The organism is Pseudomonas sp. SDO5532_S415 (assembly GCF_054071155.1).
Genome location: NZ_JBSVWS010000034.1, coordinates 1 through 40,847, shown reverse-complemented (window position 1 = coordinate 40,847; position 40,847 = coordinate 1). Strand labels below are relative to the sequence as shown.

Sequence of the window (40,847 nt, the reverse complement as noted above, 5' to 3'; positions counted from 1 at the left end):
TGGATCGGTGTCGCACACAAATCCTGTGGGAGCGAGCCTGCTCGCGAAGAACGATAACGCGGTCTGGAAAATGACCGTTCAGCAACCTTCATCAAACTGTCACGCAACTGTGGCAGCGCGCTTGAACAAACTTCATCAGACTCGCGCTCTACTGGGGTTCTGCGTTTTGGTGTTTTGTCATGCGTGCTTTGTTTTTTTCAGCGGCGATTTTTCTGTCCGCATTGTTCAGCCTGTCGTCCCTGGCAGCTTCTCGTTGTGATGTGAATGTTCCGACCGAACATGTCGATCTGGCACAGGTGAGCCTGGCGTACCAGAGCATCGGCCGTGCCTCGGACCCGGCGTTGCTGCTGGTGATGGGGCTGGGCGGGCAGTTGATCCACTGGCCGGACGAGGTGGTGGTCGCCCTGTGTCAGCAAGGCTTTCGAGTGATTCGCTACGACAATCGCGATGTCGGCCTGTCGACCTGGAGGCAAGCGCCGATGGAGGCCAACCTGACTTTCGAGGTGTTGCGCTACAAGTTGGGGCTGCCGGTGTCGGCGCCGTACTCACTGACGGACATGGCCGATGATGGCCTGGGCCTGATGGATGCGTTGCACATCGAGCAATTCCACGTGCTGGGCGTGAGCATGGGCGGGATGATCGCCCAGCACATGGCAGCCATGGCGCCACAACGGGTCGAGAGTCTGACGTTGATCATGACCACTTCCGGGGCCGAGGGCTTGCCCGCGCCGAGCGCGGCGCTGGTGCAGTTGCTCGCCCGCCGTGGCGCGCCGAATCGTGAGGTGGCGCTGGAGCAACAGGCCGATCTGCTTGCCGCGTTGGGCAGCCCGACCGTGAGCGATGATCGGCAGGCGCTGCTGCATCAGGCGGCGCAGTCCTATGACCGGGCGTTCAATCCAGAAGGCGTGAAACGGCAGATCATGGCGATCCTGGCCGAGCCCAGCCGGGTGGCGTTGCTCAATCAATTGCGGGTGCCGGCGCTGGTGGTGCATGGCACGGCCGATCCGCTGTTGCCGGTGATGCATGGCGTGCATCTGGCGGCGCATCTGCGTGGCAGTCAGTTGAAGTTGATTCCGGGATTGGCCCATCGTTTTCAGGAAGCGTTCAAGGCACCGTTGCTGGCGGCGGTATTGCCGTATTTGCGTGAGCACCGGGAGGACACTTCGCATTGGGCGCAGATCGAGCCGGTGGCTGAACATAACCTCCTCTGACACTTGAGTTCCCTGTGGGAGCGAGCCTGCTCGCGAAGGCGTCGTGTCAGTCGACATCAATATTGAATGATCACCTGCTTTCGCGAGCAGGCTCGCTCCCACAAGGGATCTGCTGCGCATTCAAGTCTGCCGGGTGTATCGTTCGAACTTTCCGGTGCGTGCCAGCCAGCGAGGTGAATGATGAGTTCCCCCTTGAAAATCGATTTCGTCAGCGACGTGTCTTGCCCCTGGTGCGTCGTCGGCCTGTACGGCCTGACCCGGGCCTTGGAGTTATTGCGCGATGAAGTCCGCGCCGAGATCCGTTTCCAGCCATTCGAACTGAACCCGAAGATGGGCCCCGAAGGGCAGAGCATCACCGAGCACATCACCGAGAAGTACGGCTCGACACCGGAGCAGTCGCAAAAGAATCGCGAGATGATCCGCGCGCGAGGCGCCGAGGTCGGGTTTGCGTTTCGTACCGATGGTAGTAGTCGCATCTACAACACCTTCGATGCCCACCGCTTGTTGCACTGGGCGGATCTGGAAGGGCGGCAACTGCAATTGAAGGAAGCGTTGTTCAAGGCGTATTTCACCGATGGCGGCAACCCGTCAGACCCCGCTCAACTGGCGCAGATCGCTGAAGATGTCGGACTGGATCGGCAGCGGGCCGAGTCGATTCTGGGGTCGGATGAATTTGCCGAGCAGGTCCGCCAGGAGGAACAACTGTGGCTATCGCGCGGGGTCAGTTCGGTACCGACCGTGGTTTTCAACGGCCAGTACGCGGTCACGGGCGGACAACCGGTGGAAGCTTTTGTCGGGGCGATTCGCCAGATCATGAGTGAGTCGAAGGGCGGAACTGTTAGCTGAAACGCTTGATGTCAAAAAGGCATCAATATGCCACTATTGTTTTGACCGTTGCTGCCGATACGGGCAGTGATGATTTCAAACCATAGGGACATGATCCATGACTTTCCGCGCTCTACGCACCTGGGCGGTGCTGACTCTGTTGGCCTGCCTGACCCTCACCGGCTGTGCTCACGTTCAACCTCCTGTACCACTGGACAATCAATTCTGGGATGCCAAGGAACCGACCATCGGCGTGGCGATCACGGTGGTGCCACCACCGGTGCTGGCTTTGACCGGCAACCAGGGGCTGCTCGATTACGCCATCAACAAGGGCGTCAACAGCAAACTCAGCAGTAACGTCGAACAATGGCAAGTGCGCGACCTCACCACCTTGCCGGACGTGATCGTCGCCAAGTTGCAGGCCAAGGGTTACAAGGTCAAGCGCATCGACGAGCCGGTCGATCTGAAGGTTTACAAGGAAGTCTCGTTCCGCGAAGGCTACATGACCCGCGACCTGACGCCGGTCAAGGCGGCCCATGGCGTCGACCGTCTGCTGTTGGTGAATGTGTACGCCACCGGGGCCACGCGCAGCTACTACGGGTTCGTACCGACCAGCGTGCCGATGGCGCAAGTGGGCGGGCAGGGCATGGTGGTCGACCTGGCCGATAACAAATTGTTGTGGTTCAAGCCTTTTGTCGTGACGCAAGCCGCTCAGGGCGAGTGGGACGAGCCGACCTACACCAACCTGTCCAATGCGTTCTATCAGGCTGTGGATAACAGCCGTCAGCAAATGATCACCCCGTTCGCCCAATGAAGCGTCCATTCGCAGTGGCCGGCGCGCTGGCCCTGCTGATGTTGGTGGGCTGCGCGCAGAAACCGGCTCCCGAGGCCGGCTTCAAAGACCAGAGCGCCTTGCCCTACGTTCAGGCCCACGGGCTCAAGGTCGACGTGCAGTTGCCGCAGGCGTTTGTCGGTGCCAGCACGGTGATTGAGTCCGAGCAGGCCCTGAAGGCCGCATCGTCCAGCCACAACCTGATAGCGAGCTCGGGCAATACCGCCGGGCTTGCCGGGATCTTGCTGGCCAGTTTGATCAACACCCAGATGGGCAGCGGCACTTTGCAGCGCGATGCGGAAGAAGCCGCGCTCAAAGAGTCGCGACCGATGGCTGATCTGCTCGCCGGGGTGCCGCTGCAGGAACGTTTGCAACAACGCTTTCAGCAGGCTTCGAAAACGGCCGGGCTCAAGCAGGGCGAGGGCCAGGTTACCGCGCGTTTGCTGATAGAGCCCAAACTGATGCTGACCCCGGATCGCGGCAGTTTTATCCTGGTCAATCAGGTGCAGGTTCAGGACATCGCCGGTTCAGCGCTGTACCGCATGCGGATCGAGGTGGCCAGCCAGCCGGTTCGTCGCTGCGGCAAGCAATGTATCGACGACGGCAGGCTTGAACTGGCGACAGTCACCGCCGTGCTCGATGAGTGCATCGATGAGTCCATGCGGGTGTTGGCCACCGATCTGATGCAACCGCCACCCCCGGCGGCGGCTCAGGAAACCTTGCGTTATGTGCTAGATGGCCAGCGGGTGGTCGAGCGCGGATATCAATTGGCCAACAACGGCACTTACTGGCGCTATCGCAACCTTTATGGAGCGGTGAAGTCGGTGCCGGTGCCGTTTGAAGATGCATTAACCCAGACGCAGTTGCAGCAGGTTTACGCGCACTGAAACGATGGAACCTGTGGGAGCGAGCCTGCTCGCGAAGAGGGCGTGTCAGTTGGCATTAATGTTGGTTGACACTCCGCTTTCGTCGGAACGCCGCCCGGAGCCGGCTCGCTCCCACAGGGGATTGGTGGTGTTCAGGCTTGCAAACGCACCCATACGCTGACCAACACCGTCGCCGCCATCAACCACGCCACCGCCGCCACCGCCAGGGACGCCTCCAGGCGCATCCGGTCGACCATCAGGTACAAGGTCGCCAGGTAGATGAAGTAGGGAATGATCGACCACATGCCAAACACGATGGTGGTTTTCAGGTCGTCAATCGAGCGCCCCTTGCCGACGATGTAATGAGCAATCAGCGCAAAGGTCGGAAACAGCGGCACCAGCCCGGCGATGTAATAGTTTCTGGTCTTGGCCAGGGCGGCGAGGATCACCACCACCGCTGCACCCAGGGTTGCCTTGAGAATCAGATCCATCAGTGGCTCAGTCCGTACTTCTTCACTTTGTCGAACAGCGTGGTCTTGGCCATGCCCAGTTCCTGGCTGGCCTGGGTCAGGTTGCCGCCACTGCGCTGCAAGGCATCGCTCAGCAGGTTGCGTTCGAAGGCTTCCACCGCTTCGGCGAAAGCCAGGCCTTGGGCGCTGCCGCCCGCACCGGTTTTTTTGAAGGCAGGCAGACCGAGGGCAAAGCGTTCGGCGACGTTGCGCAGCTCGCGCACGTTGCCCGGCCAGTCGTGGCTCATCAGGTTCGACAGGGTCTGGTTATCCAGTTCCGGCGCGATGCGGTCGAAGCGCAGGGACGACTGCTGCAAGAAGTATTCAAACAGTTGCAGGATGTCTTCGCGGCGTTCGCGCAGCGGCGGCAGTTCCAGGGTCACCACGTTGAGGCGGTAATACAGGTCGCTGCGAAACTCGCCGGCCTTGCTCGATTCGTCCAGATCGGACTTGGTCGCGGCAATCACCCGGCAATCCACCGCCACGCTCTGGTTCGAGCCGAGGCGTTCGAGGGTGCGTTCCTGCAACACCCGCAGCAGTTTGATCTGCAGAGGCAGGGGCATGCTTTCCACTTCATCGAGGAACAGCGTGCCGCCGTCGGCATGCTCGATCTTGCCGATCCGTCGTTTGCCGGCACCGGTGAACGCGTTGGCCTCATGACCGAAGATTTCGCTCTCGAACAGGTTCTCCGGCAGGCCGCCGCAGTTCAACGCCACGAATTGCCGGGTGTGGCGGCGACTGAAGTCGTGCAGGCAGCGCGCGACCAGCTCCTTGCCGGTGCCGGTTTCGCCTTCGATCAGCACGTTGGCCGAGGTGTCGGCGACGTTGGCAATCAGTTCGCGCAGGTTCTGCATGGCCGGCGAACGGCCGATGATCCGGCCTTCGAGGGAGTCCCGCTCCGCCAGTTGCCGGCGCAACGACGAGACTTCACGCGCCAGGCTGCGTTGCTCCAGCGCGCGGCGGGCCACATCCACCAGACGCTCCGGGGAAAAGGGTTTTTCCATGAAGTCGTAGGCGCCTTTCTGCATCGCGCCCACGGCCATGGATATGTCCCCGTGCCCGGTAATCAGCACCACCGGCAGGCTGCGGTCTCGGGCCTTGAGGCGGGTCAGCAGTTCCAGGCCATCGATGCCTGGCAGGCGGATGTCGCTGATGACGATGCCGGCAAAGTTATCGCCAACGCGCTCCAGGGCTTCTTCGGCACTGCCAACGCCGATGCAGGGAATGTCTTCCAGGGTCAGGGCCTGCTGGCAGCCGAGCAGCACATGGGGGTCGTCTTCGACGATCAATACACTAAGGTCGTTGTTCATATTGGCTCGGCGGGAATGGGGCTTACCAACGGTAAACTGAGGACGAATGCGGTGCCACCGCTGGCCGGGTGCTCCACACCCAGGTGACCGCCGGTAGCGGCGGCCAGGCTTGCGGAAAGGGTCAGGCCGAGGCCCAGGCCCTGTTCGCCGGGTTTGGTGGTGAAAAAAGGCTCGAACAGATGCTTGCGCGCTTCGGCATCGATGCCGTGGCCATTGTCCCGAACCCGCAACCGATACTTGCCATCGCCGGTGTCGCCTTCAAGCCACAACTCAGGCTGCGGTTGCGCCTGCATGGCATCGAGGGCGTTACCGATGAGGTTGACCAGAATCTGTTCCAGTCGGGTCTGGTCGATCTGCACCTGCACCTCTTCGAACTGACGGTGCAGTTGCAGGTGGGCGTTTTCGACGCGGCTGCCCAGCAGTTGCAGTGCCGCGTCCACGGCTTTGCCGAGGCAGGCCTGACCCTTGTCATCACCGCGCCGGGCGAAGGATCGCAGGCTGGCGGTGATCCGGCCCATGCGGTCGATCAATTCGTTGATGGTCTTGAGGTTGGTGCTGGCCACGTCCAGTTGACCGCGCTCGAGAAAGCGCACGGTATTGCCGGACAGGGTGCGCAACGCTGCCAGCGGCTGGTTCAATTCGTGGGCAATGCTGGTGGACATCTGGCCGATCGCCGCGAGTTTTCCGGCCTGCACCAGTTCATCCTGGGCACGACGCAAGGTCTCTTCGGCGTGACGCCGTTCGCGGATCTGGCCCTTGAGTCGTTCGTTGCTCGCGCGCAGGTCGACGGTGCGTTCGGTAATCCGACGCTCCAATTGATTGTTGGCTTCCTGCAAGGCTTCCCGGGCGGCGAGGCGGGTCGCGATCACCTTGCGTCGTTCGTTCCAGGCAATCAGCAGGAACGCCACGAGAGCGAAAGCCACCGCCACCAGAATCCCCTGATTGATCGCCTCTCGGCGCAAATCCTGCAACGGCGTGAGCAGGGTGAAATTCCACGGTGTATCGCTCAAATTGCGGGTTTGCGACAGATAGCTGATGTTTTCTTCGTCGGACACCAGTTCGCTGTTGGCCGGAAAGGTCAGTTTTTCCACGCCTTCGGACAGGGTTTCCCGGGCCAGCGGTTGCAGTTCGTTGAGCGGGAACCAGTAATACTGAAGGCTGCGGGCGAGTTTTTCCTTGGTCTCGTCGCTCAGGGGAATCACGGATTTCAAGCGCCGCGCCGGATCGCTGGACAGAATGATGATGCCGTTCTCGTCACTGACGAAGGCTTCCAGACGCGCCCGCTGCCAGCGTTCTTCCATGGCTTCCAGGCGCACCTTGACCACCGCGACGCCGATGATCTTGCCGTGTTCCTCCAGGCCATGGGCCAGGTAGTAGCCGGGTTCGCCGTTGGTGCTGCCGATGCCGTAGAAGCGCCCCGGCTGACCGCGCACGGCGTTCTGGAAGTAGGCGCGGAAGGACAGGTCTTCACCCAGGTAACTGTCGACATCGCGCCAGTTACTGGTGGCCATGACGCGACCGGTGGTGTCCATCACATAAATAGCCCGACTGCGGCTGCGCCGGTTCAGGCCTTCGAGGTAATCATTGACCGTTTGCCGGTGTTCCGGGGTCGGGTCGGCCAGCAGCTTCGACACACTGGTTTCGAGTTCCAGCAGGCTGGGCAGGTAGGTGTATTTGCTTATTTCGCTTTCGACGGCGCGGGCGTGCAGTTCCAGCTGGCGCTGGCCGCTTTCGCTCAGGCTGCGCACGCCATAGTGCTCACTGACCCAGAAGCCGGCATAACCCAGTCCGATCATCAGCGCGATGATCAGCGGCGGCAGGAACAGATGGCGAATCAGGCGGGGTTTCACGGCGAGTGATGGCGACGTGGCGCGATAGAGAGTGGGGTCGCATTTCATCACAGATGCCTTGGGTCAACCACAACACTTGATCGTGAACCAACACCATCCCCTGTGGGAGCGGGCTTTTGTGGCGAGGGGATTTATCCCCGTTCGGCTGCGCAGCAGTCGTAAACCCGATGCATGCGGTTTAACAATGAAATGCTGGGGCCGCTTCGCAGCCCAACGGGGATAAATCCCCTCGCCACAGAGCCCGCTCCCACATTTGGGGAGCGGTGTCTTTCTTAGTGCTGCAGAATCTTGTTGAGGAAGTGCTGCGTACGCTCGGCGCGGTGGCTGATGTCGCCGAAGAACTCCTCTTTCTTGCAGTCTTCGATGATTTTGCCCTGGTCCATGAAGATCACGCGGTCGGCCACTTTACGGGCGAAGCCCATTTCGTGGGTCACGCACATCATGGTCATGCCTTCGTGGGCCAGTTGCACCATCACGTCCAGCACTTCGTTGACCATTTCCGGGTCCAGTGCCGAGGTCGGTTCGTCGAACAGCATGACAATCGGGTCCATCGCCAGCGCACGGGCAATCGCCACACGCTGCTGCTGGCCACCGGACAGTTGGCCCGGGTGCTTGTGGGCGTGAGCCGAGAGGCCGACACGTTCCAGCAGTTGCAGGCCTTTCTTGGTGGCTTCTTCCTTGCTGCGGCCCAGCACCTTGATCTGCGCGATGGTCAGGTTTTCGGTGATGGTCAGGTGCGGGAACAGTTCGAAATGCTGGAACACCATGCCCACGCGCGAGCGCAGCTTCGGCAGGTTGGTCTTCGGGTCGGCAATGGAGGTGCCATCGACCACGATGTCGCCTTTCTGGAACGGTTCCAGAGCGTTGACGCATTTGATCAGGGTCGATTTGCCGGAACCGGACGGCCCGCACACCACGATCACTTCGCCTTTTTTGACCTCGGTGCTGCAATCAGTCAGCACCTGGAAGTCCCCATACCACTTGTTGATGTTTTTGATAGAGATCATACGGCGAACCTTTTTTGCAGACGCTTGACCAGCTGCGAGGCGGCAAAGCTGATGATGAAGTACACGAGACCTGCGAAGATCAGGAACTCATTGGAGCGGCCAATGATGTCGCCACTGGCGCGCGAAGCATTGAGGAAGTCCACCAGGCCGACGGCGTAGACCAGCGAGGTGTCCTGAAACAGGATGATGCTCTGTTGCAGCAACAGCGGGGTCATCTTGCGGAACGCTTGCGGCAGGATGATCAGGCGCATCATCTGGCCATAGTTCATGCCCAGCGCCTGGGCGGCACCCATCTGCCCCTTGGGAATCGACTGCACGCCAGCGCGGACGATTTCGCAGAAGTACGCCGCTTCGAACATCATGAAGGCCACGATGCAGGAGGCAAATGCGCCGATCGGGGTGTCTTCGCCGGTGATCCAGCGCAGCACGAACGGCACCGCCAGGTAAAACCAGGTGATGACCAGCAGCAACGGAATCGAACGGAAATAGTTGACGTAGGCGCCGGCGATGTTCGACAGCAGTTTGTTGTGGGACAGGCGCATCAGGGCCAGGAGGGTGCCGAGAATGATCCCGCCGACCACGCCCAGGGCCATCAGCTTGAGGGTCATGATCATGCCGTTCCACAAGCCCGGCAGGGACGGGATGATGCCCGAGAAATCGAATTCCATCATTTACCCCCTACGGAAATCAGGCCCGGTACGGCGACTTTCTTCTCGACCATGCGCATCAGCAGCATCAGGCTCATGTTCAGGGTGAAGTAGATCAGCGTGGCCAGGGTGAACGCTTCGAACAGGTTGGCCGAGAACTCCGCGGTCTGTTTGGTCTGCGCTAGCAGCTCCATCAGGCCGATCAGCGAAGCCACGGACGAGTTCTTGAAGACGTTGAGAAACTCCGAGGTAAGCGGCGGAATGATGATCCGGTAAGCCTGGGGCAGCAGCACGTTCCAGTAGATCTGCGGCAGTTTGAAGCCCATGGCGCGGGCGGCGGATTCCTGGCCTTTTGGCAGCGCCTGGATGCCGGTGCGCACTTGCTCACAAACGCGGGCTGCGGTGAACAGGCCCAGGCACACGACGACGCTGAGGAAGGCCGAGGTGGTCGGGTTCAGGTCCTGCTTGTACCACTCTTGCAAATCCGGCGGCAGCAGGTCGGGCACCAGGAAGTACCAGATGAACAGCTGAACCAGCAGCGGCACGTTACGGAAGAGTTCGACGTAGCAGGTGGCGATGCCCGATACGATGCGGTTCGGCACGGTGCGCATGACACCCAGGACCGAACCCAGTATCAGGGCGATGATCCAGGCCGCGATGGCGATGCCGATGGTCCAGCCCAGCCCGGAGATGAACCAGTCGAGATAAGTCTCGCTGCCCACGCCGGTGGACTTGAAGAACACGCCCCAGTCCCAGTTGTAATTCATTAGGGTCTCCCCTTGAGATCAATCGATGTACCCGCTTGGGGGAAGCTCCGTTCCCGCCTGCTCTTGAAGGGCAGGCACACACGATCGGCTCGACAGCCACCGGTCCGAGTGTTTCCAAAAATGCCAGCAGGGAGTGACAACCTCCCAAGAGGGCACAGGCCCTCTTGGGAGATAAGGTTAGTCAGAAATCAGGATTTCTTGTCGTCAGCCGCTTTATCGGTCGGATTGGCGATCAGGGCCTTGAGCTCGTCGCTCATCGGGAAGTTCAGGTTCAGGTTCTTCGGCGGAATTGGCTGCATGAACCATTTTTCGTAGATCTTGTTGATCTCGCCCGATGCGTAGGTCGCCTTGATGGCGTCGTCTACAGCCTTTTTGAACGGCTCGTCGCCTTTACGCACCATGCAGCCGTAGATTTCGTAGGACTGTGGAGTACCGGTCACGGCCCAGTCACTTGCCTTCTTGGCCTTGGCGGCTTCACCGGCCAACAGGGCGTCGTCCATCATGAACGCAACGGCACGGCCGGTTTCCAGCATCTGGAAGGACTCGCCGTGGTCTTTGGCGGAGATGACGTTCATGCCCATCTGCTTGTCGGCGTTCATCGCCTTGAGGATGCGCTCGGAGGTGGTGCCGGCGGTGGTCACGACGTTCTTGCCGGCCAGATCCGGGAAATCCTTGTACTTGGAGTCTGCTTTGGACAGCAGGCGGGTACCGATTTCGAAGATGCCGACGGAGAAGTCAACTTGCTGCTGACGCTCGACGTTGTTGGTGGTGGAGCCGCACTCCAGGTCCACGGTGCCGTTCTGCACCAGCGGGATACGGGTTTGCGAGGTGACCAGGTTGTACTTGACCTGCAGGTTCGGCATGTCCAGGTCTTTTTTCAGGGCTTCGACGACTTTCAGCTGGATGTCGTGGGAGTAGCCGACCGGCTTGCCGGAAGCGTCCGCGATGTAGGAGAAAGGAATGGAAGCGTCACGATGCCCGAGGGTGATAACACCGGACTCTTTGATTTTCTTCAGGGTGCCGGTGAGTTCGGCGGCGAAAACTGGCGTGCTGATCAGAGCGGCAGCAATGGCTGCGCCCAGGATATGGGGAACGATGCGCATCAAATTTTCCTCGACATTGTTTTTTTTATGGAGCCAGTTCATCGGCCCTTTTGTGCTGCGAATGCCTGATGGCTCCTGAAGTGTTGGCACAACAGGCATTCATCGAAGAAGTGTAGAGCATGACCCGTGCCAGGCCAGGATGAATGAATCAACTAATTGATTTATAAGGAAATTAATTATTTGTGGCGGGGTTTTTAACGCTGAATGATCCGGTTAACCGAACCGACCGACAGGTCGCGTTCGGAAAACCGAATGCTGAATGGGCGCAACCCTGGATCAGGGGTATTTGCGCTTGTCCGGAGCCGGCGGGAAATACTGGTACAACCAGGTTTCACTGAGCGTGCGGTCGTTGGTGCGGATGAACAGGCGCAGTTCGACGGGTTCTACGCTGTCATTGGTCGGGTACCAGTCGAACAGGATGCGATAGCCCTTGATGTCATCGAGCACCAGCACGCTGAAATCCTTGACCTCTCCGTTCGAACAGGTGACCACCGGTTCAATGCCGGCACCCTCGGGCAAGCGATCCAGGCCTCCGCCTGAAAAGTCCACGGCAAACCGGCGAGCCCAGACTGGCGGGTAATGTTCGCCCGGCGCCCAGCCTTCGGTGAAGCCGCCCATCCCGGAGCGGGTCGCGTGGACTCGCGCCAGCGGCGTGCCGACCGGTGGCAGTGCGCTCCAGTACAGCTTGTAGCCGTAGTTCAGCGAATCGCCGGCCGCCACCGGTTTCTTCGGCGTCCAGAAGGCGACGATGTTGTCCATGGTTTCGCCGGTGGTAGGGATCTCCAGCAGATCGACCGAGCCTTCGCCCCACGCCGTCGTAGGTTCGACCCACAGGCTTGGGCGCCGGCTGTACCAGTCGACGGTGTCCTGATAACTGGCGAACTCGTGGTCGGTCTGCACCAGGCCGAAACCTTTCGGGTCCTTGTCGGCGAAGGCGTTGAACTGCAGTTTGGCCGGGTTGTTCAGCGGACGGCAGATCCACTCGCCATTGCCGCGCCACATCGCCAGGCGATCGGAGTCGTGGATCTGCGGGTGAATGGTGTCGCACATCCGCCGTTCGTGGGTGCCGCAGCTGAACATGCTGGTCATCGGTGCAATGCCCAGTTGATCGATGGCGGTGCGGGCGTTGACGTGTGCGTCCACCTCCATCACCACGCGCTCGGCCTGGCAATCGATGTCAAAACGGTAGGCACCGGTGGCACTTGGCGAGTCGAGCAGGGCGTAGACCACGAAGCGGGTGCTGTCCTTGTCCGGGGTTTCGAACCAGAACTTGGTGAAGTCGGGGAATTCTTCGCGCTTCTTGGCGTAGGTGTCGATCGCCAGACCGCGGGCCGACAAGCCGTACTGGCCGGTGGCATCCACTGCGCGGAAGTAGCTGGCGCCGAGGAAAGACACCACGTCGTGCTTGTCCAGTTCCGGGGCCTTGAACAGTTTGAAACCGGAAAACCCCAGGTCGCCGGTGAGCTGCTTGGTGTCGACCGTGGTGTTTTCATAGTTGAACAGCGACGGGCGGAAATGCACTTCGCGGGCCATGCGGGTCTTGGGATCGACGCTGTACATGCGCACCGGCTGCTTGAAGCCCATGCCGACGTGGAAAAACTGCACATCCAGCTGCCCCTTGTTTTCTTTCCACAGCGAATGGGCGCCGTCGTAGCGGATCGCGTTGAAGTTCTGCGGGGTCATGGTCGCCAGGGTCGGTGGCAATACCTGCTTGGTGTCCTGGTAGCGATTGCTGGCGAGCTGCTTGGCCTGGATCTTCAAGGCTTCGAAGTCGAACGACCGGGCTTCGCCATCGGCGGCCCCGGTGGCGGCCCAGGCGCGGGCGGCGAGCAGGCCGGTGGCGGACAAACCGGTGTAAGCCGCAATGGCCATGGAGGCTTTGAGCAAATTCCTGCGGTGCATAAATTCAACCTGTCGTGAACAATCCCGCGCCGTTCCTGGCACGTGCTGGATCAGAAATAACGGTTCGGACATGCCTTCGGCCAAACGCATCGGACTTTAAACAGATGTCGGATAGCTTAAACCGTTCGATGGCAGATCAAAATTGATTGATGGCACGGCGCTAGCGCATGAGTGAAACAAGACATGTCGGGAAACAATTCCGACAGCGACTTCTGATTTGCAGGGCATTTCTGCTTTTTTCGATTAATTACTCTAAAAACCGCTTTTCAGCGCCCGGAATATTTCTATTCTGTGCTCATGACCGGTTTATGCCCTTCGGGCCGGTGCAGTTCAGTTGGCACAAGGAGCTGCTGAAAAAAGAATAGGGCGATGCGGTTTCTGAAGTTTTCTTTGACGTAGAGAAGGACATCGTCCATGTCGAAAGTACAAGGCATCACCGAAATATTGGGAATCTTTCCGTGCCTATCCACTGGCCGGCGAAGACGTCGACTGAACTCCGAGGAAATGAAACTGGTGGAACGTTATCGCGAACTGTCGGAGAGCGACCGGATTGCGATGCGGTATCTGGTGGATGCGATGAGGAGTGTTTCAAGGTTTTGAGTGGGCCTCTGTAGGAGCGAGCTTGCTCGCGATGGTCGTGAACGATTACGCGTGCTTACTGGTTGTACGCGGCGCTCTTGAATCCATCGCGAGCAAGCTCGCTCCTACAGGTTCCCTTTTTTATCCGCTCGATTTGTCCGGTCAGCTACAAGCACCAACGATTGGGAAAGGCGAAGCACAGGCGGAAGAGGGTATAAACCCCTACGACCGGCGAGAGATACGTGAAGCCCAGGGCGAAGTTTTCCCACAGGCTCATGCTGCGATTGAAGTTGGAGGTGTAGCCCAGTTTGCGTAGTTGCTCGGCATCGCTGTCGGTAACGACTGCAGTGAGATCGGATGATGAACTCATGTGTTTGCGCCGGAAAATCGGCAGATTTCGGATGGCCGATGCCGTGGCGGGGCCTTGGGGCGCGGCCCGGATCGGTGGTTTTGTTGTGTTTGAAACTTGGTGGTGCGTAATCCCGGTCGACCTTGAAACCGAGGTGACGCAATCGCTGGCAAGCCAGCTCCCACAGGTTCAGTGGTGACCCTTGTGGGAGCTGGCTTGCCAGCGATGCTTTTTTTAGTGCTTGAACATCACATGCCGCACAACGGTGTAATCCTCCAAGCCATACATCGACATGTCCTTCCCGTAGCCGGACAGTTTCTGACCGCCATGGGGCATTTCGCTGACGAGCATGAAGTGGGTGTTGACCCAGGTGCAGCCGTACTGCAGCCGCGCCGACAGGCGATGGGCGCGGCCGACGTCGGCGGTCCACACCGAGGACGCCAGGCCGTAGTCGGAGTCGTTGGCCCAACCCAGCACCTGGGCTTCATCGGTGAACCTGGTCACCGACACCACCGGCCCGAACACTTCGCGGCGGACGATTTCGTCATCCTGCTGAGCGTCGGCCAGCACCGTCGGCTCGAAGAAGAAGCCGTTGCCATCCACCGCTTTGCCGCCAGTGATCAGGCGGATGTGCGGCTGGGCTACGGCACGCTCGACGAAACCGGCCACGCGGTCGCGGTGTTGCGCGGTGATCAGCGGGCCCAGTTCGGTGGCCGGGTCATCCTGCAAGCCGTACTTGATGCGGCTGACCGCGGCGCCGAGCTTCTCGACGAATTTCTCGTAGATGCCTTCCTGCGCATAAATCCGGCAGGCAGCGGTGCAGTCCTGGCCGGCATTGTAGAAACCGAAGGTACGGATGCCTTCCACGGCGGCGTCGATGTCAGCGTCGTCGAAGATGATCACCGGAGCCTTGCCACCCAGTTCCATGTGCATGCGTTTGACGCTGTCGGCGGTGCTGGAAATGATGTTCGAACCGGTGGCGATCGAGCCGGTCAACGACACCATGCGCACTTTCGGGTGAGTGACCAGTGGGCTACCCACGGTAGGACCACGGCCGAACACCAGGTTGAGCACTCCGGCCGGGAAAATCTCCGACGCCAGTTCGGCCAGACGCAACGCCGTCAGCGGGGTCTGTTCCGACGGCTTGAGTACCACGGTATTACCGGCGGCGAGGGCAGGGGCGATTTTCCAGGCGACCATCATCAGCGGGTAGTTCCATGGCGCGATGGAGGCGATCACGCCCACCGGGTCGCGACGGATCATCGAGGTGTGGCCGGGCAGGTATTCACCACCGGCCGAACCGCTCATGCAGCGGCTGGCGCCGGCGAAGAAGCGGAACACGTCGGCAATCGCCGGGATCTCGTCGTTCAGCGCGGCACTGTAGGGCTTGCCGCAGTTGTCAGATTCCAGTTTGGCCAGCTCTTCGCCGTGGGCTTCGATGACGTCGGCGAGTTTGAGCAGCAGCAGCGAACGTTCTTTCGGCGGCGTGTGCGACCAGTTGGCGAACGCGGCATCGGCGGCGCGCACGGCGGCGTCGACCTGGGATTCGCTGGCTTCGTTGATTTCTACCAGCACGCGGCCCAGTGCCGGGTTGAACACCGGTTGGGCGGGGCCTTCGCCGTTGACCAGTTGGCCGTTGATCAAGAGTTGGGTTTGCATGGCATTGTCCTCTTCAAAGCAGTTCTTGTTTTTGTGGGAGCGAGCCTGCTCGCGAAGGCGGCCTGGCAGTCGACATCTGTGTTGAATGTCATACCGCTTTCGCGAGCAGGCTCGCTCCCACAGGGGATATTCGCTGTCTGTTTCTGATTTATTTCCCGCCACTCCCCGCCACGCTCTCCCCGCCACGGGTCAGGTAATAGGCACCGAGAATCGGCAGCATGGTCACGATCATCACCAGCATCGCGACGACGTTGGTCACCGGCACGTCCCGAGGGCGGCTGAGCTGGTTGAGCAGCCACAGCGGCAACGTACGTTCATGGCCGGCGGTGAAGGTGGTGACGATGATTTCGTCGAACGACAGCGCGAACGCGAGCATGCCGCCGGCCAGCAACGCCGAGCCGAGGTTGGGCAGGATGATGTAGCGGAAGGTCTGCCAACCGTCGGCGCCGAGGTCCATCGAGGCCTCGATCAGGCTGTGGGAGGTGCGACGCAAGCGGGCGATGACGTTGTTGTAGACGATCACCACGCAGAAGGTCGCGTGGCCGACGATGATGGTGAACATCCCAGGCTCGATGCCCAGCGTCTTGAAGGTTGCCAACAGCGCGATCCCGGTGATGATCCCCGGCAGGGCGATCGGCAGGATCAGCATCAGCGAGATCCCTTGCTTGCCGAAGAAGTCCCGGCGATACAGCGCCGCTGAAGCCAGGGTGCCCAGGACCAATGCAATCAAGGTCGCGACGGCGGCAATCTGCAGCGACAGCTTGATGGCTTCCAGCACGTCCGGTCGCGAGAACGCCACGCCGATCCACTTCAGGGTGAAGCCCTTGGGCGGAAAGCTGAACGCCGCGTCTTCGGTGTTGAAGGCGTACAGGAAGATGATCAGGATCGGGAAGTGCAGGAACACCAGCCCGCCCCAGGCTGCGATTTTCAGGCCGAGTGAAGCTTTCTCAGAGTGCATCGAAGGCCCCCAGTCGTTTGACGATGGACAGGTAGATGGCGATCAGCACGATCGGCACCAGGGTGAAGGCGGCGGCCATCGGCATGTTGCCGATCGCGCCTTGCTGGGCATACACCATGCTGCCCACGAAGTACCCCGGTGGACCCACCAGTTGCGGCACGATGAAATCGCCGAGGGTCAGCGAAAACGTGAAGATGGAACCGGCGGCAATGCCGGGAATCGACAACGGCAGAATCACCTGCATGAAGGTCTGGCGCGGCTTGGCGCCCAGGTCTGCCGAGGCTTGCAGCAGCGAAGGCGGCAGGCGTTCCAGCGAAGCCTGGATCGGCAGGATCATGAACGGCAGCCAGATGTAGACGAACACCATGAAGCGCCCCAGGTGCGAGGTCGACAAGGTGCTGCCGCCGACACCGGGAATGCCCAGCACGAACTGCAACAACGGTTCCAGCCCCAGGTTCTGCACGAACCACTGTGCCACGCCACCCTTGGCCAGCAGCAGGGTCCAGGCATAGGCCTTGACGATGTAACTGGCCCACATCGGCATCATCACCGCGATGTAGAAAAACGCTTTGGTCTTGCCGGTGGTGTAGCGCGCCATGTAATAGGCAATCGGGAACGCGACAATGGCGCTGGCGATGGACACTACGATAGCCATGCTCAGGGTGCGCAGGATGATGTCGAAGTTCGATGGCTGGAACAGCGCGGCGAAGTTCGCCAGGGTCAGGTCAGGTGTGACCGCCATGGTGAAGTCGTCGAAGGTGTAGAAACCTTGCCACAGCAACGTCAGTAACGAGCCCAGGTAGATGGCGCCGAACCACAACAGCGGTGGCACCAGCAGCATCGACAGGTACAGGTTCGGCCGGCGGTAGAGCAGGTTGGAAAACCTGCGCAGCGGCGAGCCGCCGGACGGGGTTTGCGAGATGGCCAGGGTGCTCATGTCACACCCCGCCTGCAACGGTGTCGAACAGCGGGACCATGGCTTCACGGGCCCACCGTGCGCTGAGGCGTTGCCCGGTCTGGTGCTGGGCGCTGACATCCAGCCACTGATTGTTGGCCTGGCTGATGTTCAGGGTCTGGCCGTTTTCCAGCTTCAGTTCATAGCGGGTGGCGCTGCCCTGGTACTGAATGTCGTGCAGCAGACCGCTGACTTCAATTTCATGGCTGGCCAGTGGGCCTTCGGCGAAACGCACGTGTTCGGGGCGAATCGAAAACGGTTGTGGATTACCGCTCAACTGCTTCGCCAGGTCGCCGCGAATCACGTTGGAGGTGCCGACGAACTCGGCGACGAAGGTAGTCGAAGGTTTCATGTACAGGTTGCGTGGCGAATCGACCTGTTCGATGCGGCCCTTGTTGAACACGGCGACGCGGTCGGACATCGACAGTGCTTCGGTCTGGTCGTGAGTGACGAAAATGAAGGTGATGCCGAGTTGGCGTTGCAGCTTCTTGAGTTCGCCTTGCATCTGCTCGCGCAGCTTCAGGTCCAGCGCACCGAGGGGTTCGTCGAGCAGCAGCACCCGTGGCCGATTGACCAGCGCACGGGCCAGGGCCACGCGCTGGCGCTGGCCACCGGAGAGCTGCACCGGTTTGCGCTCGCCGTAGCCACCGAGGGCGACCATGTCGAGGGCTTCTTCGGCGCGTTTCAAGCGTTCGGCTTTGCCGACGCCTTTGACTTTCAAACCGTAGGCGACGTTGTCGCGAACGTTCATGTGCGGGAACAGCGCGTAATCCTGGAATACGGTGTTCACGTCACGCTGATACGGCGGTAGCCCGGCGGCTTCCTCGCCATGAATCCGGATCGAGCCCGCGCTCGGTTGTTCGAAACCGGCGATCAGGCGCAGACAAGTGGTTTTACCCGAGCCGGAAGGCCCCAGCATGGAGAAAAACTCGCCGTCCTGAATGTCGATGGAAACCCGGTCAACGGCTTTCACTTCGCCGAACTGACGGGAAACGTTGGTGAACTGGACTGCAAGCGTCATGGTGCGGTGCTCCGAAAAGGCGAGAGCCGTCGCAGCGGCCCTGCCTGGACTTCTGAAAAAACGACATCTTTTATCTGTTGGCCGCGCGCGGTAGCGGCACGGCGGTGATCCAATGTGGGAGCGAGCCTGCTCGCGAAGGCGGTGAATCAGTCAGCAGTTGATTTGACTGTGATGCCCTCTTCGCGAGCAGGCTCGCTCCCACAAGGGGCGGTCGGATTAGCGACCGCCCATGATCGCGATGTAGTCCTGGGTCCAGCGGCTGTAGGGCACGAATTTGCCGCCTTCAGCTTGTGGGGTTTTCCAGAAGGCGATCTTGTCGAAGTTGTCGAAACCGTTGTTCTTGCAGCCCTCGGCGCCCAGCAACTCGCTTTCCTTGCACGCCGCCGGTACTGCTGGCAACGAGCCGAACCACGCAGCCAGATCACCCTGGACTTTCGGTTGCAGCGACCAGTCCATCCACTTGTAGGCGCAGTTGGGGTGCTTGGCGTCGACGTGCAGCATCGTGGTGTCGGCCCAGCCTGTTGCACCTTCTTTTGGAATGACCGAGGCCACCGGCTGTTTGTCAGCCACCAGGCCGTTGACCATGTAGCCCCACGTACTGGACGCTGCCACGCCTTCGTTCTTGACGTCACTCATCTGTACGGTCGCGTCATGCCAGTAGCGGTGGATCAAAGGCTGTTGCTTGCGAAGCAGGTCCAGCGCCGCTTTGTACTGCGCTTCATTGAGTTCGTACGGGTCCTTGATGCCCAGTTCCGGCTGTTTTGCCTTGAGGTACAGCGCCGCATCGGCGATGTAGATCGGGCCGTCGTAAGCCTGAACCCGACCCTTGTTGGACTTGCCGTCCGGAAAGGTTTGCTCTTCGAACACCACACTCCAGCTGTCCGGCGCTGTCTTGAATACGTTGGTGTTGTACATCAGCACGTTCGGCCCCCACTGATACGGAGTCCCGTAGGTTTGTTTATTGACGACGTACCAAGGGCCGTCCTTGAGACGCGGGTCGAGGTTCTTCCAGTTCGGGATCAACGCGGTGTTGATCGGCTGCACACGCTTGCCGACGATCAGGCGCAGGGACGCGTCGCCGGACGCCGTCACCAGGTCGTAGCCCCCCTTGGCCATCAGGCTGACCATCTCATCGGAAGTGGCAGCGGTTTTCACATTGACCTTGCAGCCGGTTTCCTTCTCGAAACCGGTCACCCAGTCGTAGGCCTTGTCGCTTTCGCCACGTTCGATGTAACCGGGCCATGCCACGATATCCAGCTGACCTTCGCCGGCGCCGACAGCCTTGAGCGGCTCGGCGGCCTGGAGGGTGGCGCTCGCCAGCAGCGCGGTGGTGATTGCACTGAGCAGTGCGGTCTTGTGCACGAACATGGAAACCTCTCTTTTGTTTATTAGTGGTTGATTGAGAGTAGCTGCAAGCTTCAAGCCGCAAGCTGCAAGTAACAGCGAGTCGCGCACGGCTTTGACTTGCAGCTTGTAGCTTGCCGCTTAAAGCTCCCGGCCATGCCGGGCCATAATGTGCCGCACCACGCTGTAGTCCTGGAGTGAGTCGCTGGACAGGTCTTTGCCGTAGCCCGAACGCTTGAGCCCACCGTGGGGCATTTCACTGACCAGCATGAAATGGCTGTTGATCCAGGTGCAGCCGTACTGCAAGCGCGCGGCGACTTGCATCGCCTTGTCGAGGTTCTGGGTCCAGACCGAGGACGCCAGGCCGTATTCCGAATCGTTGGCCCAGTCCACTGCTTGTTCCAGTTCATCGAAACGGGTCACGGTCACCACCGGCCCGAACACTTCGCGCTGGACGATTTCGTCGCCCTGCTTGCAGCCGGCCAGCAAGGTCGGCTGGTAATAGAAACCGGCGCCGGAATGCACCGCTGCGCCGGTTACCCGTTCGATGTGCGGCTGGCCGAGGGCACGTTCGACGAAGCTGGCCACGCGGTCGCGTTGGCGGGTGCTGATCAGCGGGCCGATTTCATTGTCGGCATCGCGCTTGCCGGCGAAACGCAGGCTGCTGACCGCCACGCCGAGTTCGGCCACCAGGCGGTCGTGAATCCCGGCCTGTGCATAAATCCGGCACGCCGCCGTGCAGTCCTGACCAGCGTTGTAGTAGCCATAGGTACGCACGCCGTCGACCACGGCCTGAATGTCGGCGTCGTTGCAGACGATCACCGGGGCTTTGCCGCCCAGTTCAAGGTGAGTGCGCTTGAGGGTTTTGGCGGCGGCCTGAAGGATTTTCTGGCCGGTGACGATATCGCCGGTCAGCGACACCATGCGCACCTTGGGATGGCTGACCAAGTGGCTGCCAACCCCTTCGCCGCCACCGCAGATAATGTTGATCACACCGCGTGGCAGGATCTCGGCCAGCAACGGGGCGAGGGCCAGGATCGACAGGGGGGTGTGCTCCGATGGCTTGAACACTAAAGTGTTGCCGGCGGCCAGGGCCGGGGCGATTTTCCACGCGGCCATCATGATCGGGTAGTTCCATGGCGCAATCGACGCCACCACGCCAATCGGATCGCGGCGCACCATGCTGGTGTAGCCGGGCAGGTATTCACCGCTGAGCTGGCCGGTCTGGCAACGCACGGCACCGGCGAAGAAGCGGAATACGTCGACGGTGGCGCTCAAATCGTCCTGACGGGCCAGGTGCAACGGCTTGCCGCAGTTCAGGGCTTCGAGGCGGGCGAGCAAATCGGCGTTTTTTTCGATGGCATCGGCGATGCCCAGCAGCAGGTTCGAGCGCTGCTGCGGTGTGGTGCGCGACCAACTGGCGAAGGCGCGGTGAGCGGCCAGGATGGCGGCCTCGACCTGTTCGGTGCTGGCTTCAGCGATCTGCGTCAGGATTTCGCCGGTAGCCGGATTGAGGATCGGTTCGACAAAACCCTGGCCCGCGACCAATTCGCCATCGATCAACAACGCGGTGAACAACGGGGTCTGCGCGCCAGCCATTTTTCGGGTTCTCTTTTCTTGTGTGGCCATGCTGCTCCCTGTGACTGGGGCCCGACCGTCTTATATAGATGGATCAAGACTAGTGCGCGGACCCGAGGTCGACAAATACTAAATACTGAAGGTGCCGTTCGATTAAATAGATGGCTTGCGTCCGCCGTGGGGCTGCTCGCGGGCAACCGTCAGGAAGGGGTCCACCAACGCTGGGCGGGCGGTGCCGCGACGCCAGGCCAGGCCGACGTCGAGGGTCTGGCTCAGGTCGGCAATGGGCCGCGCTTCAATGATGTCGCCCTCCAGTGACCAGGGGCGGTAGGTCATGTCCGGCTGGATCGACACCCCCAGCCCGGCGGCCACCAGGCTTCGCACTGCCTCGGTCGAGGCCGTACGCAAGGTGATGCGAGGCTGCAGCGAGGCGGCCGTCCACATGCGCTGGGCGTTGCGATCCATTTCATCGACGTTCAGCTGGATCAACGGCTCGCGGGCCACGTCGGCGAGGTTGATGCTGTCGTGTTCCAGCAATGGATGCTGGGCCGGCAACCAGAGTCGGTGGGGTGAATGGGTCAACACCTCGGTCTGCAAGGCGTGGCGGTCTTCAAGATTGGAAAGAATCAGTACGCCTACATCGATCTCGCCGCTGACCAGCAAATGCTCGATGTAAGGGCGTTCGTCCTCCATCACGCGGATTTCGACGTTGGGGTAGGCGCGCTGGAAACGGGTGAGCAAATCCGCCAGGTAATAACCGGCCACCAGGCTGGTCACCCCGACGATCAACTGCCCGGCGACCTGGTCAGTGCTCTGTTGCAGGCTGCGTTTGGCGTTGTCGACCGTGGCGAGTATCAGGTGTGCCTGGCGCAGGAACTGATGACCCTGGTGGGTCAGGGTCATGCCCTTGGCGTGTCGGTTGAACAGGCCGACGCCGATTTCCTGCTCCAGCTGCTGGATCGCCAGGGTCAGGGTGGACTGGGAAATAAACGCGGTTTGCGCAGCGGCGGAGATCGAGCCGGTCTCGGCCACGGCAATGAAATGACGGATCTGACGCAAGGTCATCATGGAGAGCGTACCCGGTGGGCGGTTTTTATCGATTTATTCGAGCGTATATCTAAATTTCTGAAAGCAGCTGCAAGCCGCACGTCTCACGCGGCAAGTTGAAAAACGGGCGGAGCAACATCTGGAAGCACTCTCGTGGGCAGACTTTGGGCACTTTCGAACTAGGCTGGTGGCCTCAAGGTTCGGTAAAACCTTTTAGTGGAGGCAGAAAATGAACACCCGTGGATTGCTCGATCAGCTGCTCAAGTCGGGCCAGGACATGTTGCAGAACAAGGCCGGTGGGGCGCAGAACAAGGCGTCTGGTGGGTTGGGCGGGTTGCTTGGTGGTAACGGCGGTTCGGGCGGGCTTGGCAGTTTGCTGTCGGGCGCCGGCGGCGGTGCACTGGCGGCCGGTGCCATGGGGTTGCTGCTGGGCAGCAAGAAAGCGCGAAAAGTGGGCGGCAAAGTCGCGGTCTATGGCGGCCTCGCCGCATTGGGCGTGCTGGCCTACAAAGCCTATGGAAACTGGCAGGCCCAGCAGGGCGGCGCATCGAAGGCAGAGCCGCAGACGCTCGACCGCTTGCCCGCTGCGCAAGTCGAGCAGCACAGCCAGGCGATTCTCAAAGCCCTGGTGGCCGCGGCCAAGGCTGACGGTCACATCGACGAACGTGAGCGCGAGCTGATCGAGGGTGAGTTCACCAAACTCGACAACGATCAGGAGCTGCACAACTGGCTGCACGCCGAACTCAACAAACCACTGGACCCCAGCGATGTCGCCCGCGCCGCCCGCACCCCGGAAATGGCCGCCGAGATGTACATCGCCAGTGTGATGCTGGTGGACGAGGAGAGCTTCATGGAGAAGTCCTACCTCGATGAACTGGCGCGTCAGCTCAAGCTGGAGCCGGGGTTGAAGGCTGAGCTGGAGAAACAGGTACGGCTGGCTGCTGTGTAAACCTTCAGGCCGACTTCGCGGGCAAGCCTCGCTCCTGCAATGGATTGATGTGCACAAGACCACTGTGGGAGCGAGCCTGCTCGCGAAAGCGTATTGCGCCACGCCATCTCCTCCATGACCGAACCACGGCCCCATTCTGCCAAATCACCACTGGCACACCTCCCGCGGACAGTCCCCTCCAGAGCCAATCCTGCCTTTTTCCGGCAGGATGAGAAGTGGTGCGCACCCGTCTTATAAATGAAACACCGCCCTCGGCTATACTCCCCCGCATTTCGAATTACCCCCGAGGACAGCCTGTGAAGAACTGGACGTTGCGCCAACGCATTTTGGCGAGTTTTGCAGTCATCATCGCCATCATGTTGCTGATGGTGGTCGTTTCCTACTCGCGGCTGTTGAAGATCGAAACCAGCGAAGCAAGCGTGCGCGAGGATGCGTTGCCGGGGTTGTTTTACAGTTCGATGATTCGCGGCGCCTGGTCCGACAGTTATCTGCGGATACAAGCCAAGCTTGGCCTTGAAGAAGGGCAGGGCTTCAACAATGAGGATGCCGCGGACTTCAAGGGGTATTCCGCGCGCCTGCAAGAGCAGATGGAGCTTTATCGCCAGACCATCACCGACGATGAAGACCGGACCGAGTACGCCGCGTTCCAGAAACTCCACGAGGAATACCACCGGATTCTGGCCGCCGTGATTGAGTTGCATAAACGCAATCAGGATGCCGATGCCATCAAGCTGTTCAGAGAACAGCTGACGCCGGCCTGGACGGCGGGTCGAATGAAGGTCAATGACATCCTGCTGCATAACAAGTCCGTGGCCGACATGGATATTGCGGCCATCGACGATGCAGTACTTACCGCCAAAGTCATCATGGGCATTTCCCTGTTGATCGCGGTACTGGCCGCCGGCCTCTGCGGTCTGCTGCTGATGCGCGCGATCATGGCGCCGATGAACCGTATCGTGCAGATCCTCGAGGTGATGCGTACCGGCGATCTGAGCCGTCGCCTGAATCTGGAGCGCAAGGACGAGTTCGGCGCCGTGGAAACCGGCTTCAACGACATGATGACCGAGCTGACCTCGCTGGTGTCCCAGGCCCAGCGCTCGTCGGTGCAGGTCACCACGTCGGTTACCGAGATTGCCGCGACCTCCAAGCAACAGCAGGCCACCGCCACCGAAACCGCCGCCACCACCACCGAGATCGGTGCGACATCCCGGGAAATCGCCGCCACCTCGCGGGACCTGGTGCGGACCATGACCGAAGTCTCCACCGCTGCCGATCAGGCGTCGGTCGCCGCTGGTTCCGGGCAACAGGGCCTGGCGCGCATGGAAGAAACCATGCACTCGGTGATGGGCGCAGCCGACCTGGTCAACGCCAAACTGGCGATCCTCAACGAGAAGGCCGGCAACATCAATCAAGTGGTAGTGACCATCGTCAAGGTCGCCGACCAGACCAACCTGCTGTCGCTTAACGCCGCCATCGAGGCCGAGAAGGCCGGTGAGTACGGTCGCGGTTTTGCCGTGGTCGCCACCGAAGTGCGGCGCCTGGCCGACCAGACCGCCGTCGCCACCTATGACATCGAACAGATGGTGCGCGAGATCCAGTCGGCGGTGTCGGCCGGGGTAATGGGCATGGACAAGTTCTCCGAAGAAGTGCGCCGCGGCATGTCCGAAGTGCAGCAGGTGGGTGAGCAGTTGTCGCAGATCATCCATCAGGTCCAGGCGTTGGCACCACGGGTGTTGATGGTCAACGAGGGCATGCAGGCCCAGGCCACCGGCGCCGAGCAGATCAACCACGCGCTGGTGCAGTTGGGCGACGCCAGCAGCCAGACCGTCGAATCCCTGCGCCAGGCCAGTTTCGCCATCGACGAACTGAGCCAGGTGGCCGTCGGGCTGCGCAGCGGCGTTTCGCGATTCAAAGTCTGATGAGCGAACTCACCGCCAAACGCCCTGCCGTGAAGCAAGCGTTGCATGCGTTGTTCCTGGTGTTCCGCATCGGCAGCGAGCGCTATGCCTTGCAAGCCATCGAAGTGGCGGAAGTGCTGCCGCGCCTGCCCTTGAAGCCGATTGCCCATGCGCCGCACTGGGTGGCGGGAGTGTTCGCCTGGCGTGGCGCGGTGGTGCCGGTGATCGACCTCAGCGCGCTGACCTTTGGCACGCCGGCCCGGGCGCGCACCAGCACTCGGCTGGTGCTGGTGCATTACCGTGCGGATGAACGTACGCAGGCGCATTTGCTCGGGCTGATCCTGGAACAGGCCACCGACACGTTGCGCTGCAACCCTGCGGACTTTCAGCCCTACGGGCTGGACAATCCCCGGGCACCCTACCTCGGGCCTGTTCGTGAAGATGCGCAAGGACTGCTGCAATGGGTGCGGGTCGCCGATCTTCTGGACGATCAGGTGCGTGCATTGCTGTTTCCGTCACCACCGTTTGATCCGGCGCTGATAGAGGAATTGTCATGAGCAGCGATCAGCGGTTTTTCGACTTTCTCAAGGAACGTATCGGCCTCGACGTGACGTCGGTCGGCCCGGCAATCATCGAGCGCGCGGTGCGCCAGCGCAGCACCGCGTCCCAGGTGCAAACGGCCGACGAATACTGGCGCACCTTGCAGGGCTCCCGCGACGAGCAACAAGCGCTGATCGAGGCGGTGATTGTCCCGGAGACCTGGTTTTTCCGTTACCCGGAATCCTTCGCGACCTTGGCGAAGCTGGCGACCAGGCGCCTGGCCGACATCAACAACATGCGTGCCCTGCGAATTCTCAGCTTGCCGTGTTCCACCGGCGAAGAGCCGTACTCGATTGCCATGGCGCTGCTGGATGCCGGGTTCAAGCCGCACCAGTTCAAGGTCGAAGGCATGGATGTCAGCCCGATGTCGGTGGAAAAGGCCCGGTGTGCGCTCTACGGCAAGAACTCGTTTCGCGGCCAGGACATCGCTTATCGCGACCGCTATTTCACTGCCGAAAACGACGGCTATCGCCTTAGTGCTCGGGTGGTGGAGCAAGTACGTTTGCAGGTCGGCAATCTGCTTGACCCAGGCCTGCTCGCCAATGAATCGCCCTATGACTTTGTGTTCTGTCGCAATCTGCTGATCTACTTCGACCTGCCGACGCAAAAACAGGTGTTCGAAGTCCTCAAGCGTCTGACCCATCTCGATGGCGTGCTATTTATCGGCCCGGCCGAAGGCAGTCTGCTGGGTCGTCTGGGCATGCGCTCGATCGGCATCCCGCAATCTTTTGCCTTCAGTCGCCAGAGTGCCGTGGACCCAGAGCCTGGGCCGGCATTCGCTGCTACGCACATGTCTACACCGAGACCGGTGCCCTTGCCGGTGCCGCAACCGGTGCGCAACGGTGTGCCGCCACCGGTCGCCAGGCGCCCGTTTGCGAACATTGCGCGGCCCGCGCCTGCGGCGCAACCGGGTGGTTCCGATGCCGCCGCACTGCTGGCGAATATCGCCGCGCTGGCCAACGAAGGCAAAAGTGCCGAGGCCCGTGCCGCTTGCGAGATATACCTGCGCAGCCATGAGCCCGTGGCCCAGGTGTTTTACTGGCTGGGGTTGCTCAGCGATGTCGCCGGCAGTGCCCTGGAGGCCCAAGGCTTTTATCGCAAGGCGTTGTACCTCGAACCACAACACCCCGACGCGTTGATGCATCTGGCCGCCTTGCTGCAATCCCAGGGCGACACCGTGGGTGCCAGACGATTGCAGGACCGCGCCGCCCGCAGCGAGCGCGCCGCCGACAGTGAGCGTAAACGATGATCGCCTCCGACACCTTTAGCGTCACCCATGAAGATGCCCAGGCCATCGACGATTGCTGGAACCGCATTGGTATCCGTGGCGACAAGTCCTGCCCGCTGTTGATCGAACACATTCATTGCCGCAATTGCGCGGTGTACTCGGCCGCCGCGACGCGCTTGCTGGATCGTTACGCGTTGCAGCAGGAAGATCGCGCTCACCTGTCCGCGTCGGTGGAAAGCGAGGTGAAAACCCGCTCGTTGCTGATGTTCCGCCTCGGCGAAGAATGGCTGGGGCTGGCCACACGCACGCTGGTGGAAGTGGCGCCGCAGCAGGCTATTCACTCGCTGCCGCACCAGCGATCCCGGGCCTTGCTCGGGGTGGCGAACGTACGGGGGGCGCTGGTGGCGTGCCTGTCGCTGGTGGAGTTGCTGGGGCTCGACGGCGCCAGCACCGTGCCCTCCGGCACGCGGATTATGCCGCGCATGTTGATCATCGCCGCCAATGGAGGGCCGGTGGTGGTGCCGGTGGACGAAGTGGACGGGATTCACGCTATAGATGAGCGCACCCTCGAGGCGGCGTCGCGCTCCGGCACCCAGGCCAGTACCAGATACACCCGTGGCGTGCTGCCCTTCAAAGGTCGCAGCCTGCGTTGGCTGGATGAAGAACAGTTGTTGTCCGCCGTGACCCGGAGCCTGTCATGACCCCCGAACAAATGCGCGATGCCTCTTTGCTGGAACTGTTCAGCCTGGAAGCCGAAGCCCAGACCCAGGTGCTGAGCGCGGGCCTGCTGGCGCTGGAGCGCGACCCGACCCAGGCCGATCAGCTCGAATCGTGCATGCGGGCGGCGCACTCACTCAAGGGCGCGGCGCGGATCGTCGGTGTCGATGCCGGGGTCAGTGTTGCCCATGTCATGGAGGATTGCCTGGTCAGCGCTCAGGAAGGGCGGCTGTACCTGCGTCCCGAACACATCGATGCGTTGCTGCAAGGCACCGATCTGCTGATGCGCATCGCGACACCGAACAACGCGCCGGAGCCTGCGGTCATCGAAGCGTATGTTGCCCTGATGGCACGCTTGCTCGATCCGGCTGCCGCTGCCATGCCCACCATCGCAGCGGCCACGCCGCTGATGGCTGAGCGGCAACTGGAAGCGCCCGCGCCAAACGTTGAAGAGCCCGTCGCGGTCGTCGAGCCGCTGCCTGGCGAGTCGGTGGCCGCGCCGAAAAAGACTCGACGCACCGCCGAAAACGGCGAACGCGTGCTGCGGGTGACGGCCGAGCGGTTGAACAGCCTGCTCGATCTGTCGAGCAAATCCCTGGTGGAAACCCTGCGGCTCAAACCGCACCTGGCCACCATGCAGCGTCTCAAGCGCATGCAAAACAATGGGCTGCGGGCGCTGGAAAACCTCAACGTCCACCTCAAGGATCATGCCCTGAGCCTCGAAGCCCGGGAAGCCCTCGATGACGCGCGCCGGTTACTGGCCGAATCCCAGCAATTGCTGGTGGAGAAAAACGCCGAACTGGACGAATTCGCCTGGCAGGCCGGCCAGCGCGCACAAGTACTGTATGACACGGCCCTGGCCTGTCGCATGCGGCCGTTCGCCGATGTGTTGACCGGACAGGTGCGGATGGTTCGTGACCTGGGCCGCAGCCTCGGTAAACAGGTGCGGCTGGAGATCGAGGGCGAGAAGACCCAGGTCGACCGCGACGTGTTGGAAAAGCTTGAGGCTCCATTGACGCACCTGCTGCGCAATGCAGTCGATCATGGCATTGAAACCCCACAGCAGCGGCTGTTGGCCGGCAAACCGGAAGAAGGGCTGATCCGCTTGCGCGCCTCCCATCAGGCCGGGTTGCTGGTGCTGGAACTCAGCGATGACGGCAATGGCGTCGATCTGGAAAAGGTCCGCCGCAGCATCATCGAACGCCAGTTGTCGCCGCCCGAGACTGCCGCGCAGTTGAGCGAAGAAGAGCTGCTGACCTTCCTGTTCCTGCCGGGTTTCAGCCTGCGCGATACTGTCACCGAAGTCTCCGGACGCGGTGTCGGCCTGGACGCGGTGCAGCACATGGTCCGTCAGTTACGCGGTGCGGTGCTGCTGGAGCAGACGGCGGGCGAGGGCAGTCGTTTTCACCTCGAAGTGCCGCTGACCCTGTCGGTAGTGCGCAGCCTGGTGGTGGAAGTCGGCGACGAGGCCTATGCCTTCCCGTTGGCCCACATCGAACGCATGTGCGATCTGGAACCGGCGGATATCGTGCAGGTCGAGGGGCGCCAGCATTTCTGGCATGAAGGCCGCCACGTCGGGCTGGTCGCCGCCAGCCAGTTGTTGCAACGCCCGGCGAGCCAGGGCAGCCAGCAGACCCTGAAAGTCGTGGTGATTCGCGAGCGTGATGCGATCTATGGCGTGGCGGTCGAGCGCTTTATCGGTGAGCGGACCCTGGTGGTGCTGCCGCTGGACGAGCGACTGGGCAAGGTCCAGGATATTTCCGCCGGGGCCCTGCTCGACGACGGTTCGGTGGTGTTGATCGTCGATGTCGAGGACATGCTGCGCTCGGTGGACAAACTGCTCAACACCGGGCGTCTGGAGCGCATTGCCCGGCACGGTAACCAAGCCGCTGAAGCAGCCCGCAAGCGGGTTCTGGTGGTGGACGATTCCCTGACCGTGCGCGAATTGCAGCGCAAGTTGTTGCTCAACCGCGGCTACGACGTGGCCGTGGCGGTCGATGGCATGGATGGCTGGAATGCCCTGCGTTCGGAGGATTTCGATCTGCTGATCACCGACATTGACATGCCGCGCATGGACGGTATCGAACTGGTGTCATTGCTGCGTCGGGACAACCGCCTGCAATCGCTGCCGGTGATGGTGGTGTCCTACAAGGATCGTGAAGAGGACCGCCGTCGTGGACTGGACGCCGGAGCCGACTATTATCTAGCCAAAGCCAGTTTTCATGACGACGCCCTGCTCGATGCAGTGGTTGAGCTCATAGGAGGAGCGCGGGCATGAAAATCGCAATCGTCAACGACATGCCCATGGCCGTGGAGGCCTTGCGTCGCGCACTGGCGTTCGAGCCGGCGCATGAAGTGATCTGGGTCGCCGGCAACGGCAAGGAGGCGGTGCAGAAATGCGCCGAGCAGACACCGGACCTGATCCTGATGGACCTGATCATGCCGGTGATGGACGGAGTGGAGGCAACTCGGCGGATCATGGCCGAAACGCCCTGCGCCATCGTCATCGTCACGGTTGATCGCCAGCAGAACGTGCACCGGGTCTTCGAAGCCATGGGCCACGGCGCCCTGGATGTGGTCGACACCCCGGCCCTCGGTGCGGGCAATGCCCAGGAAGCGGCGGCACCGTTGTTGCGCAAGATCATGAACATCGGCTGGCTGATCGGCGATAAGGGCAAGCAGGCCCCCAGCGCACCGAGCCCGCTGCGCAGTTCGGCTTCGCGCCAGCGGCTGATCGCCATCGGCTCCTCCGCGGGCGGGCCGGCGGCGCTGGAGGTCTTGCTCAAGGGCCTGCCACGGGATTTTTCCGCCGCCATTGTGCTGGTGCAGCATGTCGACCAGGTGTTTGCCGCCGGCATGGCCGAATGGCTCGGCAGCGCCAGTGGCCTGAACGTACGCCTGGCCAAAGAAGGTGAAATGCCGCAAAGCGGCACCGTGTTGCTGGCCGGCACCAATCACCACATTCGATTATTGAAAAACGGCACGCTGGCTTACACCGCCGAGCCGGTCAACGAAATCTACCGGCCCTCGATCGATGTGTTTTTCGAGAGCGTGGCCAGTCACTGGAACGGCGATGCGGTCGGCGTTTTGCTCACCGGCATGGGGCGCGATGGCGCGCAGGGGCTTAAACTCATGCGCCAGCAGGGCTACCTGACCATTGCACAAGACCAAAACAGCAGTGCGGTGTATGGCATGCCAAAGGCGGCTGCGGCCATCGACGCCGCCGTGGAAATACGCCCGCTGGAAAAGATAGCGCCACGATTGCTGGAGATCTTTCCAAAATGACCACTCTTGGCAGCAATCCTGGCACAGGCAGTTCTCAGGTGAACGCACATGAATGAATTACAGCTCGACGACTTCAAGACTGACGAAAATGCCGCCATGGTGTTGTTGGTGGACGATCAGGCGATGATCGGCGAGGCAGTACGGCGTGGGTTATCGAACGAAGAAAACATCGACTTCCACTTTTGCGCCGATCCGCACCAGGCCATTGCCCACGCGGTCCGCATCAAGCCGACGGTGATCCTGCAGGACCTGGTCATGCCCGGTCTTGACGGTCTGAGCCTGGTGCGCGAATACCGCAATCATCCGGCGACCAAGGACATTCCGATCATTGTCCTGTCGACCAAGGAAGACCCGCTGGTCAAGAGCGCGGCGTTTGCCGCCGGGGCCAATGATTACCTGGTAAAACTGCCGGACAACATCGAACTGGTGGCGCGCATTCGCTATCACTCACGCTCCTACATGACGTTGTTGCAGCGTGATGCGGCGTACCGCGCGTTGCGGGTCAGCCAGCAGCAGTTGCTCGATACCAATCTGGTGCTGCAACGGCTGATGAACTCCGATGGCCTGACCGGGCTGTCCAATCGCCGGCATTTCGACGAGTACCTGGAGCTGGAGTGGCGCCGCTCGCTGCGTGAGCAGAGCCAGTTGTCGCTGCTGATGATCGATGTAGATTACTTCAAGACCTACAACGACAGCTTCGGCCACCTGGAAGGTGACGAAGCCCTGCGCAAGGTCGCTGCAACGATCCGTGACGCCTGTGCCCGACCATCGGACCTGCCGGCCCGTTACGGCGGCGAAGAGTTCGCCCTGGTCTTGCCCAATACCTCCCAGGGGGGAGCGCGGCTGGTGGCGGAAAAACTGCGAATGACCGTGGAGGCATTGCAGGTTCCGCACATTTCCCCGACCGAAGGTTCAAACCTGACCATCAGCATCGGCCTGGCGACTATCACGCCGAAAGCGGGCAGCCATTGCCGGGAATTGATTTCGGCGGCGGACAAGGGGCTGTACCTGGCCAAGAACAATGGGCGCAATCAGGTGGGGATCGGTTGATCCCCATAGCCTGAACGGCGACGCAGAACCTAATGTGGGAGCGAGCCTGCTCGCGAATGCGGTACATCAATCAACAGAGAGGTTGAATGTGCTGCCCTCTTCGCGAGCAGGCTCGCTCCCACGGTTGATCTGCGTTGTTGCTGAAGCCCGGCTTTTCAGCCAAGCGGACTGCCGTTCGCGGCTGTTTACCGTTATACTCGCCGGCTTTCAAAAGTTCGCCTACGAGTGCTGCCCGCCATGGAAATCAACCCGATCCTGAACACCATCAAGGACCTGTCCGAGCGCTCCGAAACTATTCGGGGGTATCTTTGACTACGATCAAAAGCATGAGCGTCTGATCGAAGTCAATCGCGAGCTTGAAGATCCGGGTGTCTGGAACAAGCCTGAATACGCCCAGGAGCTGGGCCGCGAGCGTGCTGCGCTGGCGCAGATCGTCGAGACCCTGGACGAGTTGTCCGGTGGCCTGGCAGATTGCCGCGACCTGCTGGACATGGCTGTCGAAGAGAACGACGAAGGCGCAGTGGGCGATGTGGTCGCCGAACTGACCCGCCTCGAAGAGAACCTTGCCAAGCTGGAATTCCGTCGCATGTTCAGCGGCGAAATGGATCCGAACAACGCCTACCTGGACATCCAGGCCGGCTCCGGCGGTACCGAGGCCCAGGACTGGGCCAACATCCTGCTGCGCATGTACCTGCGCTGGGCCGACAAACGCGGTTTCGACGCGACCATCATGGAGCTGTCGGCCGGTGAAGTCGCCGGGATCAAGGGTGCCACCGTGCATATCAAGGGCGAGTACGCCTTTGGCTGGCTGCGTACCGAGATCGGCGTGCACCGTCTGGTGCGCAAGAGCCCGTTCGACTCCGGCAACCGTCGCCACACCTCGTTCTCCGCTGTTTTCGTCTCGCCGGAGATCGACGACAAGGTGGAAATCGAGATCAACCCGGCGGACCTGCGGATCGATACCTATCGTTCCTCCGGTGCCGGTGGTCAGCACGTAAACACCACCGACTCGGCCGTACGTATCACCCACGTACCGACCAACACCGTGGTCAGCTGCCAGAACGAACGCTCCCAGCACGCCAACAAGGACACCGCCATGAAAATGCTGCGGGCCAAGTTGTACGAGCAGGAAATGCAGAAGCGCAACGCCGCTTCCCAGGCGCTGGAAGACACCAAGTCGGATATCGGCTGGGGTCACCAGATCCGTTCGTACGTGCTCGATGCGTCGCGAATCAAGGATCTGCGCACCAACATCGAACGCAGCGACTGCGACAAGGTGCTCGACGGCGACATCGACGAATACCTGGTGGCCAGCCTGAAATCAGGGCTCTAAGCCGTCAGTCCGACCTCAAGTCCCCTGCCATCGGTGGGGGCAACGAACCTGTGATGGAATATTTAAAGACATGAGCGACCTACAACTCGACCCGCAAGCCCTGCAACAGGAAGAAAACTCCCTGATCGCCCTGCGCAAGGAAAAGCTTGCTGCCGAGCGCGCCAAGGGCAATGCCTTCCCCAACGACTTCCGTCGCGAAAACTACTGCGATGCACTGCAGAAACAGTACGCGGACAAGACCAAGGAAGAGCTGGCAGAGGCGGCGATCCCGGTCAAGGTTGCAGGTCGCATCATGCTCAACCGTGGCTCGTTCATGGTGATCCAGGACATGACCGGGCGCATCCAGGTCTACGTCAACCGCAAGACCCTGTCCGAAGAAACCCTGGCCGCGGTGAAAACCTGGGACATGGGCGACATCATTGCCGCCGAAGGCACCCTGGCCCGTTCCGGCAAGGGCGACCTGTATGTGGAAATGACCAGCGTGCGCCTGCTGACCAAGTCCCTGCGCCCACTGCCGGATAAGCACCACGGCCTGACCGATACCGAGCAGCGCTACCGTCAGCGTTACGTTGACCTGATCGTCAACGAAGACGTGCGCCAGACGTTCCGCGTGCGTTCGCAAGTCATCGCCCATATCCGCAGCTTCCTGATGAAGCGTGACTTCCTGGAAGTGGAAACGCCGATGCTGCAAACCATTCCGGGCGGCGCGGCAGCCAAGCCATTCGAAACCCACCACAATGCGCTGGACATGGAAATGTTCCTGCGTATCGCCCCTGAGCTGTACCTCAAGCGTCTGGTGGTTGGCGGTTTCGAGAAAGTGTTCGAGATCAACCGCAACTTCCGTAACGAAGGCGTTTCGACCCGTCACAACCCTGAATTCACCATGTTGGAGTTCTACCAGGCTTACGCCGATTACGAAGACAACATGGACCTGACCGAAGAGCTGTTCCGTGAACTGGCGCAGCTGGTTCTGGGCAGCACCGACGTGCCGTACGGCGACAAGGTGTTCCACTTCGGCGAGCCGTTCGTGCGCCTGTCGGTGTTCGACTCGATCCTCAAGTACAACCCGGAGTTGACCGCTGACGACCTGAACGACATCGACAAGGCTCGTGACATCGCCAAGAAGGCCGGTGCCAAGGTGCTGGGCTTCGAAGGCCTGGGCAAGCTGCAAGTGATGATTTTCGAAGAACTGGTCGAGCACAAGCTGGAGCAGCCGCACTTCATCACCCAGTACCCGTTCGAAGTCTCGCCGCTGGCCCGCCGCAACGACGAGAACCCGAACGTCACCGACCGTTTCGAACTGTTCATCGGTGGTCGTGAAATCGCCAACGCCTACTCCGAGTTGAACGACGCGGAAGACCAGGCCGAGCGTTTCATGGCGCAGGTGGCCGACAAGGACGCCGGCGACGATGAAGCCATGCACTACGACGCCGACTTCGTTCGTGCGCTGGAATACGGCATGCCGCCGACAGCCGGTGAAGGGATCGGCATCGACCGCCTGGTGATGTTGCTGACCAACTCACCGTCGATCCGCGACGTGATCCTGTTCCCGCACATGCGGCCGCAAGCGTAAGTGTTTCAAATTAAAAAAACCGCCTGAAATGGGCGGTTTTTTATTGCCTGTCTGGTACAAACGTATCAAATGGTTACTTTTGAAGTAGAGAGAGGAATTCCCGTCGTGAAGCATGCATTGGCTCAAGAAGGTGCAGCGGGTATCGCCACTGCGGTCGCTGAAAGTGTTCAGTACCAGGGTCGCAAGGCCAGCCGGCAGGGCAGCGAGCAGCGTCGACAGGAGATTCTCGATGCCGCGATGCGCATTGTCGTGCGCGACGGCGTGCGTGCCGTGCGTCACCGGGCGGTGGCCGCCGAGGCTGGCGTCCCGCTGTCGGCCACCACCTACTACTTCAAGGACATCGATGACCTGCTCACCGATACCTTCGCCCAGTATGTGGAACGCAGCGCGGCCTATATGGCCAAGTTGTGGGTGAACAACGAAGGCCTGCTGCGGGACATGATCGCCAGCGGCGATGGCAGTGCGCAGGCGCGTTCGAAGCTGGCCGACGACATTGCGCGTCTGATGACCGACTATGTTCACCGACAACTGGTCACCCGTCGCGAACACTTGATGGCCGAGCAGGCGTTCCGCCAGGAGGCGCTGCTGAACCCGCGCCTGGCCGAGTTGGTGCGTTCGCACCAGCAAATCCTCCTGCAGGGCTCCTGCCAGCTTTTTCAGGTATTGGGCTCGCGCGAGCCACAACAGGATGCCAAAGTGTTGACGGCTATAATCGGACGGATGGAATATCAGGGCCTGCTCAACGACGCCGAGCCGGCCGCCGAAGAGGAAATGCTCGGCATACTTACGCGTTATATGCATTTGGTGCTGGCTTCGGTTTAATCCCGATGTGGAGGCTAACCTCTGTGGGAGCGAGCCTGCTCGCGAATACGGTCTGACATTCAACATCTCGTTGCCTGACACTCCGCTTTCGCGAGCAGGCTCGCTCCCACAGGATAAGTGGCCACTTCAGGTGGGTGTCTGTTCAAAGGGAGTGTTGAATGAAAGCCTGGCGTGTCGTAGTGATCGCCTTGTCGTGCCTGCTGCTCAGTGGCTGCCTGGTGACTTTCAAGGAGCCGCTGCCCACGAGCGAGCCGGCGCCCAAAGGGTTGCTCGGCAAATGGACCAGCACCAATGCCTGGGGCGAACCGCTCAACCTGGAACTGACCCGCGTCGGCGTCAATCGCTATCAGGCGGTCAGCTACTTCCGGGCCAAACCCAGGGAACGCGAAGCCTATCCCTTCACGGTGTCACGCCATGGCAGCCGCTGGTATCTGTCGGCGAAGGTGCCGGCGCAGTTTGGCGGGCATTACACCATTGCCGGGTTTGAACTCACCGACAAGCATGAACTGGTGGTGTACAACCTCGACCTCGACCAGATCAGGCAGGCCCTCGGGCAAGAAGCGCTCAGTGGCGAAGGTTTTCAGACCGACGATGGCGATGGCGTGCTGATCGACAGCCATATGGATCATGTCTCCGCTTACCTCGACGACCCGGCCAATTCCGATGTGTTCGTCGAAGCGGTACGCTATCAGCGTCAGGCCAAGGCCAAATAATCCAGCACATTAGGGTTTCAACAGGAGTTTCGGGTGGACGATTACCAGCAGTCGATACGCATTTTGTCCGATCGCATTGTGCTGGCGCAGACGCCGATCCGCGTCCTCGATGCGGTCAAGTGGGACGACAATATCCGCAAGGGTTTCCTCAAGGCCAAGGGCAAGGAAATGCCGGCGGTGGACCGTGATTATTACCTCAACCGGCCACTGTCGTTCGACTCCAGCAAAGTGAAGCTGGAGTTCCAGAACATCGAGCGCGACATCACCCGCCAGCTCGGCCAGTTCAACCCGGTCGGCCAGATCATGCGTCGCATGTGCAAGGAATACCGGATGGTGGTGCGCATGCTCGAAGCGCGCGGCACCGAGGATTTCGGCCTGATTTCCCAGGAATTGTATGGCGCCGCCTCCGACGCGTTCCACGCCGGTGACCCGACGCTGTCCGACCTGGGCCTGATGCTGTCCGATTACCTGAACAACATCGACGGTCGTGGCGACCTCAAGGATGAACCGAAAATCCTCACCGCCAAGGATGCCGTCAGCATGCTGCAACACCGGTTGAGCAAGGTGTTTGGCGAGGCCGAGGAAACCATTCGGGTGTTCGAGTCCGACGGGATCGTTGCCGATGCGGCGGCCGGTGCCGACTACATCAAGATCCGCACCGATGCGATGTTCAACGAGCGTGACGTGCGCGCCCTGGAAGTCCATGAAGGGCTGGTGCATGTCGGCACAACACTCAACGGCCTGAACCAGCCGATCTGCACTTTCCTGTCCAAGGGGCCGCCCTCGTCGACGGTGACCCAGGAAGGCCTGGCGATCCTGATGGAAATCATCACCTTCGCCTCTTACCCCAGCCGCCTGCGCAAGCTGACCAACCGCACCCGCGCCATCCACATGGTGGAGGAGGGCGCCGACTTCCTGCAGGTGTTCGAGTTCTTCCGCGAACAGGGTTTCGAAATGCCCGAGAGCTACAGCAACACCAGTCGCGTCTTCCGCGGTTCGGTACCGACAGGTCTGCCATTTACCAAAGACTTGTCCTACCTCAAGGGCTTTATCATGATTTACAACTACATTCAGTTGGCCGTGCGCAAAGGCAAGCTGGAGCAGATACCGCTGCTGTTTTGCGGCAAGACCACCCTGGAAGACATGCGTACCTTGCGCCAGTTGGTGGATGAAGGCTTGGTAGTGCCACCCAAGTACCTGCCGGAACAGTTCCGCGACATGAACGCGCTGTCGGCGTGGATGTGCTTCTCCAACTTCCTCAACCACCTGAGCCTGGACCGGATCGAGGCGGACTACTCCAACATCCTTTAATAGCGACGAGATCCCCTGTGGGAGCGAGCCTGCTCGCGAATGCGGTGTACCAGTCAACATCAATGCTGAATGACATACCGCTTTCGCGAGCAGGCTTGCTCCCACAGGGTTTTGTGTTTACCCCCTTATTTCGCGAGGTTTCAACGGATGAGAATCCTCGGCATCCTCTGCATTCTCCTGGCCTTGAACGGTTGCAGTTCGCTGCTGTTCTACCCCGAACCCGGCCAACTGTTCACCCCGGAAAAAGCCAAGCTCGAATACCGCGACGTCACCTTGACCACCGCCGACGGCCTCAAGCTGCATGGCTGGTGGTTGCCGGCGAAAAAAGGCGTCGAGGTCAAAGGCACGGTATTGCACCTGCACGGCAACGGCGGCAATTTGCCGATGCATCTGGGCGGGAGTTGGTGGCTGCCCAAGCAGGGCTATCAAGTGCTGCTGGTGGATTATCGCGGTTACGGCTTGTCCGAAGGCGAACCGAGCCTGCCGGCGATTTATCAGGACATCGACGCCGCGTTCAAATGGCTCGACCAGGCGCCCGAGGTCAAAGGCAAGCCGCTGATCCTGCTCGGCCAAAGCCTCGGCGGCTCGATGGCCGTTCACTACCTGGTTCAACACCCCGAGCGGCAGAAACAACTCAAGGCGGTTGTGCTCGATGGCGTGCCCGCCAGTTACCGCAGCGTCGGCCGCTATGCGCTGAGTAACTCCTGGGTGTTCTGGGCATTTCAGGTGCCCCTGTCATGGCTGGTGCCGGACGGCGACAGCGCCATCAACTCCATGGCCCGGCTCAACGGTGTGCCGAAACTGATCTACCACAGCATCGACGATCCGATCGTGCCCCTTTCCAACGGCATCCGTCTGTATCAAGCTGCGCCGCCGCCGCGCGTGCTGCAACTGACCCGAGGCGGTCATGTGCAGACGTTTGCCGACCCGGTCTGGCGCAAAGTCATGCTGCGCTATCTTGAAGACCCGCAGCATTTCGACGGTCTGCGCCGCCTGGGTGAAATCCCCAACTATCCGGCAACCAAAAATTCTGAAGATGAACCACCAGAGAGTCCGCAATGAGTGAAGAACGTAACGCCATCCCGCTGATCATCACCGGTATCTGCAGCATCCTCGGCACCGTCGGTGCCCTGTGGTGGTACGGCTACCTGCACTTCGCCAAGCCTGAGGATGCGTTGCTGCTCAACGAATTCACCATGCTCAAGACCGTACCGGGCGAAGACTACAAAGTCTCCCTGGAACCGGCGGCGCAAGTGGCGCAGTGCATTGACGGGGTGCTGGTGCTGTTTGATACCGAGCAGAAAGGCCTGACTGGCGTGCTGATCAACGACCGCAAGAAAGCTGTGCGTTGCATGGGGCAGGAGACGCCGCAGAAGCTTGAGCAATAAACCGATTTGCACAGGCAACACAGAACCAATGTGGGAGCCAGCCTGCTGGCGATAGCGATTGAGCATTCAACATTGATGTTGACTGATGCACCGCTATCGCCAGCAGGCTGGCTCCCACAGGTTTTTGTGTGATAACGACTTATTGGGTGTAAGAACTCACCGCCGACCGCGGCATAACCGGCTGATTATCATTGGAAATGGTCACTTCCACCCGGCGGTTCTGCGCTCGGCCCGACACGCTGGTGTTATCCGCTACCGGGTATTCCTTGCCGTACCCCTGGGCAACGATACGCGCCGGATCGACGCCCATCTTCACCAGTGCCGTGCGTACGGAGCTGGCGCGGCGTTCCGAGAGTGACTGGTTGTGCGACGCCGTACCGGTGCTGTCGGTATAGCCTTCGACGATCGCTTTGCGGTCGGGGTTTTCCTGGAGGTACTGCGCCAGTTTGTTGATGTTCATCAGACCGTTGGATTTCAGCTCGGCCTTGTCGGTGGCGAACAGCACGTCACCGAAGGTTACCAGCGTGCCGCGATCGGTCTGCTTGGCATTCAGGCTGTCTTGCAGTTGTTTGATCTGCTGGTCACGAGCATCCAGCCGCGCCTGTGCCCGTTGCGCCGAAGCGTTTTTCAGGTTGGCTTCCGCAGTGCGCAGGGCGATGGTCTGTTTTGCCACTTCCACACGCTGGTTAGTCAAATACGCAAGCTGGTCGACCTTGGCCTGATCTTCTTTATCCAGATAAGCCTTGTCGGCCTTGTCCAGGTAATCGCTGGCTTCCTTGGTTTCCAGTGCCGCGACTTTGCTCGCCTGCGGGTTGGCTTGCAGGCCGCTGTAGTTGCTGCGGGCCTGTTCCAGGTTGGCGTTGGGTGGCGTGGAACAGGCAGCCAAAGCAACACTGGCGGCCAGCAGGGCAGGGATCATCAAATGTTTAGAGTTCATCATGGTTTCGTCCTTTTAAGTCGAGTAAGAAATACGTCGTGCCGCGCCGTTATTGAACGGTGCGCTGGCTTTCCTGACGCAGTTCCTGCACCCCCTTCTGGGAGTCCTTGACAGCCTGTTCGGCTTTCATCGCCTGGGCCTTGCGCTCGGCGACCCGTGCGTCCCACTCAGCCTGTTCGGCGAGGGTTTTCGCTTGCGCGTACTGTTTGTCGTGCATGGCGATTTCGGCTTGTTTCAACTTGTCCTGGGCCGCTTTCATTTCCACCGCGGCGAATTCGGTGCCGCCAGCGCTCACGGCGTTGTTGACCGCTGACTCGGTCACGGCGAATTGTTCGGTGGGAGGGTTGCCGGCACAACCGGCCAGCACGAGGCTGCCGCCGATGGCCAGGGCAGCCATTTTCAGGCCATGCAGCGGGGTAAACGAGGATTTGCCAGTGCGGGTTTTCATGGTTTTCAACTCCATTGGGCTAACTCCTGAACAACTAAAAAATCCATCCTGGGCAAGGAGCCGCAACCTTCATTTTCGGGGCATTTTGAAACGGCCGTCCCAGGCGTGGTTACTGGGTTGACCCGGGGCGTTTTTTAAAAGTTCAGAGAAATTGGCCGGGCGTCGAAAAACTACTGACTGAATCGGCAGGGCTCTAGAGCGAGGATTCGACCATTGTGGGAGCGAGCCTGCTCGCGAAGGCGTACTGTCAGTCAACATTGATATTGACTGATACAA

Annotated in this window: 37 protein-coding genes and 1 pseudogene; 20 read left to right on the top strand and 18 right to left on the bottom strand. The window is 60.7% G+C overall.

Annotated features, from left to right (window positions below; translation table 11 throughout):
* The first annotated feature begins 179 nt into the window (after positions 1-179).
* The 4 genes from ACW9HW_RS11450 (at position 180) to ACW9HW_RS11435 (ending at position 3,755) form a co-directional block, all read left to right on the top strand.
* Positions 180-1,211 carry an alpha/beta fold hydrolase gene (locus ACW9HW_RS11450; RefSeq protein ID WP_457399901.1) on the top strand — a complete coding sequence of 344 codons (1,032 nt, stop codon included), beginning with the start codon at positions 180-182 and terminating at the stop codon, positions 1,209-1,211.
* Between the two features lie 180 nt (positions 1,212-1,391).
* A complete protein-coding gene (locus ACW9HW_RS11445) occupies positions 1,392-2,057 on the top strand; it encodes a DsbA family oxidoreductase (RefSeq protein WP_457399899.1) in 666 nt (221 codons plus the stop codon).
* 97 nt (positions 2,058-2,154) lie between these two features.
* A complete protein-coding gene (locus ACW9HW_RS11440; protein WP_457399898.1) occupies positions 2,155-2,850 on the top strand; it encodes a hypothetical protein in 696 nt (231 codons plus the stop codon).
* Positions 2,847-3,755: a hypothetical protein gene (locus ACW9HW_RS11435; RefSeq protein WP_457399897.1), complete on the top strand. Its 909-nt coding sequence runs from the start codon at positions 2,847-2,849 to the stop codon at positions 3,753-3,755. Before ACW9HW_RS11440 ends, ACW9HW_RS11435 begins: the two co-directional genes overlap by 4 nt.
* A 131-nt stretch (positions 3,756-3,886) precedes the next feature.
* Here ACW9HW_RS11435 and ACW9HW_RS11430 read toward each other — a convergent pair whose 3' ends face one another.
* From ACW9HW_RS11430 to ACW9HW_RS11395, 8 genes are all read right to left on the bottom strand, one after another.
* Positions 3,887-4,216, bottom strand: a complete 330-nt coding sequence (locus ACW9HW_RS11430; protein ID WP_170948759.1) for a GlpM family protein — start codon at positions 4,214-4,216, stop codon at positions 3,887-3,889.
* Between the two features lie 8 nt (positions 4,217-4,224).
* Complete coding sequence (aauR, locus tag ACW9HW_RS11425) at positions 4,225-5,553, bottom strand: two-component response regulator AauR (protein WP_095197148.1); 1,329 nt, start codon at positions 5,551-5,553, stop codon at positions 4,225-4,227.
* Complete coding sequence (gene aauS / locus ACW9HW_RS11420; protein ID WP_095197147.1) at positions 5,550-7,451, bottom strand: two-component sensor histidine kinase AauS; 1,902 nt, start codon at positions 7,449-7,451, stop codon at positions 5,550-5,552. The genes aauR and aauS overlap by 4 nt, the downstream gene beginning before the upstream one ends.
* Positions 7,452-7,675: 224 nt before the next feature.
* A complete protein-coding gene (locus ACW9HW_RS11415) occupies positions 7,676-8,410 on the bottom strand; it encodes an amino acid ABC transporter ATP-binding protein (protein ID WP_095197146.1) in 735 nt (244 codons plus the stop codon).
* Positions 8,407-9,078, bottom strand: a complete 672-nt coding sequence (locus tag ACW9HW_RS11410) for an amino acid ABC transporter permease (protein WP_095197145.1) — start codon at positions 9,076-9,078, stop codon at positions 8,407-8,409. Before ACW9HW_RS11410 ends, ACW9HW_RS11415 begins: the two co-directional genes overlap by 4 nt.
* Positions 9,078-9,824 (bottom strand): amino acid ABC transporter permease, encoded by a 747-nt coding sequence (locus ACW9HW_RS11405; RefSeq protein WP_095197144.1) that lies wholly within the window; start codon positions 9,822-9,824, stop codon positions 9,078-9,080. Before ACW9HW_RS11405 ends, ACW9HW_RS11410 begins: the two co-directional genes overlap by 1 nt.
* Before the next feature lie 188 nt (positions 9,825-10,012).
* Positions 10,013-10,927, bottom strand: a complete 915-nt coding sequence (locus ACW9HW_RS11400) for a glutamate/aspartate ABC transporter substrate-binding protein (protein ID WP_095197163.1) — start codon at positions 10,925-10,927, stop codon at positions 10,013-10,015.
* Between the two features lie 276 nt (positions 10,928-11,203).
* The gene (locus tag ACW9HW_RS11395) at positions 11,204-12,829 is read right to left on the bottom strand and encodes a glucan biosynthesis protein D (RefSeq protein WP_095197143.1); all 1,626 of its coding nucleotides are present in this window, start codon (positions 12,827-12,829) and stop codon (positions 11,204-11,206) included.
* A gap of 414 nt (positions 12,830-13,243) precedes the next feature.
* On the opposite strand from ACW9HW_RS11395, the gene ACW9HW_RS11390 reads away from it, so the two are divergent.
* On the top strand, positions 13,244-13,429 hold the full coding sequence (locus tag ACW9HW_RS11390; RefSeq protein WP_090453315.1) for a hypothetical protein: 186 nt from the start codon (positions 13,244-13,246) through the stop codon (positions 13,427-13,429).
* A 169-nt stretch (positions 13,430-13,598) separates the two neighbouring features.
* Here the strand turns inward: ACW9HW_RS11390 and ACW9HW_RS11385 are convergent.
* The 8 genes and pseudogenes from ACW9HW_RS11385 to ACW9HW_RS11350 all read right to left on the bottom strand — a co-directional run.
* Positions 13,599-13,778: pseudogene (locus ACW9HW_RS11385) on the bottom strand (amino acid permease); the annotation flags it as partial.
* Between the two features lie 213 nt (positions 13,779-13,991).
* Complete coding sequence (locus tag ACW9HW_RS11380; protein WP_457399894.1) at positions 13,992-15,416, bottom strand: gamma-aminobutyraldehyde dehydrogenase; 1,425 nt, start codon at positions 15,414-15,416, stop codon at positions 13,992-13,994.
* 148 nt (positions 15,417-15,564) lie between these two features.
* Positions 15,565-16,374 (bottom strand): ABC transporter permease, encoded by an 810-nt coding sequence (locus ACW9HW_RS11375; RefSeq protein ID WP_095197141.1) that lies wholly within the window; start codon positions 16,372-16,374, stop codon positions 15,565-15,567.
* The gene (locus tag ACW9HW_RS11370) at positions 16,364-17,311 is read right to left on the bottom strand and encodes an ABC transporter permease (protein ID WP_095197140.1); all 948 of its coding nucleotides are present in this window, start codon (positions 17,309-17,311) and stop codon (positions 16,364-16,366) included. Before ACW9HW_RS11370 ends, ACW9HW_RS11375 begins: the two co-directional genes overlap by 11 nt.
* A 1-nt stretch (position 17,312) precedes the next feature.
* Positions 17,313-18,350 (bottom strand): ABC transporter ATP-binding protein, encoded by a 1,038-nt coding sequence (locus tag ACW9HW_RS11365; protein WP_095197139.1) that lies wholly within the window; start codon positions 18,348-18,350, stop codon positions 17,313-17,315.
* A gap of 216 nt (positions 18,351-18,566) precedes the next feature.
* The gene (ydcS, locus tag ACW9HW_RS11360; RefSeq protein WP_095197138.1) at positions 18,567-19,718 is read right to left on the bottom strand and encodes a putative ABC transporter substrate-binding protein YdcS; all 1,152 of its coding nucleotides are present in this window, start codon (positions 19,716-19,718) and stop codon (positions 18,567-18,569) included.
* A gap of 117 nt (positions 19,719-19,835) precedes the next feature.
* Positions 19,836-21,323 (bottom strand): gamma-aminobutyraldehyde dehydrogenase, encoded by a 1,488-nt coding sequence (locus ACW9HW_RS11355; RefSeq protein ID WP_457399892.1) that lies wholly within the window; start codon positions 21,321-21,323, stop codon positions 19,836-19,838.
* Between the two features lie 102 nt (positions 21,324-21,425).
* Positions 21,426-22,340 carry a LysR family transcriptional regulator gene (locus ACW9HW_RS11350; protein WP_020799666.1) on the bottom strand — a complete coding sequence of 305 codons (915 nt, stop codon included), beginning with the start codon at positions 22,338-22,340 and terminating at the stop codon, positions 21,426-21,428.
* 208 nt (positions 22,341-22,548) lie between these two features.
* Between ACW9HW_RS11350 and ACW9HW_RS11345 the strand changes: the two genes are divergently transcribed.
* The 15 genes from ACW9HW_RS11345 (at position 22,549) to ACW9HW_RS11275 (ending at position 39,186) form a co-directional block, all read left to right on the top strand.
* The gene (locus tag ACW9HW_RS11345) at positions 22,549-23,268 is read left to right on the top strand and encodes a tellurite resistance TerB family protein (protein ID WP_095197136.1); all 720 of its coding nucleotides are present in this window, start codon (positions 22,549-22,551) and stop codon (positions 23,266-23,268) included.
* 296 nt (positions 23,269-23,564) lie between these two features.
* Positions 23,565-25,187, top strand: a complete 1,623-nt coding sequence (locus tag ACW9HW_RS11340; RefSeq protein ID WP_095197135.1) for a methyl-accepting chemotaxis protein — start codon at positions 23,565-23,567, stop codon at positions 25,185-25,187.
* Entirely contained in the window at positions 25,187-25,723 is a 537-nt protein-coding gene (locus ACW9HW_RS11335; RefSeq protein ID WP_457399890.1) for a chemotaxis protein CheW, read from the top strand. Before ACW9HW_RS11340 ends, ACW9HW_RS11335 begins: the two co-directional genes overlap by 1 nt.
* Positions 25,720-27,015, top strand: a complete 1,296-nt coding sequence (locus tag ACW9HW_RS11330; protein WP_095197133.1) for a CheR family methyltransferase — start codon at positions 25,720-25,722, stop codon at positions 27,013-27,015. The genes ACW9HW_RS11335 and ACW9HW_RS11330 overlap by 4 nt, the downstream gene beginning before the upstream one ends.
* On the top strand, positions 27,012-27,695 hold the full coding sequence (locus ACW9HW_RS11325; RefSeq protein ID WP_457399888.1) for a chemotaxis protein CheW: 684 nt from the start codon (positions 27,012-27,014) through the stop codon (positions 27,693-27,695). The genes ACW9HW_RS11330 and ACW9HW_RS11325 overlap by 4 nt, the downstream gene beginning before the upstream one ends.
* Positions 27,692-29,989, top strand: a complete 2,298-nt coding sequence (locus ACW9HW_RS11320) for a response regulator (protein ID WP_457399886.1) — start codon at positions 27,692-27,694, stop codon at positions 29,987-29,989. The genes ACW9HW_RS11325 and ACW9HW_RS11320 overlap by 4 nt, the downstream gene beginning before the upstream one ends.
* A complete protein-coding gene (cheB, locus tag ACW9HW_RS11315; protein ID WP_095197130.1) occupies positions 29,986-30,996 on the top strand; it encodes a chemotaxis response regulator protein-glutamate methylesterase in 1,011 nt (336 codons plus the stop codon). Before ACW9HW_RS11320 ends, cheB begins: the two co-directional genes overlap by 4 nt.
* A gap of 48 nt (positions 30,997-31,044) precedes the next feature.
* The gene (locus tag ACW9HW_RS11310; protein WP_095197129.1) at positions 31,045-32,046 is read left to right on the top strand and encodes a response regulator; all 1,002 of its coding nucleotides are present in this window, start codon (positions 31,045-31,047) and stop codon (positions 32,044-32,046) included.
* A gap of 237 nt (positions 32,047-32,283) precedes the next feature.
* Positions 32,284-33,379 (top strand): peptide chain release factor 2 gene (gene prfB, locus ACW9HW_RS11305; protein WP_141233041.1). Its coding sequence is split into 2 segments (ribosomal slippage): positions 32,284-32,355 and positions 32,357-33,379, totalling 1,095 coding nucleotides; the frame shifts between segments, so codons are not numbered across the junction.
* A gap of 70 nt (positions 33,380-33,449) precedes the next feature.
* The gene (gene lysS, locus ACW9HW_RS11300) at positions 33,450-34,952 is read left to right on the top strand and encodes a lysine--tRNA ligase (protein WP_095197128.1); all 1,503 of its coding nucleotides are present in this window, start codon (positions 33,450-33,452) and stop codon (positions 34,950-34,952) included.
* A gap of 117 nt (positions 34,953-35,069) precedes the next feature.
* Positions 35,070-35,774, top strand: coding sequence for a TetR/AcrR family transcriptional regulator (locus tag ACW9HW_RS11295; protein WP_256590339.1), 705 nt, complete (start codon positions 35,070-35,072; stop codon positions 35,772-35,774).
* Between the two features lie 158 nt (positions 35,775-35,932).
* Positions 35,933-36,487: a hypothetical protein gene (locus tag ACW9HW_RS11290; RefSeq protein ID WP_095197126.1), complete on the top strand. Its 555-nt coding sequence runs from the start codon at positions 35,933-35,935 to the stop codon at positions 36,485-36,487.
* A gap of 33 nt (positions 36,488-36,520) precedes the next feature.
* Positions 36,521-37,798: a flavohemoglobin expression-modulating QEGLA motif protein gene (locus ACW9HW_RS11285; protein WP_095197125.1), complete on the top strand. Its 1,278-nt coding sequence runs from the start codon at positions 36,521-36,523 to the stop codon at positions 37,796-37,798.
* Between the two features lie 147 nt (positions 37,799-37,945).
* Positions 37,946-38,860, top strand: coding sequence for an alpha/beta hydrolase (locus tag ACW9HW_RS11280; RefSeq protein ID WP_095197124.1), 915 nt, complete (start codon positions 37,946-37,948; stop codon positions 38,858-38,860).
* A complete protein-coding gene (locus tag ACW9HW_RS11275; RefSeq protein ID WP_095197123.1) occupies positions 38,857-39,186 on the top strand; it encodes a hypothetical protein in 330 nt (109 codons plus the stop codon). Before ACW9HW_RS11280 ends, ACW9HW_RS11275 begins: the two co-directional genes overlap by 4 nt.
* Before the next feature lie 139 nt (positions 39,187-39,325).
* Here ACW9HW_RS11275 and ACW9HW_RS11270 read toward each other — a convergent pair whose 3' ends face one another.
* Both ACW9HW_RS11270 and ACW9HW_RS11265 read right to left on the bottom strand, forming a co-directional pair.
* A complete protein-coding gene (locus ACW9HW_RS11270) occupies positions 39,326-40,123 on the bottom strand; it encodes an OmpA family protein (protein ID WP_457399902.1) in 798 nt (265 codons plus the stop codon).
* Between the two features lie 49 nt (positions 40,124-40,172).
* Positions 40,173-40,586: a DUF4398 domain-containing protein gene (locus tag ACW9HW_RS11265; protein WP_207262546.1), complete on the bottom strand. Its 414-nt coding sequence runs from the start codon at positions 40,584-40,586 to the stop codon at positions 40,173-40,175.
* Positions 40,587-40,847 lie beyond the last annotated feature (261 nt).

What these genes read in the sequence shown, in the direction of transcription:
- ACW9HW_RS11450 (WP_457399901.1), top strand. Translation starts at nt 180, where the DNA reads ATGCGTGCTTTGTTTTTTTCAGCGGCGATTTTTCTGTCCGCATTGTTC.
- ACW9HW_RS11445 (WP_457399899.1), top strand. Translation starts at nt 1,392, where the DNA reads ATGAGTTCCCCCTTGAAAATCGATTTCGTCAGCGACGTGTCTTGCCCC.
- ACW9HW_RS11440 (WP_457399898.1), top strand. Translation starts at nt 2,155, where the DNA reads ATGACTTTCCGCGCTCTACGCACCTGGGCGGTGCTGACTCTGTTGGCC.
- ACW9HW_RS11435 (WP_457399897.1), top strand. Translation starts at nt 2,847, where the DNA reads ATGAAGCGTCCATTCGCAGTGGCCGGCGCGCTGGCCCTGCTGATGTTG.
- aauR (WP_095197148.1), bottom strand. Translation starts at nt 5,553, where the DNA reads ATGAACAACGACCTTAGTGTATTGATCGTCGAAGACGACCCCCATGTG.
- aauS (WP_095197147.1), bottom strand. Translation starts at nt 7,451, where the DNA reads ATGAAATGCGACCCCACTCTCTATCGCGCCACGTCGCCATCACTCGCC.
- ACW9HW_RS11415 (WP_095197146.1), bottom strand. Translation starts at nt 8,410, where the DNA reads ATGATCTCTATCAAAAACATCAACAAGTGGTATGGGGACTTCCAGGTG.
- ACW9HW_RS11410 (WP_095197145.1), bottom strand. Translation starts at nt 9,078, where the DNA reads ATGGAATTCGATTTCTCGGGCATCATCCCGTCCCTGCCGGGCTTGTGG.
- ACW9HW_RS11405 (WP_095197144.1), bottom strand. Translation starts at nt 9,824, where the DNA reads ATGAATTACAACTGGGACTGGGGCGTGTTCTTCAAGTCCACCGGCGTG.
- ACW9HW_RS11400 (WP_095197163.1), bottom strand. Translation starts at nt 10,927, where the DNA reads ATGCGCATCGTTCCCCATATCCTGGGCGCAGCCATTGCTGCCGCTCTG.
- ACW9HW_RS11395 (WP_095197143.1), bottom strand. Translation starts at nt 12,829, where the DNA reads ATGCACCGCAGGAATTTGCTCAAAGCCTCCATGGCCATTGCGGCTTAC.
- ACW9HW_RS11390 (WP_090453315.1), top strand. Translation starts at nt 13,244, where the DNA reads ATGTCGAAAGTACAAGGCATCACCGAAATATTGGGAATCTTTCCGTGC.
- ACW9HW_RS11380 (WP_457399894.1), bottom strand. Translation starts at nt 15,416, where the DNA reads ATGCAAACCCAACTCTTGATCAACGGCCAACTGGTCAACGGCGAAGGC.
- ACW9HW_RS11375 (WP_095197141.1), bottom strand. Translation starts at nt 16,374, where the DNA reads ATGCACTCTGAGAAAGCTTCACTCGGCCTGAAAATCGCAGCCTGGGGC.
- ACW9HW_RS11370 (WP_095197140.1), bottom strand. Translation starts at nt 17,311, where the DNA reads ATGAGCACCCTGGCCATCTCGCAAACCCCGTCCGGCGGCTCGCCGCTG.
- ACW9HW_RS11365 (WP_095197139.1), bottom strand. Translation starts at nt 18,350, where the DNA reads ATGACGCTTGCAGTCCAGTTCACCAACGTTTCCCGTCAGTTCGGCGAA.
- ydcS (WP_095197138.1), bottom strand. Translation starts at nt 19,718, where the DNA reads ATGTTCGTGCACAAGACCGCACTGCTCAGTGCAATCACCACCGCGCTG.
- ACW9HW_RS11355 (WP_457399892.1), bottom strand. Translation starts at nt 21,323, where the DNA reads ATGGCCACACAAGAAAAGAGAACCCGAAAAATGGCTGGCGCGCAGACC.
- ACW9HW_RS11350 (WP_020799666.1), bottom strand. Translation starts at nt 22,340, where the DNA reads ATGATGACCTTGCGTCAGATCCGTCATTTCATTGCCGTGGCCGAGACC.
- ACW9HW_RS11345 (WP_095197136.1), top strand. Translation starts at nt 22,549, where the DNA reads ATGAACACCCGTGGATTGCTCGATCAGCTGCTCAAGTCGGGCCAGGAC.
- ACW9HW_RS11335 (WP_457399890.1), top strand. Translation starts at nt 25,187, where the DNA reads ATGAGCGAACTCACCGCCAAACGCCCTGCCGTGAAGCAAGCGTTGCAT.
- ACW9HW_RS11330 (WP_095197133.1), top strand. Translation starts at nt 25,720, where the DNA reads ATGAGCAGCGATCAGCGGTTTTTCGACTTTCTCAAGGAACGTATCGGC.
- ACW9HW_RS11325 (WP_457399888.1), top strand. Translation starts at nt 27,012, where the DNA reads ATGATCGCCTCCGACACCTTTAGCGTCACCCATGAAGATGCCCAGGCC.
- ACW9HW_RS11320 (WP_457399886.1), top strand. Translation starts at nt 27,692, where the DNA reads ATGACCCCCGAACAAATGCGCGATGCCTCTTTGCTGGAACTGTTCAGC.
- cheB (WP_095197130.1), top strand. Translation starts at nt 29,986, where the DNA reads ATGAAAATCGCAATCGTCAACGACATGCCCATGGCCGTGGAGGCCTTG.
- ACW9HW_RS11310 (WP_095197129.1), top strand. Translation starts at nt 31,045, where the DNA reads ATGAATGAATTACAGCTCGACGACTTCAAGACTGACGAAAATGCCGCC.
- lysS (WP_095197128.1), top strand. Translation starts at nt 33,450, where the DNA reads ATGAGCGACCTACAACTCGACCCGCAAGCCCTGCAACAGGAAGAAAAC.
- ACW9HW_RS11290 (WP_095197126.1), top strand. Translation starts at nt 35,933, where the DNA reads ATGAAAGCCTGGCGTGTCGTAGTGATCGCCTTGTCGTGCCTGCTGCTC.
- ACW9HW_RS11280 (WP_095197124.1), top strand. Translation starts at nt 37,946, where the DNA reads ATGAGAATCCTCGGCATCCTCTGCATTCTCCTGGCCTTGAACGGTTGC.
- ACW9HW_RS11275 (WP_095197123.1), top strand. Translation starts at nt 38,857, where the DNA reads ATGAGTGAAGAACGTAACGCCATCCCGCTGATCATCACCGGTATCTGC.
- ACW9HW_RS11270 (WP_457399902.1), bottom strand. Translation starts at nt 40,123, where the DNA reads ATGAACTCTAAACATTTGATGATCCCTGCCCTGCTGGCCGCCAGTGTT.
- ACW9HW_RS11265 (WP_207262546.1), bottom strand. Translation starts at nt 40,586, where the DNA reads ATGGAGTTGAAAACCATGAAAACCCGCACTGGCAAATCCTCGTTTACC.